Annotated in this window: 51 protein-coding genes (2 of these 51 running past the window's edge); 43 read left to right on the forward strand and 8 right to left on the reverse strand. The window is 28.9% G+C overall.

The genetic code is table 11. The annotated features are described in order from the left end of the window. The 3 genes from ACN6I1_RS00535 to ACN6I1_RS00545 form a co-directional block, all read right to left on the reverse strand. Positions 1-209: the start of an NAD(P)H-dependent oxidoreductase subunit E gene (locus tag ACN6I1_RS00535; RefSeq protein WP_419742376.1), read on the reverse strand. Its footprint begins 289 nt before the window's first position; the window shows 209 of its 498 coding nt (coding positions 1-209); the start codon lies at positions 207-209; the stop codon falls past the left edge of the window. Positions 210-399: 190 nt separating this feature from the next. Further along, on the reverse strand, positions 400-1,866 hold the full coding sequence (gene cls / locus ACN6I1_RS00540; protein WP_419743285.1) for a cardiolipin synthase: 1,467 nt from the start codon (positions 1,864-1,866) through the stop codon (positions 400-402). 119 nt (positions 1,867-1,985) lie between these two features. Then, positions 1,986-2,828: a formate/nitrite transporter family protein gene (locus ACN6I1_RS00545; protein WP_419742377.1), complete on the reverse strand. Its 843-nt coding sequence runs from the start codon at positions 2,826-2,828 to the stop codon at positions 1,986-1,988. A 320-nt stretch (positions 2,829-3,148) separates the two neighbouring features. Here ACN6I1_RS00545 and ACN6I1_RS00550 point away from each other — a divergent pair, with 320 nt between their 5' ends. From ACN6I1_RS00550 to rlmD, 11 genes are all read left to right on the forward strand, one after another. Beyond that, positions 3,149-3,913: a formate/nitrite transporter family protein gene (locus tag ACN6I1_RS00550; protein ID WP_419742378.1), complete on the forward strand. Its 765-nt coding sequence runs from the start codon at positions 3,149-3,151 to the stop codon at positions 3,911-3,913. 175 nt (positions 3,914-4,088) lie between these two features. Beyond that, positions 4,089-5,003 (forward strand): UDP-N-acetylmuramate dehydrogenase, encoded by a 915-nt coding sequence (gene murB / locus ACN6I1_RS00555; RefSeq protein WP_419742379.1) that lies wholly within the window; start codon positions 4,089-4,091, stop codon positions 5,001-5,003. 4 nt (positions 5,004-5,007) lie between these two features. Next, complete coding sequence (locus tag ACN6I1_RS00560; RefSeq protein ID WP_419742380.1) at positions 5,008-5,721, forward strand: PHP domain-containing protein; 714 nt, start codon at positions 5,008-5,010, stop codon at positions 5,719-5,721. A 14-nt stretch (positions 5,722-5,735) separates the two neighbouring features. Beyond that, positions 5,736-6,593 (forward strand): RNase adapter RapZ, encoded by an 858-nt coding sequence (rapZ, locus tag ACN6I1_RS00565; protein ID WP_021434159.1) that lies wholly within the window; start codon positions 5,736-5,738, stop codon positions 6,591-6,593. Between the two features lie 15 nt (positions 6,594-6,608). Then, positions 6,609-7,718 carry a gluconeogenesis factor YvcK family protein gene (locus ACN6I1_RS00570; RefSeq protein ID WP_419742381.1) on the forward strand — a complete coding sequence of 370 codons (1,110 nt, stop codon included), beginning with the start codon at positions 6,609-6,611 and terminating at the stop codon, positions 7,716-7,718. A 64-nt stretch (positions 7,719-7,782) separates the two neighbouring features. Next, the gene (locus ACN6I1_RS00575; RefSeq protein ID WP_021430207.1) at positions 7,783-8,208 is read left to right on the forward strand and encodes an NUDIX hydrolase; all 426 of its coding nucleotides are present in this window, start codon (positions 7,783-7,785) and stop codon (positions 8,206-8,208) included. Positions 8,209-8,224: 16 nt separating this feature from the next. Continuing rightward, a complete protein-coding gene (gene whiA, locus ACN6I1_RS00580; protein ID WP_220796062.1) occupies positions 8,225-9,175 on the forward strand; it encodes a DNA-binding protein WhiA in 951 nt (316 codons plus the stop codon). Between the two features lie 184 nt (positions 9,176-9,359). Further along, entirely contained in the window at positions 9,360-12,845 is a 3,486-nt protein-coding gene (locus ACN6I1_RS00585) for a DNA polymerase III subunit alpha (RefSeq protein WP_419742382.1), read from the forward strand. A 177-nt stretch (positions 12,846-13,022) separates the two neighbouring features. Beyond that, entirely contained in the window at positions 13,023-13,982 is a 960-nt protein-coding gene (pfkA, locus tag ACN6I1_RS00590; protein ID WP_021434155.1) for a 6-phosphofructokinase, read from the forward strand. A gap of 16 nt (positions 13,983-13,998) precedes the next feature. After that, on the forward strand, positions 13,999-15,759 hold the full coding sequence (pyk, locus tag ACN6I1_RS00595; protein ID WP_148551600.1) for a pyruvate kinase: 1,761 nt from the start codon (positions 13,999-14,001) through the stop codon (positions 15,757-15,759). Positions 15,760-15,872: 113 nt separating this feature from the next. Further along, positions 15,873-17,231: a 23S rRNA (uracil(1939)-C(5))-methyltransferase RlmD gene (gene rlmD, locus ACN6I1_RS00600; protein WP_419742383.1), complete on the forward strand. Its 1,359-nt coding sequence runs from the start codon at positions 15,873-15,875 to the stop codon at positions 17,229-17,231. A gap of 112 nt (positions 17,232-17,343) precedes the next feature. On the opposite strand, the gene ACN6I1_RS00605 is transcribed toward rlmD, so the two are convergent. Beyond that, positions 17,344-18,360: a D-2-hydroxyacid dehydrogenase gene (locus ACN6I1_RS00605; protein ID WP_419742384.1), complete on the reverse strand. Its 1,017-nt coding sequence runs from the start codon at positions 18,358-18,360 to the stop codon at positions 17,344-17,346. A 571-nt stretch (positions 18,361-18,931) separates the two neighbouring features. Between ACN6I1_RS00605 and ACN6I1_RS00610 the strand changes: the two genes are divergently transcribed. The 8 genes from ACN6I1_RS00610 (at position 18,932) to ACN6I1_RS00645 (ending at position 28,461) form a co-directional block, all read left to right on the forward strand. After that, the gene (locus tag ACN6I1_RS00610; RefSeq protein ID WP_419742385.1) at positions 18,932-20,164 is read left to right on the forward strand and encodes a CaiB/BaiF CoA transferase family protein; all 1,233 of its coding nucleotides are present in this window, start codon (positions 18,932-18,934) and stop codon (positions 20,162-20,164) included. Between the two features lie 21 nt (positions 20,165-20,185). Further along, entirely contained in the window at positions 20,186-20,962 is a 777-nt protein-coding gene (locus ACN6I1_RS00615) for an acyl-CoA dehydratase activase (RefSeq protein ID WP_021430301.1), read from the forward strand. 18 nt (positions 20,963-20,980) lie between these two features. Beyond that, positions 20,981-22,207, forward strand: coding sequence for a (R)-2-hydroxyisocaproyl-CoA dehydratase subunit HadB (hadB, locus tag ACN6I1_RS00620; protein WP_419742386.1), 1,227 nt, complete (start codon positions 20,981-20,983; stop codon positions 22,205-22,207). Then, positions 22,207-23,334, forward strand: coding sequence for a 2-hydroxyacyl-CoA dehydratase subunit D (locus tag ACN6I1_RS00625; RefSeq protein WP_021434149.1), 1,128 nt, complete (start codon positions 22,207-22,209; stop codon positions 23,332-23,334). Before hadB ends, ACN6I1_RS00625 begins: the two co-directional genes overlap by 1 nt. Positions 23,335-23,465: 131 nt before the next feature. Then, positions 23,466-24,599, forward strand: a complete 1,134-nt coding sequence (gene acdB / locus ACN6I1_RS00630) for a putative isocaproyl-CoA dehydrogenase AcdB (protein ID WP_021430248.1) — start codon at positions 23,466-23,468, stop codon at positions 24,597-24,599. A 48-nt stretch (positions 24,600-24,647) separates the two neighbouring features. Beyond that, complete coding sequence (etfB, locus tag ACN6I1_RS00635) at positions 24,648-25,433, forward strand: electron transfer flavoprotein subunit beta (protein WP_021430126.1); 786 nt, start codon at positions 24,648-24,650, stop codon at positions 25,431-25,433. 13 nt (positions 25,434-25,446) lie between these two features. Beyond that, positions 25,447-26,499 (forward strand): electron transfer flavoprotein subunit alpha/FixB family protein, encoded by a 1,053-nt coding sequence (locus ACN6I1_RS00640; RefSeq protein WP_142730847.1) that lies wholly within the window; start codon positions 25,447-25,449, stop codon positions 26,497-26,499. Between the two features lie 327 nt (positions 26,500-26,826). Beyond that, entirely contained in the window at positions 26,827-28,461 is a 1,635-nt protein-coding gene (locus ACN6I1_RS00645; protein WP_021430149.1) for a sigma-54 interaction domain-containing protein, read from the forward strand. A 181-nt stretch (positions 28,462-28,642) separates the two neighbouring features. Here ACN6I1_RS00645 and ACN6I1_RS00650 read toward each other — a convergent pair whose 3' ends face one another. Next, positions 28,643-29,104 (reverse strand): cyclic nucleotide-binding domain-containing protein, encoded by a 462-nt coding sequence (locus ACN6I1_RS00650; RefSeq protein ID WP_419742387.1) that lies wholly within the window; start codon positions 29,102-29,104, stop codon positions 28,643-28,645. A gap of 331 nt (positions 29,105-29,435) precedes the next feature. Here ACN6I1_RS00650 and ACN6I1_RS00655 point away from each other — a divergent pair, with 331 nt between their 5' ends. The 8 genes from ACN6I1_RS00655 to clpX all read left to right on the forward strand — a co-directional run bounded on the left by ACN6I1_RS00655 (position 29,436) and on the right by clpX (position 38,372). Beyond that, positions 29,436-30,371 (forward strand): phosphoglycerate dehydrogenase, encoded by a 936-nt coding sequence (locus ACN6I1_RS00655; protein WP_419742388.1) that lies wholly within the window; start codon positions 29,436-29,438, stop codon positions 30,369-30,371. 99 nt (positions 30,372-30,470) lie between these two features. After that, a complete protein-coding gene (gene ligA / locus ACN6I1_RS00660; RefSeq protein ID WP_150841568.1) occupies positions 30,471-32,492 on the forward strand; it encodes an NAD-dependent DNA ligase LigA in 2,022 nt (673 codons plus the stop codon). Positions 32,493-32,641: 149 nt separating this feature from the next. After that, a complete protein-coding gene (rph, locus tag ACN6I1_RS00665; RefSeq protein WP_142730851.1) occupies positions 32,642-33,991 on the forward strand; it encodes a ribonuclease PH in 1,350 nt (449 codons plus the stop codon). Further along, positions 33,991-34,461: a metallophosphoesterase gene (locus ACN6I1_RS00670; protein WP_419742389.1), complete on the forward strand. Its 471-nt coding sequence runs from the start codon at positions 33,991-33,993 to the stop codon at positions 34,459-34,461. The genes rph and ACN6I1_RS00670 overlap by 1 nt, the downstream gene beginning before the upstream one ends. Positions 34,462-34,483: 22 nt before the next feature. Next, positions 34,484-35,005: a DUF2179 domain-containing protein gene (locus ACN6I1_RS00675; RefSeq protein ID WP_021430240.1), complete on the forward strand. Its 522-nt coding sequence runs from the start codon at positions 34,484-34,486 to the stop codon at positions 35,003-35,005. 144 nt (positions 35,006-35,149) lie between these two features. After that, positions 35,150-36,436, forward strand: coding sequence for a trigger factor (gene tig, locus ACN6I1_RS00680; RefSeq protein WP_021430226.1), 1,287 nt, complete (start codon positions 35,150-35,152; stop codon positions 36,434-36,436). Between the two features lie 83 nt (positions 36,437-36,519). Next, entirely contained in the window at positions 36,520-37,104 is a 585-nt protein-coding gene (gene clpP, locus ACN6I1_RS00685; protein ID WP_021430325.1) for an ATP-dependent Clp endopeptidase proteolytic subunit ClpP, read from the forward strand. Positions 37,105-37,121: 17 nt separating this feature from the next. Next, entirely contained in the window at positions 37,122-38,372 is a 1,251-nt protein-coding gene (clpX, locus tag ACN6I1_RS00690) for an ATP-dependent Clp protease ATP-binding subunit ClpX (protein ID WP_220796073.1), read from the forward strand. 30 nt (positions 38,373-38,402) lie between these two features. Here clpX and ACN6I1_RS00695 read toward each other — a convergent pair whose 3' ends face one another. Further along, positions 38,403-38,930 (reverse strand): chromate transporter, encoded by a 528-nt coding sequence (locus ACN6I1_RS00695; protein ID WP_419742390.1) that lies wholly within the window; start codon positions 38,928-38,930, stop codon positions 38,403-38,405. After that, on the reverse strand, positions 38,915-39,430 hold the full coding sequence (locus ACN6I1_RS00700; RefSeq protein ID WP_021430250.1) for a chromate transporter: 516 nt from the start codon (positions 39,428-39,430) through the stop codon (positions 38,915-38,917). Before ACN6I1_RS00700 ends, ACN6I1_RS00695 begins: the two co-directional genes overlap by 16 nt. Positions 39,431-39,597: 167 nt before the next feature. Between ACN6I1_RS00700 and lon the strand changes: the two genes are divergently transcribed. From lon to htrA, 16 genes are all read left to right on the forward strand, one after another. Next, on the forward strand, positions 39,598-41,955 hold the full coding sequence (gene lon / locus ACN6I1_RS00705; RefSeq protein WP_021430256.1) for an endopeptidase La: 2,358 nt from the start codon (positions 39,598-39,600) through the stop codon (positions 41,953-41,955). Next, positions 41,945-42,556 carry a ribosome biogenesis GTP-binding protein YihA/YsxC gene (gene yihA / locus ACN6I1_RS00710; protein WP_025162320.1) on the forward strand — a complete coding sequence of 204 codons (612 nt, stop codon included), beginning with the start codon at positions 41,945-41,947 and terminating at the stop codon, positions 42,554-42,556. The genes lon and yihA overlap by 11 nt, the downstream gene beginning before the upstream one ends. Before the next feature lie 218 nt (positions 42,557-42,774). Beyond that, positions 42,775-43,851 (forward strand): ATP-binding protein, encoded by a 1,077-nt coding sequence (locus tag ACN6I1_RS00715; protein WP_150886688.1) that lies wholly within the window; start codon positions 42,775-42,777, stop codon positions 43,849-43,851. Between the two features lie 303 nt (positions 43,852-44,154). Further along, on the forward strand, positions 44,155-45,480 hold the full coding sequence (locus ACN6I1_RS00720; RefSeq protein WP_419742391.1) for a GspE/PulE family protein: 1,326 nt from the start codon (positions 44,155-44,157) through the stop codon (positions 45,478-45,480). Continuing rightward, complete coding sequence (locus ACN6I1_RS00725) at positions 45,467-46,651, forward strand: type II secretion system F family protein (protein WP_419742392.1); 1,185 nt, start codon at positions 45,467-45,469, stop codon at positions 46,649-46,651. The genes ACN6I1_RS00720 and ACN6I1_RS00725 overlap by 14 nt, the downstream gene beginning before the upstream one ends. Positions 46,652-46,674: 23 nt before the next feature. Then, positions 46,675-47,049 carry a type II secretion system protein gene (locus ACN6I1_RS00730; protein ID WP_046824210.1) on the forward strand — a complete coding sequence of 125 codons (375 nt, stop codon included), beginning with the start codon at positions 46,675-46,677 and terminating at the stop codon, positions 47,047-47,049. Positions 47,050-47,061: 12 nt separating this feature from the next. Further along, the gene (locus ACN6I1_RS00735) at positions 47,062-47,871 is read left to right on the forward strand and encodes a hypothetical protein (protein WP_419742393.1); all 810 of its coding nucleotides are present in this window, start codon (positions 47,062-47,064) and stop codon (positions 47,869-47,871) included. Between the two features lie 2 nt (positions 47,872-47,873). Beyond that, the gene (locus ACN6I1_RS00740) at positions 47,874-48,320 is read left to right on the forward strand and encodes a hypothetical protein (RefSeq protein ID WP_035117141.1); all 447 of its coding nucleotides are present in this window, start codon (positions 47,874-47,876) and stop codon (positions 48,318-48,320) included. Between the two features lie 9 nt (positions 48,321-48,329). Beyond that, the gene (locus tag ACN6I1_RS00745; RefSeq protein WP_419742394.1) at positions 48,330-48,752 is read left to right on the forward strand and encodes a hypothetical protein; all 423 of its coding nucleotides are present in this window, start codon (positions 48,330-48,332) and stop codon (positions 48,750-48,752) included. A gap of 73 nt (positions 48,753-48,825) precedes the next feature. Further along, a complete protein-coding gene (locus tag ACN6I1_RS00750; protein WP_419742395.1) occupies positions 48,826-49,500 on the forward strand; it encodes a hypothetical protein in 675 nt (224 codons plus the stop codon). A 75-nt stretch (positions 49,501-49,575) separates the two neighbouring features. Further along, positions 49,576-50,613, forward strand: coding sequence for an SEC-C domain-containing protein (locus ACN6I1_RS00755; protein ID WP_021430280.1), 1,038 nt, complete (start codon positions 49,576-49,578; stop codon positions 50,611-50,613). 39 nt (positions 50,614-50,652) lie between these two features. Continuing rightward, positions 50,653-51,030, forward strand: coding sequence for a hypothetical protein (locus tag ACN6I1_RS00760; RefSeq protein ID WP_021430347.1), 378 nt, complete (start codon positions 50,653-50,655; stop codon positions 51,028-51,030). A gap of 83 nt (positions 51,031-51,113) precedes the next feature. Next, positions 51,114-52,712: an NAD(P)/FAD-dependent oxidoreductase gene (locus ACN6I1_RS00765; RefSeq protein ID WP_419742396.1), complete on the forward strand. Its 1,599-nt coding sequence runs from the start codon at positions 51,114-51,116 to the stop codon at positions 52,710-52,712. Between the two features lie 143 nt (positions 52,713-52,855). Continuing rightward, positions 52,856-54,478 carry a Na/Pi cotransporter family protein gene (locus ACN6I1_RS00770; RefSeq protein WP_025162331.1) on the forward strand — a complete coding sequence of 541 codons (1,623 nt, stop codon included), beginning with the start codon at positions 52,856-52,858 and terminating at the stop codon, positions 54,476-54,478. A 181-nt stretch (positions 54,479-54,659) separates the two neighbouring features. Next, the gene (locus tag ACN6I1_RS00775; RefSeq protein WP_021430123.1) at positions 54,660-56,012 is read left to right on the forward strand and encodes a glucose-6-phosphate isomerase; all 1,353 of its coding nucleotides are present in this window, start codon (positions 54,660-54,662) and stop codon (positions 56,010-56,012) included. Positions 56,013-56,159: 147 nt separating this feature from the next. Beyond that, a complete protein-coding gene (htrA, locus tag ACN6I1_RS00780) occupies positions 56,160-57,242 on the forward strand; it encodes a serine protease HtrA (protein ID WP_419742397.1) in 1,083 nt (360 codons plus the stop codon). Between the two features lie 58 nt (positions 57,243-57,300). Here htrA and feoB read toward each other — a convergent pair whose 3' ends face one another. After that, positions 57,301-57,671, reverse strand: partial view of a ferrous iron transport protein B gene (feoB, locus tag ACN6I1_RS00785; protein ID WP_021430273.1) — the end only. The gene runs 1,558 nt beyond the window's last position; 371 of the gene's 1,929 nt are visible here — the last part of the coding sequence; the start codon falls outside the window, past its right edge; the stop codon is at positions 57,301-57,303.

A 57,671-nucleotide genomic window follows, 5' to 3' on the forward strand; every position in this document is an offset into this window, starting at 1 on the left:
GAGTAAAAACTTACAACACCATAAACTTTAGCTGGTGATACATCTAATTTTTTTGCAATATGAAGTTGCACTTCTTTTGGTAAATAACCAAATAGACCTTGTGCATGGTGTAAAACTTGAATTAGAGCCCCTTTTTTAGTAGGTAAAGAATCTATAAATTTATCTAATTCTTCAAATACATCATTGTTACATTGAGAACATCTACACATACAGAACCTCCTTGATATTAAACTAAAACTTTATTTTTATAATATATTAATATATTTGTCGTGATATACATATTATAGCGTATTTATTATAAAGTTTTTACCAAATTTCTAAATTTTCAAAAAATAAAAAAATAACAAAAAATAAAGTAAAAACACCCAAAATAATATATTTATTTTAGGTGTTTTTGTTTTATAAAACAGGAGATAGAAGTCTTGATATAGATTCTTTAAACTGAATAACTCTAGATCTGTTATCATACATTTCCTGAGTTACTTGTACACATTTTTCTATATCTGCTTCAAATATCTCTTTTTGTTTAATTGCAACATCAGAGCAATACATAAATGCATTGACTTCAAAATTAAGTTCAAAACTACGGATATCCATATTTGCAGTACCTATAGAACAAATTGAGTCATCTATAACTACTGTTTTTGAATGAAGAAAAGCATTCTTATCATAAGTATAAATCTTAGCTCCAAATTTTAAAAGTTCTCCAGCATAAGAATAGCTTGCCCAATATACAAATGGATGATCTGGTTTAGATGGAATCATTATTCTTACATCTACACCTGATAAACATGCTATTTTTAGAGCATCAAGTAAAGAACTATTTAATATAAGATATGGAGATTGGATATATAAATATTTTTTAGCTTTTTGAATCATTTTTAAGTATCCATATTTAATTTCGTCTATTTCTGATAAATCAGGACCACTATTAACTATTTGTATTCCTACATTGCCGTTATATGGATTAATATCATCATTTAAATACTTAGTAAAACTAATATCTTCATGAGTAGTATATCTCCAGTCCATCATAAATCTAAGATTTAAATCATTTACTGCAGATCCTACTATTTTAGTATGAGTATCTCTCCAGTAACCAAACTTAGGATCTTTTCCTAAGTACTCATCCCCAACATTAAATCCACCGACAAACCCTACTTCGCCGTCGATTACAACTATTTTACGGTGATTTCTAAAGTTTAAGTTGAAGTTTATTATTTTTAAGAATGAAGGGAAGAAAGCTCCTATCTTACCCCCAGCTTTTCTTAGCCTTTGAATTCCTTTTTCAGATAAAAGTCTACTCCCAACTGTATCATATAAAAGTCTAACCTCTATACCTTCAGAAAGTTTTTCAATAAGAATGTCTAAAATTTCATTTCCTATTCCATCGTCTTTAAAAATATAAAACTCAATATGAATATATTTCTTAGCTTTTTTTAATTGAGCTTTTAATTCATCAAAGAATTCGTAACCATCAGTATAGATTGAAACTTTATTGTTTGTAGTATATGGAGCACTATTTAAGGTAGCTAAAGAGTAAATCATATCTCTATGTTCTACTATACTAGGTTCAAATTTCTCTGAGTACTGTAAGAAATCTGCAGATTCAATCATTCTGCTTTTTAATTTTTTATCTTCCTCTTTTTTTAATTTGAACATATTAACTTTATTCATTTTTCTACCAAACACTATATATAAAACAAAACCTGCTGGAGGAACTATTGTTAAAATTAAAATCCAAGCAACTGAAGATTCTATACTTCTTCTTTCTCTAAATATCATATTAAGAATAACTAAAAAGTTAATCATATATAGAGCTATTACTAAAAATTCATATGAAAAAATTACGGATAAAATGATAATCCCCTCCTTAAATGCATTTTACGTAATTGGATAATTATATTAATTATAACAAAAAGACAAAAATTTAACCATATAAAAACCCTCTTATACATAATAAGAGGGTTTAACAATATATAATATTAATTTTCGTTTTTACTCATAAATAAGAAGTAGTAAGATCCTGCGATTATCATACCACCTATTATATTACCTATAGTAACTGGTAGGAAGTTATGTAATAAAACATTTCCCAAGTTAAAGTTTGCAACATCAGCTAAAGTTTTATGAGCTGCTTCTAAATATGTTGGGTTTAATTTAACAATTAAACCAGCTAATAAATATCCCATGTTAGCAACAACGTGTTCTACTCCGATACATACGAATACGAATATTCCTAACCAACCCATTATTACTTTTCCTGAAACAGACTTAGCTGCATATGAAGCCCAAACAGTAGCACAAACTAATAAGTTACAGACTACACCTGAAGCTATAGCTGCAAAAAATTCTATGTTTGATTTACCAACAGCAGTTTTTATAACAACTCCACCGTATAAACCATTACTCCAGTCAAATACACCAGATTTAGCAACTAAAGCGGCAGCAAAAGCAGCACCTATTAAGTTTCCGATCCAAACTAAAGACCAGTTTTTAAAAGTTTGGCCCCAAGTTACTTTTTTCTTTAACGCTGCTAGTGTTATAAGAATATTACTTGTAAATAAGTCTCCACCTGCTATTAATATAAGTACTAGACCAGCAGGGAACATAAGTCCAGCAACCATTTTTCCTAATCCGTAAGTGGCTGGATTAGCTAATAAGTTATATGATGCAGCAATAGAACCTAAAGCTCCTAAAGCTATATACATTCCAGCTAAAAATGCAGAAACTAAAACTTTTTTAGTTGGAGTAGTCGCTTTTTTTATTCCTGCATGTAAAGTATACTCAGCAACTTCAGCAGGTGTAAGCATTTTTTTATCACTCATTTAAAATTCCTCCTAATATAAAAAATATTATAATTAATTTAAAAATTTTATAAATACACAACTTCAACAATTATACAACAAATTAATTCTTTTGTATACAAAAAACGACATACAAGAAAATACAAAATTTAGGAAATAAAAAATTATTTTATTTAATTAAATTTAAAACATTGAGAAAGTTTGGTCAAAGTATTGGCTCGACTAGATTTTGATAAATTTAAAAATGGATTTTAAATTAATAGTAATGTTTCTAATTATTTGTGAAATTAATTACAACAAGCTTCATATAATTAAATATATAAATTTTAGGGGGAATTTTTATGGATAAAAGTTTTTTGACTCCAATAGAAATAGCGAATGCAACTGTAGAATCGGGGATAAAGAAATCAAAATTATCTACGAAAAAAAGTATATTATTAGGTATTTTAGCAGGTTTATTTATCGGGTTAGGGGCGTTAGGTAATATTTTAATTAGTCAGACTATAAAAGACCCAGGATTAGCAAAATTTGCAGGAGCAAGTATATTTCCAATAGGACTTATGTTAGTTGTAGTTTGTGGAGCTGAGTTATTTACAGGAAATAACCTTATGACAATGGCAGTTATGGATAAAAAAATAACAACGAAGGAAATGATTAGAAATTGGGTATTAGTATATATAGCAAATTTTATAGGAGCAATTATACTTGTGGCGTTTGTTTATTTTAGTGATACTTTAGTTAAAGATGCAGCTATAAAGTCTATAAATATAGCACAAAGCAAAGTAAACTTAGGATTTACAAGTGCTTTTTTAAAAGGAGTAATGTGTAATATTATTGTTGTTTTAGCTGTATGGTTTGCAACCGCAGGAAAAGATATAGTTTCTAAAATTTTTGCGTGTTGGTTTCCTATTATGTTATTTGTTTTATGTGGATTTGAACATAGTATAGCTAATATGTTTTTTATTCCTATGGGAATGGCGCTAGGAGCTGATGTATCGATTTTACAATTAATCTTTAATTTAATATCAGTTACATTTGGGAATATAGTTGGAGGGGCTATTATAGTTCCATATATATATTATAATTGTTATTTAAAAGAAGATTGATTAAACTTTAATAGCAAATAAAAAACGTTGATAGTTATATCAACGTTTTTTAGTCTCAATTCAAGGTTTTTTGTATATTGTTATTTTGTTTTTAATACATTATTATAGTATATGGATAATTTTAATGTAAAGAAGAAATTAAATGAATAAAGAACACCAATTAGGAGGAAATATAATGAATAAGGAATTTATATATAAACATTTATTAAATATATTAAATAAGGAAGACATACTTTTAGACGAACCAATGAAAAATCACATATCGTTTAAGGTAGGAGGTCCAGCGGATTTTTTAGTAAAACCAAGAAATGAAGAACAGATAAAAGATTTAGTATCTTTATTAAAAAAAGAAGAGATACCATACTTAATTGTCGGTAATGGATCAAACCTTTTAGTTAGAGATGGAGGAATAAGAGGTGTAGTTATAAAAATAGCTGATAATTTCAATGAGTTTAGAATAGAAGGAAATACTGTTTATGCACAATCAGGAGCATTACTTTCTTTTATGGGTAAAGCTATATTAAATGAAAGCCTTACAGGGTTTGAGTTTGCAGCAGGTATACCAGGAACTTTAGGTGGAGCTGTAGCTATGAATGCAGGTGCATATGGCGGAGAAATGAAAGATATAGTAAAAAGTGTTAAACTTATGGATTTTGAAGGAAATATATGCGAATTAAGTAATGAAGAAATGCAGTTTTCTTACAGAAAGAGTATAATAAGTAAAAAGGAATATATTGTATTGTCTGCAATTATAGAATTAAAAGAAGGTAACTTTGAAGAAATAAGAGAATCTATGAGAGAATTAACAAAAAGTAGAGTTACAAAACAACCTTTAAATCTACCAAGTGCAGGAAGTACATTTAAAAGACCAGAAGGGTATTTTGCAGCAAAACTAATAGAAGATAGTGGATTAAAAGGATTAACTTTAAGAGGAGCTCAAGTTTCAGAAAAACACTCTGGATTCGTAGTTAACTTAGGAAATGCGACAGCTAAAGATATACTAGATTTAATATATATAGTTAAAAATATAGTGAATTCTAAATTTGGTATTATGCTAGAAGAGGAAGTTAAAATACTAGGAGATGAATAATAATATGAAAATAATAGCTGATTATCATACTCACACTGTATACAGCCATGGAAAAGGAAGCATTGAAGATAATGTAAAAGTGGCTATTGAAAAAAATATCGAGAAGATAGGTATATCAGATCATGGGTATAAGCATATTGCATATGGAGTTAAATATGATAATATAGCGAAAATGAGAGAAGAAATAGACAGGCTTAATGAAAAGTATACTCAAATAGAAATACTTTTAGGAATGGAATGTAATATATTAGATGATAAAGGAAATATAGATGTAGATTATAAAATTTCTAAAATGTTAGATTACACTATGGCGGGTTATCATTTTGGATCAATGCCCACATCTATAAAAAGCGCTCTTAATCATACATTTAATTATTTGAAAATTAAAGGACATTGCAAAGATTACAACACAAGAGCTGTAATAAATGCCATTGAAAATAATGATTTATTTATAGTAACTCACCCTGGAGATAAAGGGGACGTATATATTGATGAAGTGGCAAAGGCGGCTGCTAAACACAATACTTTGCTAGAAATAAATTCACACCATGGCAACTTGAGTGTTGAACAAATAAACAAGGTTAAAAACACAGGTGTAGAGTTTGTTATAGGATCAGATGCACATACTCCAAATAACGTTGGTAATTTTGAAAAAGCCTTAGAAATTGCAAAAGAAGCGAACTTGGATTTTAGCCTTATAAAAAATATTAAACTTTAAGAGGGGGAGATAGTATGAGATTTATAATAGTAACAGGATTATCTGGATCAGGAAAAAGTGAAGCTATGAAATCTTTAGAAGATATTGGATTTTATTGCGTAGACAATTTACCTCCAACTCTTATAACTAAATTTGCGGAGTTATGTTATCAAGGAAATTCTAATATAGACAAAGTGGCTTTAGGGATAGATATAAGAGGAAGAGAGTTCTTTGAGACATTACATGAAAGCTTAAGTTACTTAGAAAAAGAAAATTATAAATATGAAGTTTTATTTTTAGATTGCGCAGATGATATTTTAGTAAAAAGGTATAAAATGACTAGGAGAAATCATCCATTAGCTAAATCTACTCAAATAACAGAAGGAATAAAAGAGGAAAGAGAAATTCTTCAAACTTTAAGGGATAAGGCTGATAGTATAATTGATACTAGTAATATGAAACCGAGGGATTTAAAAGATGAAATAAGCAAGCTATATATAGAAGGAGAAAAAACTCCTAAACTTACAATATCTGTAGTTTCATTTGGATTTAAACATGGAATACCTATAGATTCAGATTTAGTATTTGATGTTAGATTTTTACCAAATCCATATTATGTAGAAGAGTTAAGACCTCAAACAGGGGAAGATCAAGTTGTAAGAGATTACGTAATGGACTCTGATGTAAGTAGAGAATTTTTTGCTAAGTTGGAAGATATGGTGGATTTCTTAATACCTCATTATATTGAAGAAGGAAAGAATCATTTAGTTATAGCTATTGGGTGTACAGGTGGAAGACATAGATCTGTAACAATTTCTAATTTACTTTATGACGATTTGATCAAAAAGGGCTATAGAGTTGTAAAAAAACATAGAGATTACACTCTTAGATAAAATTTGGAGGGAATTATGACATCAGTAATAATTTTTATAGGATTAGTGGGGTGGATTTTTTCACTAAGTGTAGCTTTTTTATACCTTAAAGAAAAAAAAGAAAACTCTAATAAAACTATAAAAAATAATATAAAAGAAGAAAAACCTAGAATAGTTGTAATAGGAGGAGGAACAGGTCAATCAGTCTTTTTAAGAGGACTAAAACATTACACTCCTAATATAACGGCTGTAGTAACTGTTGCTGATGATGGTGGAGGATCAGGAGTATTAAGGGAAGATTTAGGTATGTTACCTCCTGGAGATATAAGAAACTGTTTACTTTCATTAGCTAATATGGAGCCTACTATGGATGCTGTCATGAAATATAGATTTACAGATGGTGCTTTAAAAGGTCAAAGTTTTGGGAATTTATTTTTAGCAGCTATGAATGGAGTTTACGGAAATTTTGAAACAGCTGTTTATAAAATGAGTGAAGTTTTTGCTATAACAGGTAGGGTTTTACCTGTAACGCTAGAAGATATAAATTTAATAGCAAATCTTGATAACGGAAATATAGTAAAAGGTGAATCCAACATACCAAATCAAGTGAGAGTTCAAAATACAAAAATTAAGAGTATAGAACTAGAACCTAAAAATGCTAAACCACTAGATGAAGTTATTAAATCTATAAAAAACACAGATATTATTGTTATAGGTCCAGGAAGTTTATATACAAGTATAATGCCTAATTTATTAGTAGATGGAGTTATTGATGCAATAAAAGAATCTGAAGCTCCTAAAGTGTATATATCAAATATAATGACTCAACCTGGAGAAACTGATAACTTTAATGTTGTAGACCATATAAATGCTATAAATAAACATTGTGGGGAAAATATAATTGATATAGTAATAACTAACAATGAAGTTTTACCAAAACCTGTATTTGAAATTTATAACAAAGATGGTGCAAGCCAAGTATTATTAGACAAAAAACAAAAACAAACACTGGAAGATATGGGAATAAAAGTGGTAGAATGTAATTTAGTAGAAATAAAAAGTAACTATATAAGACACGATGCAGATTACATATCTAATGTAGTTGTTAATTTGGCACTAAGTCATATTTATGATAATGAGAAGTAAAAAAGGATTTTAAAAATTTATGTAGAAATCCTTATTATTATGTTATTTTAAGGAGTGAACACCAATGAGAGAAGAGGTTAGTGCCGGGGGCGTAGTATTGTTTGGTAATGCAGTGCTCTTACTTAGAAAATTTAATGGAGACTGGGTATTGCCTAAAGGAAAAGTTGAAATTGGAGAGAATAAGGAAGATGCAGCACTTAGAGAAGTTCTAGAAGAAACAGGTGTAAAGGCTGATATACTAAAGTATTTAGGTGAAATACATTATACTTTCAAGGAAAATTGGGATGAAAATAAAGCAGTTCATAAAACTGTATATTGGTATTTAATGCAAGCAAGAAATATGGATACTATTCCTCAAAAAGAGGAAGGTTTCATCGATGCTAAGTTTGTTCACTTAGATAGAGTAGTAGATTTAGCTAGATATGACGATGAAAAAGAAATTATAAAAGTTGCTTTAGACGAGATTAAAAAAAGATTAAAAAAGAATTAACTATAGGTGATGAAAGATGTCTTTTTCAGCAGAAACAAAAAATGAGTTAGCTAGAATTTTTTCGGATAATGAATGCTGTAATATAAGTGAACTTTCTGCAATAGTCAGATTAGCAGGAAGTATACAAATCGCTGGGTATAAAAAATTAAATTTAAAAATAAGTACTGAGTTAAACTCGACTGCTAGAAAGATTTTTAAATTATTAAAATCTAATTTTGGAATTAACACAGAGATATCGGTAAACAAAAATCAAATGTTAAAACGAAATAGCAGTTATGTACTTATGGTTACTAGTGAAATGGGTGCGGAAAATTTATTAAGAGAGTTAGGTATTTTATCTAAAGAAGATTATTTCTTTACGATGAATAAAGTTCCTGAGGGTCTTATTAAAGACAATGACTGTATTAGAGCTTTTATAAGAGGTGCTTTTTTAGGTGGAGGCTCTATTAGCGATCCAGAAAAAAATTACCATTTAGAATTTGTAACAAATAATGAAGAATTTGCAGAGTCCTTAAAGGATCTTATAAATTCGTTAGGATTTAATTCAAAAACTGTGTCTAGAAAAAATAATTACGTAGTATATCTAAAAGAAAGTGAACAAATATCAGATTTATTAAATATAATAGGAGCTCACCAAGCTTTATTAAGCCTTGAAAGTACAAAGATAGTAAAAGAAATGCGAAACAACGTAAATAGAATTGTTAATTGTGAAACAGCTAATTTATCAAAAACTGTTAATGCAGCTGTTAGGCAAATAGAAAATATAAAGTATATACAACAAAAAGTAGGATTAGATCACATTCCACCAAATTTAAGAGAGATAGCAGTTTTAAGAATAGAGTATGAAGATTTAACATTAAAAGAACTTGGAGAAATGGCTAGTCCTCAATTAAGTAAATCAGCAGTTAACCATAGGTTAAGGAAAATAGAACAAATAGCAGATAATTTAAGATTGAAATTCGAATAAGAGGCATTATGCCTCTTTTTTTTGATTAAGAGGTATATATTGTGGTAAAATTACTTTTATAATACATAGGAAATTATACTCTTTTTATAATTATGAATTAATATAATTTTCGTATATGTATTTCAAAAAAGCAATTATTGAACAATTAAAATAGAAGGTTTTTTATAAGCAGGAGGTGAGGTCTTTGAGCAAAGATTTTGTACATTTACATGTTCATACAGAATATAGTTTGCTAGATGGTTTTTCAAGAATAAAAAATTTAGTAAACAGGGCTAAAGAATTAAATATGAGTGCAGTTGCAATAACTGACCATGGATGTATGTTTGGGGCCATAGACTTTTTTAAAGTAGCAAAAAAAGAAGGAATAAAGCCGATTATAGGATGCGAGGTTTATACAGCACCTAGAGGAATGAAAGATAAAGACCCTAATTTTGATAAATCTCAGGGACATTTAATACTTCTAGCTAAAGATACTACAGGATATCAAAATCTAATTAAGTTAGTATCAGCAGCATATGTACAAGGATTTTATTATAAACCAAGAGTTGATATAGATGAAATAAAAAAACATAGTGAAGGTATCATTGCACTTTCTGCTTGTCTAGCAGGAGATGTATCACAAGCATTGATGAATAGAAACTATGATAAAGCTAAAAATATAGCTTTGAAGTATAAAGAAGTTTTTGGCGAGGAAAATTATTATTTAGAAATTCAAGATCATAATTTACCTGAACAAAAAGAAGTTAACAGAGAGTTAATAAGACTTTCTAAAGAAATTGGAGTTGGGTTGGTAGCAACTAATGACGTCCATTATGTAAGAAAAGAAGATTCAAAGATACATGATATATTAATGTGCATACAAATGGGTAAAACTGTAAATGACCCAGCTAGAATGAGATTTGGGAGTGATGAATTCTATCTTAAATCTAGAGAAGAAATGGAAGAAATTTTTCCTGAAGTTCAAGAAGCTTTAGATAACACTTCTAAAATTGCACAAATGTGTAATGTTGAATTTGATTTCAATACTATACATTTACCTCAATACGATGTTCCTGATGGATATACACCTCAAGAGTATTTAAGGATGTTATGCTTTAAGGGACTTAAAGAGAGATATAAAAAGCCTTCACAAGAGATTTTAGATAGATTAGAGTATGAATTAGGTGTAATTGAGAAGATGGGTTATGTAGAGTACTTCTTGATAACTTGGGACTTTATAAATTTTGCAAGAGAAAATAGTATTATGGTAGGCCCAGGTAGAGGTAGTGCTGCTGGATCTATAGTTTCATACACTTTATACATTACTGATATAGACCCTATAAAATACTCTCTATTATTTGAGAGATTCTTAAATCCAGAACGTGTATCTATGCCCGATATAGATATAGATTTTTGTTATGAGCGTAGAGAAGAAGTTATAGATTATGTAAAAAGGAAATATGGTGAAGATCATGTTGCTCAGATCATAACATTTGGAACAATGGGAGCAAAAGCTGCCATAAGAGACGTTGGAAGGGTATTAGACGTTAGTTATAACAAAGTTGATAATATAGCAAAAGAAATTCCTTTTGCACTAGGAATGACAATAGATAAAGCATTAGATACAAATCCTAATCTTAAAAAATTATATGAAGAAGATTCAGAGACAAAAGAGATAATAGATGTTTCAAGAAAAATAGAAGGAATGTTAAGACATGCATCAACACATGCTGCAGGAGTTGTTATATCTAAAAAGCCAATAGATGAGTATGTCCCTTTATATAAGCATCAAGATGCTATAACTACTCAGTTTACAATGACAACTTTAGAGGAACTAGGCCTATTAAAAATGGACTTCTTAGGATTAAGAACCTTAACAGTAATAAGAGATGCACTTGATTTAATAGAAAAAAATCACAATTTAAAAATAAACTTCTCTAAAATGGAGTATGATGATCCTAAAGTTTATGAATTACTTTCATCTGGAAACACTCTAGGGGTATTCCAGTTAGAGAGTGCTGGTATGAGAAGCTTTATGAAGCAGCTTAAACCGGATAATTTTGAGGATATAGTAGCCGGAATATCTTTATACAGACCAGGACCTATGGATTCTATTCCAGTTTATATAAATAATAAAAATAATCCTGAAAATGTAGAATATCTTCATAAAAAACTAAAACCTATAATGGAAGTTACATATGGGTGTTTAGTTTATCAAGAGCAGGTAATGCAAGTTGTTAGAGACTTAGGTGGATATAGTTACGGACGTAGTGACTTGGTTAGAAGAGCTATGGGTAAAAAGAAAATGGATGTAATGGAAAAAGAAAGAGAATATTTTATCCATGGTAAGACAGATGAAAATGGAGAACTTGAAATAGCTGGATGTGTTAGAAATGGAGTACCTGAAGATATAGGTAACAAAATTTTCGATGATATGATTGACTTTGCAAAGTATGCATTCAATAAAAGTCATGCCGCTGCATATGGAGTTTTAGCATATGAAACAGCATATTTAAAAGCTCATTATCCTGTAGAATTTATGGCGGCCTTAATAACTAGTGTCATGGGTAATACAGATAAAGTTGTTGAATATATAAGAGAGTGTAATAGCCTAAAAATAGATGTTTTAAAACCAGATATAAATAAAAGTTTTACTAAATTTTCAGTTGAAGACAAAAGTATAAGATTTGGGCTTGCAGCAGTAAAAAATGTAGGTGTAAATGTATTAAACAATATAATAAAAGAAAGAGAAAGTGGCGGAGAATTTAAAGATTTTAATGAGTTTTGCAAAAGGTTAGATTCAAAAGATCTAAATAAACGTATAATTGAAAGTCTTATAAAATGTGGAGCTTTTGATGAAATGGGAGACAATAGAGCTAGCTTACTTCTTGGATATGAAAAACTTCTTGAAAGTATATCTATGGATAGAAAGAAAAATTTAGCAGGACAAGTTTCATTATTTGATGGATTTGAGATGGATGAATCTATAAATAATGATATACAAAGTATGTATACATTACCACATGTAAAAGAATTAGAAGAAAAAGAAAGACTTTATTTAGAAAAAGAAGTATTAGGAATGTATGTAAGTGGGCATCCATTATCTCAATATAAAGATGAAATAAAAAGAAATACTACAATAAATAATGCTGAACTAAATGAAATAAAAGACGACTATATTACTTATCTAAATTTAAATGAAAGAGAAGTAACGATGGGTGGTATAGTAATAAATAAAACTATAAGAACAACAAAACGAAATGATTTAATGGCCATAATTGAATTAGAAGATTTATTTGGAGTTATAGAAGTTATAGTTTTTCCTCAAGTTCTTCAAAAATATAATACAGTTATCCAAGAAGATAAAATTATTTATATAGATGGAAGATTGAGTATAAAAGAAGACGAAAATGCAAAACTTATAGCTAGAGAAATAAGAGATATGAATGATAGTGGGAATAAAGATAAGCCTACTTTATACTTGAAAATTAATTCTATAGAAAATAAAGAGTTAGTAAATGATTTAATATCGGTAGTAACTAAATACCCGGGAGAAAATGATATATATATATATGCAGAAAATATAAAACAGGTATATAAATGGAACCATATAAAGGTTAATATAAACGAAAATTTAATTAATGAATTGGAACATATATTGCCAAAAACAAATATAAAAGTAAAATTTTAAGGGTATTTAAAATTTTATTATATAAAAAAGTAGCGAAATTATGATATAATAGACAAAAAATAGATAGTTTCGCTACTATCTGAATTTTTTTAATTACACTGGGATGAAAATATAATATAGGGACTCAAAATGTCCCTTAAAAAATGAAATATATTAATCAACTAGGAGGTAATGTTAATGAAAACTATAGGTATATTAACTAGTGGAGGAGATGCGCCAGGTATGAATGCAGCTATAAGAGCTGTTGTTAGATCTGCTATATACTATGGGTGTAAGGTTTATGGAATAAATAGAGGGTACAAAGGATTAATAGAAGAAGACATACAAGAAATGAATTTATCTTCAGTTGGAGATATAATACATAGAGGTGGAACTATATTAAAATCATCTAGATGTGAAGAATTTAAAACAGAAGAAGGAAGAGCTGTAGCAGTAAAGATACTTAAAAAATATAAAGTAGATTGTCTTGTTGTTATAGGTGGAGATGGATCATTTAATGGAGCTCAAAAATTAAGTGATTTAGGATTCCCAGCAATAGGAATACCAGGAACTATAGATAACGATTTACCATATACAGATTATACTATAGGTTTTGATACAACAATGAATACTATAATAGATGCAATAGGAAAAATAAGAGATACATCTTCATCTCATGAAAGGGTTAACATTGTCGAGGTTATGGGAAGACACTGTGGAGATTTAGCTTTATATGCAGGTCTTGCTGGTGGAGCAGAAACAGTTATAGTTCCGGAAATAGATTTCAAAATTGATGATGTTTGTAAAAGATTAAAAACTACTCAAAAAAGAGGCAAGAGACATAGTATAATTGTTTTAGCTGAAGGGGTTGGAAATGCAAGTGAGCTAGGAAAAGAAATAGTTTCTAGAACAGGAGCTGATTTAAGAATAACAGTATTAGGACATGTTCAAAGAGGTGGAAGTCCGAGTGCATTCGATAGAATACTTGCAAGTAGAATGGGTGTACGTGCTGTAGAATTATTATTAGATGGTAAATCAGCTAGAGTAGTTGGTATAAAAGATAATAAGATTATAGATTTAGATATATATGAAGCTTTAGCTATGAAAAGAAAATTTGATGATGAAACTTATGAATTGGTAAAAATATTATCTATATAAATTAGGAGGATCTAACATGTTAAAAGGGATAAAAAAGACTAAAATAGTTTGTACATTAGGACCAGCATCACAAAGCGAGGAAACTTTAACTCAACTTGTAGAAAATGGATTAAACGTATGCAGATTCAACTTCTCTCATGGTTCTCATGAAGAGCACAAAGAAAGATTTGATATGGCTAAAAAGGTTAGAGAAAAATTAAATAAACCAGTAGCTATATTATTAGATACTAAAGGTCCAGAAATAAGAACAGGAAACTTCCAAGATCCAGAGGTTTTATTAGAAGAAGGACAAAAGTTCACAATAACAATGAAAGACGTTGTTGGTACTAAGGAAATGTGTACAGTAAGTTATAAAGGTCTTGCAGAAGATGTTACTACTGGGGACACTATACTTATAGATGACGGACTAGTTGGTCTTAGAGTAGAGGAAGTAAAAGGGGAAGAAATACACTGTGTAGTTGAAAACTCAGGAATAGTTAAAAATCATAAAGGTGTTAACGTACCAAGAGTAAAAATAAATTTACCTGCTATAACAGACAAAGATATAAGTGATATAGAATTTGGTATACAACAAGGTATAGATTACATAGCTGCATCTTTCGTAAGAAAGGCATCAGATGTTTTAGCTATAAGAGAAGTATTAGAAAATAATAATGCTACAGAGATACAAATAATATCTAAAATAGAAAACCAAGAAGGTGTAGATAATATAGAGGAAATATTAAAAGTTTCTGATGGTATAATGGTTGCTAGAGGAGACTTAGGTGTTGAAATACCTACAGAAGAAATACCTATAGCTCAAAAAATGATGATAAGAAAATGTAATGAATTAGGTAAACCAGTAATAACTGCAACACAAATGTTAGATTCTATGATAAGAAATCCTAGACCTACAAGAGCAGAAGTAACAGACGTTGCGAACGCTATATATGATGGAACAGATGCAATAATGTTATCAGGAGAAACTGCAGCTGGTAAATACCCTGTAGAAGCTGTAAAAACAATGGCTACTATAGCTAAGAGAACAGAAGAAACTTTAAATTACAATGAATTATTAAAAAATAAGAAACTTAACGGAGTAAATGTTACAGATGCTATAAGTCATGCAACATGTACAACTTCAGTAGATTTAAATGCTTCAGCTATAATAACTTCAACGTCTTCAGGACACACAGCTAGAATGGTATCTAAGTTCAGACCGGAATGTCCTATAATAGCTGCTACAAATGATGAAAAAGTTATGAGAAGATTAGCTTTAACTTGGGGTGTATATCCTATAATGGCAAGCGAAGCTACAAATACAGATGAAGTTATAGAAAACTCTATAAATGCAGCTAAAGAAGCTTCTTACTTACAAAATGGAGAATTAGTTGTTATAACTGCAGGAGTTCCAGTTGGAGTTAGCGGAACTACTAACTTAATAAAAGTTCATGTAGTAAGTGAAGAAATAACTAATGGTATAGGTGTAGGAACTAAAACTGTAGAAGGTAGAGTAAGAATATTTGATAATAAAAATGAAGTTTTAGACTTCGAAGAAGGCGATATAATAGTAACTCATATGACAGATGCGCATATGAATCCATATATAGAAAAATGTGGAGCTATAATAACTGAAGATGGTGGAATGACATCTCATGCTGCTATAGTAGGTATAAACTTAGATAAAGCAGTAGTAGTTTCAGCTAAAAATATAATGGATTTAGTAAATGATGGTGAAGTAATCACAGTTGACACAGCTAGAGGCGTTATATACAGAGGAGCAAGTAGAGTATTATAAAACTATAAATTTAAAAAAATTGTGCTATATTTAATATAGGGGCTTTATAAGCTCCTATTTTTTTGGTAAAATAAGTTTTTGTAGTTTAATTATTATGTTCGGAGGAAAAGTCTATGCTATTAAAAGACAGAGAGTATGAAGTTGACGTTGTTGATATAGGTCAAGGTGGGGTTGGAATTGGTAAGCATGACGGGTTTACAGTTTTTGTAGATGGTGGTTTGATAAGCGATAAGCTAAAAGTAAAAATAACTAAATCTAAAAAAAACTATGCAGTTGGAGAAATAGTAGAAATAGTAGAAAAATCTCCATTTAGAGTTGAAAGAGTATGCTCAGATAAACTATCTGATTGTGGAGGTTGTCAAATACAAGAGTTAGACTATCAAAAGCAATTAGACATAAAGACTAATGAAGTAAAGCAAACTATTAGTAGAATCGGTAAATTAAATGATACACTAGTTCACCCAACATTAGGAATGGAGAATCCATTTAGATATAGAAACAAAGCTCAATTTCCAATACAAAAAATAGATGGAAAAACAGTTATAGGTTTTTATAAAAAGAAGAGTCATGATGTGATTCCTACAGATAAGTGTATAATTCAACATGATGTAAATGATAAAATAATTAAAATAATAAAAACTTATATAAAAGCTTATAATGTTAGTATATACGATGAAAAGACTCATACAGGAGTATTAAGACATTTAGTAACTAAAGTTGGATTTGAAACTAAAGAGGTAATGGTTGTTTTAGTAGCGAACGGAAAGAAACTTCCATATTTAAATGAATTAGCCTCAGTACTAAAGGAAAATGTGCCAGGGTTTAAGACTCTTGTTTTAAATACAAATAGAGAAAAAACTAATGTGATTTTAGGAAAAGAAAACAAAGTTATATATGGTGATGGGAAGATAAATGACTATATAGGAGATTTAGTTTTTGAAATATCTCCATTATCGTTTTTCCAAGTTAATCCATCACAGACGGAAGTTTTATATAATAAAGCATTAGAATATGCTGATTTAAAAGAAAATGACACAGTATTTGATATTTACTGCGGAATAGGAACAATATCTCTATTTTTAGCTCAAAAAGCAAAAAAGGTTTATGGTGTTGAAATTGTTGGAGATGCTATAAAAGATGCTAAAATAAATGCAAAATTAAATAAGCTAGAAAACACAGAATTCTTTGTAGGTAAAGCAGAGGAAGTAGTTCCTAAGTTATACAAAGAAGGCAAAACAGCTAATGTAGTAGTTGTAGACCCACCTAGAAAGGGATGTGAAGAATCAGTATTAGATACTATAGTATCTATGGAACCTGATAAAGTTGTATATGTATCGTGTAATCCATCAACTTTAGCTAGGGATTTAGCTTATTTAGATGAAAGAGGATATAAATGTAAAGAAATTCAACCAGTAGACATGTTCCCACATACTATGCACGTTGAATCTGTAGCATTATTATGCCGTGATTAGTAAATTAAATTAATATATATATAAATATAATAAAAGGCTATCTTAAGTCACTTTATGTGATTTAAGATAGCCTTTTAAGTTTATAAATTTATTTAAATATAGCTAAAAGCGATTAAGCATTTACAAGTTTTAACACATTATTAACGCTATCACCAGTAGCTAACACTTCTTTTACACAATTTAATGCAGTACTTACTAAATTATCAACTGCAGTAGTAGTAAAATAACCTATATGATGAGTAAATAGGACATTTTCCATAGTTAATAATTTCTTTACTTGAGGATCAGTAAGGTCATGATGAGGTATTACTTTGTTTAAAAAAGTACCTTCAGTTTCAAATGTGTCTAAAGCAGCAGCACATAGATCTTTATTTTCTAAAGCTTCAATTAAATCGTCTGTACAAACAACTCCACCTCTGCCTGTATTAACTAAAAAAGCATCTTTTTTCATTAATTTCAGGTTATCTTTATTTATCATGTGTTTTGTACTTTCAGTAAGAGGTGTGTGTAAAGACACAACGTCAGCTTCTTTCATAAGATCATCTAAAGAATCTTTGTAAGTTAAAATTTCTTTTAGATCTTCGTTAGGATAAGCATCATAGGCTATAACATTTGCACCTAGTCCTTTGAATAACTGTGCAGCAGTTGAACCTATCTTACCTGTACCTACTATACCTACTGTAGTAGATCTAATTTCTCTTGCAATTAAATTAGCTGACCATCTAAAGTCCCCAGTATTAACATTTCTATTAATAAGGTGCATGTTTCTCAGGAGATTCATTGTCTGAGTTACCGCAAGTTCTGCTACTGAGTTTGGTGAATAAGCAGGTACATTAGTTATAACTAAATCATTTTTAGTAGCTTGGTCTAAATCAATCATATCAAAACCAGCTGCTCTAGAAGCTATTTGTTTTATTCCAAATTCTTTTAATTTCTCATAAATTATAGCGTCATCAATTGGATTAGTTTGTTGAATAGAAATTCCGTCGTACCCTTTAGCTTTGTCAACAGTCACTGATGATAAGCCTTCTTCAATTGTATCGACTTGAACATTGTTCCCATTCTCCTCAATCCATTTTGCTATTGCAGGTAATTCATGTTCACGTGTACTAAACATTAATATTTTCATATTAAAGCCCCCTTATTTTTTAATAGACAAGCTATTATACAATTAAAAAAGTAATATAAATAAAACACTATAACAATATATTTATATGAGTAGCTCATCTATTATAATAATTATTTATATAATGACAAATTATAGTCAAAATATAAAAAAGCACATAACTATAAATAGCATATAGAAATTAAATAATTAACTAACAATATGCTATTATGATTAAATCATAACATACACTTAGTTAATTTTACAACAATCTAAATGGATAAATTTTCAATCAAATTTAAATGAAATATATATTTGAAAAATAACAAAAACGAAAAGTCTTGCATTTTGCAACAGGATAGATGTATTTTGCAATGAAAATTAAATTAATTAATGGAATTACAAAAATATAAAACATAAGAGAATGTGTAAAAATTAACTATTTCATTAAAAAAATAACTTTTGGCACGATAAATGCTTAACAATATAAGTATCAAAATAAAATGTATCTCAAAAGTTTTTAAAACTTATTATTAGAATTATTAATTATTAAATTAAATATTATATGATGTTTATAATTATAGGAGGTTGAGTTATGGATAATAAAGCATTACTAAAAGGTGTTAGGGTTGTTGAATTATCAAGTTTCGTAGCAGCTCCTTGCTGCGCCAAATTACTTGGAGATTGGGGCGCAGAAGTAATTAAGATAGAGCCACTTGGTGGAGATGGAATAAGAGTTATGGGTGGAACTTTCAAATCTCCATGTACAGATGAAGAAAATCCAATGTTTGAATTAGAGAATGGAAATAAAAAAGGTATAAGTGTAAATGTAAAAACAAAAGAAGGAGTAGAAATAATTCATAAGCTTTTAGCTAAAGCTGATATATTTATAACTAATGTTAGAGAACAAGCTCTTTCAAAAATAGGTCTTACTTATGATCAATTAAAAGATGAATTCCCTGCTCTTATACATGCTCATATACTTGGATATGGAGAAAATGGACCATTAAAAGATAAACCAGGATTTGACTATACAGCATATTTTGCAAGAGGTGGAGTTAGTCAATCTCTTATGGAAAAAGGAACTTCTCCTTGTAATACAGCAGCAGCATTTGGAGATCACTATGCAGGAGTTTCATTAACAGCAGGTATCTTAGCAGCTCTTTACAAAAAACAAATGACAGGTGAAGGGGATAGAGTAACAGTAAGTTTATACCATACAGCACTTTATGGAATGGGAATGATGATTACTACAGCTCAATATGGAAATAAAATGCCTATATCAAGAGCTAATCCAAATAGTCCACTTATGACTACTTATAAATGTAAAGATGGTAAATGGATACAACTTGCATTAATTCAATATAATAAATGGCTTCCAAAATTCTGTAACGTTATAAATAGACCAGAAATAATGGAAGATGAAAGATTCAATGATATAAAAGTAATGCCATTACACGTTGATGAAATGGTTGAAATAGTTGGATCAGCAATGCTTGAGAAAACATTAGATGAATGGTCAACATTATTAGAAGAAGCAGACCTTCCATTTGAAAAAGTTCAAAGTTGTGAAGATATACTTGAAGATGAGCAAGCTTGGGCAAACGATTTTCTGTTCAAAACTAAATATGCAAATGGAAATGAAGGTGTGCTAGTAAACGGACCAGTTAAGTTTAAAACTATGGGAATAAAAGAATATACACCAGCTCCAAGAGTAGGAGAACATACAGAAGAAGTTCTTAAAGAGTTAGGTTATACAGAAGAAGAAATATTAAATATGGTTAACTCTCAAGCTGTTAAGTTAGATGATTCAAAAGAGCTAGTTTAGAGATAAAAAGGGGCGCTCAAAATGTACACAATGGGATTAGATATAGGGTCAACTGCATCTAAAGGACTTATTTTAAAAGATGGAAAAGAAATAGTAGCTTACTCTACAATATCTTCAGGAACTGGAACTAGCGGGCCTGCTAGAGTTCTTGAAGATTTGTATAAAAAGCTTAATATAAAAGGTTCTGATATTCAAAATACTGTAGTAACTGGTTATGGGCGTATGAAATACGCTGAAACTCATAAACAAATAAGTGAATTAAGTTGTCATACTAAGGGTGTAAAATTTTTAGTACCTACAGCTAGAACAGTAATAGATATCGGCGGGCAAGATGCTAAAGCACTTAAGTTAGATAATAACGGAGTTATGTTAAACTTCCTAATGAACGATAAATGTGCAGCAGGTACTGGTAGATTTTTAGATGTTATGGCAAAAATCGTTGAAGTGGATGTATCTGATCTTGGAGATATATCAATGAGATCTCAAAATGAAGTATCCATAAGTAATACATGCACAGTTTTTGCAGAATCAGAAGTTATATCACATTTATCAAATGATATAGCTATAGAGGATATAGTTGCAGGAATACATACTTCAGTTGCTAAAAGGGTTGCCAGTTTGGTAAAGCGACTTGGAGTTAAAGAGGATGTAGTTATGGTTGGAGGAGTTGCTAAAAATTCAGGCGTCGTTAAAGCTATGGAAAGAGAGTTAGGGACTAATATAATAGTTCCTGAGATACCTCAACTTACAGGTGCCTTAGGAGCAGCTATATATGCCTACAATGAAACAAAAAAATAATAGTAAAGAGGGATGAAAATGTCTGAAAAAAAAGATGCTAAAACAGTAATAAATGAGCTCTTAGCTCAACAGTATGCAAATGCTTTTAAAGCTAAAGAAGAAGGTAGACCTGTTGGTTGGTCAACTTCAGTATTTCCTCAAGAATTAGCAGAGGTATTTGATTTAAATTTATGTTATCCAGAAAATCAAGCAGCAGGAGTAGCTGCAAAAAAAGAATCATTAGATTTATGCGAAAGATCAGAAGCTCAAGGGTATTCTATAGATTTATGTGCTTATGCTAGAACAAATTTTGGGTTTTTAGAAAAAGGAAAAAGTGATACTTTAGATATGCCAAAGCCAGACTTTTTACTATGTTGCAACAATATATGTAACCAAGTAATAAAATGGTATGAAAATATATCAAAAGAGTTAAATATACCTATGATAATGATAGATTTACCTTTCAATGATGAAGATCATGTTACAGATGAAAGGGTTGAATATATAAAAGCTCAATTCCAAGAAGCTATAAAACAACTTGAAAAAATATCAGGCAAAAAATTTGATCCTAAAAAGTTTGAAGATGTAATGAAGACATCTGCTGAGAACGGTAGACTTTGGAAATACTCAATGAGTTTACCTGAAGGTTCAAATCCATCTCCAATGAATGGATTTGATTTATTCACTTACATGGCAGTAATAGTTTGTGCAAGAGGTAAAAAGGAAACTACAGAAGCATTTAAACTTTTAATAGATGAATTAGAAGAAAATAAAAGAAATAAAGTCTCTACATTTAGAGGAGAAGAAAAATATAGAATAATGATGGAAGGAATTCCTTGTTGGCCTTATATAGGATATAAAATGAAAACACTAGCTAAATATGGAGTTAATATGACAGGTAGTGTTTACCCACATGCATGGGCTCTTCAATATGAAGTTAATGATTTAGGTGGAATGGCAAGAGCTTACAGTGGAATGTTCAATAATGTTAACTTAGATCAAATGACAGAGTTTAGAGTTAACTCATTAAGAGATGGTAAATGTGATGGAGCTTTCTATCATATGAATAGAAGCTGTAAGCTTATGAGTTTAATTCAGTATGAAATGCAAAGAAAAACTGAAGAAATTACAGGAATACCATCAGCTGGTTTTGATGGAGACCAAGCAGATCCTAGAGGATTTACTAAGGCTCAATTTGAAACTAGAATACAAGGTCTAGTTGAAGTTATGGATGAGAGAAAAAATCTTAACAGAGGTGAAATATAATGGAAGCTATGTTAGCAAGAATGCAAGAGGTAATTGATAATCCAAATGAGGTTATCAAAAAATTTAAAAAAGATACTGGAAATAAAGCTATAGGATGTTTCCCAGTTTACTGTCCAGAAGAAATAATCCATGCAGCAGGAATGTTTCCTGTAGGTATATGGGGTGGACATACTGAATTAGATCTAGCAAAACAGTATTTTCCAGCATTTGCATGTTCAATAATGCAATCATCTCTAGAATATGGACTTAAAGGAGCTTACAATGAACTTTCAGCTGTTATAATACCTGGAATGTGTGATACATTAATATGTTTAGGTCAAAACTGGAAGGTAGCAGTTCCACAAGTACCTTATATAGCTTTAGTTTATCCACAAAATAGAAAACTAGACTCAGGGGTAACATACTTAGTTAATGAATTTAAACATGTAAAAAAAGAATTAGAAAAAATATGTGGTCATGAAATAACAGAAGAAAAATTACATGAAAGTATAGAAGTTTACAATGAACATAGAAGAGTAATGCAAGAGTTTGTAGCGTTAGCTCCTAAGTATTCAAAAACAATAAAACCTTCAGTTAGAAACTTAGTTATAAAAAGTGGATTCTTTATGAGAAAAGAGGAACATACTGATTTAGTTAAAAACCTTATATCTAAACTAAATAAAATGCAAGTTGAAGAATGTACAGGAAGCAAAGTTGTACTTACTGGTATATCACTGGACTCAAAAGATATCTTAGAGATATTAGAAGAAAATAATATAACAGTTGTTGCAGATGATTTAGCTCAAGAATCTAGACAATTTAGAACTTTAGTTCCAGATGGAAAAGATGCTTTAGAAAGATTAGCAAGACAATGGTCAAATGTAGAAGGATGTTCATTAGCTTATGATCCAGATAAAAAACGTGGTTCTATGATAGCTGATGAAGTAAAAGCTAAAGGAGCAGATGGGGTAGTATTCTGTATGATGAAATTCTGTGATCCAGAGGAATATGATTATCCAGTAGTTAAAAAGGATATAGAATCAAGCGATATTCCTACTTTATATATAGAAGTAGATCAACAAACATCAAACAATGAGCAAGTAAGAACTCGTGTGCAAGCCTTCTCTGAGATGCTTAGCTTCGCCTAAAATTTATATTTGTAACAAGCGAAATCTTTATATTTAATAAACTAAATATTGATTCTAGAAATTATTTATAAGGATTTCGTTTTTAATAATATCTCATATCAAAAATTTTAGAATATAAAATGGAGGAGAATATGTTATTTAATAAAGAGAAAGAACTTTTAAGAAAAGCAGTAAGAGACTTCGTAAGTAGAGAATTGGCAACTTTACCAGAAGAAATTGATAAAACTGGGGAAATGCCAAGAGAATTGTTAGACAAAATGGCTAAAACAAAATATACAAGCGTTACTGTACCTGAAGAATATGGGGGAGCAGGTTCAGATTACGTATCATATGCAATAATAATGGAAGAACTTAGTAGAAGATGTGCATCAACTGGAACTTATGCAACTGCAGCATCATCTCTAGTATCATTACCGATACTTAACTATGGAACTGAAGAACAAAAACAAAAATATTTAAGAGGTATCGCATCAGGTGAAATGATAGGAGCGTTTGGTCTTACAGAACCAGGAGCAGGATCTGATGCTTCAGCACAACAAACAACAGCAGAACTTGATGGAGATTATTATATATTAAATGGAAGAAAAACATTTATAACTAATGCTCCTATATGTGATGTTGCTATAGTAATTGCAGTTACAGATAGATCAAAAGGTCTAAAAGGAACATCTGCATTTATAGTAGAAAGTAAATGGGAAGGATTCTCTCACGGAGCTCATGAAGATAAAATGGGTATAAGAGGAACTCAAACTTCAGACCTAATATTTGAAAATGTAAAAGTGCCAAAAGAAAACTTATTAGGAAAAGAAGGTATAGGATTTAAAATAGCTATGAATACTCTTGATGCTGGTAGAATAGGTGTTGCAGCTCAAGCATTAGGTATTGCACAAGGTGCACTTGATGAAGCTATAAAATATACAAAAGAAAGAGTACAGTTTGGGAAAACACTTTCTAAATTCCAAAATACTCAATTTACTTTAGCTGATATGGAAACAAAAGTAAATGCAGCTAGATGGTTAGTTTACGATGCAGCTGAAAAGAAAGATGCAGGAGTAAATATGACTAAAGAATCTGCTATGGCTAAATATTATGCAGCTGAAATAGCAAATGAAGTTGCTTATAAAGCATTACAATTACATGGTGGATATGGATTTATAAAAGACTATCCAATCGAAAGAATATATAGAGATGCTAGAATAATGTCTATATATGAAGGTACATCAGAAGTTCAAAAAATGGTAATATCTTCAAGCATTTTAAAATAAATTAAACCTTTAAAAATATTTTATACTAGTTAAATGGAGGTAAAGACTTTGAAAATATTAGTTTGCGTTAAACAAGTTCCAGATACTAATGAAGTTAGAATAAATAAAGAGACAGGAACTCTTATAAGAGATGGTGTTCCAAGTATATTAAATCCTGATGATGCAAATGCATTAGAGCAGGCATTAAGATTAAAAGATGAACATGAAGGATCAAAAGTAACAGTAATAACTATGGGACCTCCTCAAGCAGACTTTATGCTTAGAGAGTGTTTAGCTATGGGTGCTGATGAAGCAATCCTTCTTAGTGATAGAGCGTTTGGAGGAGCTGATACTTGGGCAACTTCAAATACAATAGCAGCAGGAATCAAAAAGGTAGGCGATTATGATATAGTATTTGCTGGAAGACAGGCTATAGATGGGGATACAGCTCAAGTTGGACCACAAATTGCTGAAAAACTTGATATACCACAAGTTACATATGTGCAAGATTTCTCTATAGATGGAGATACAGTAACTGTACAAAGACAATTAGAGGATGGATACGAAGTAATTAAAGTAAAAAAACCTGTTCTTTTAACAGCTGTTAAAGAACTTAATGAACCAAGACATATGTCTGTTGATAAAATAGTAAAAGCATTTAAAACAGAAGTAAAAGTTTGGACTATAGACGATTTAGATGTAAATAGAGAAGAAGTAGGACTTAAAGCATCACCAACAAAAGTATTTAAATCATTTACACCAGATCCAAGAGGTAAAGGGGAAATACTTAAAGGTAATCCAGAAGATATTGTGAATACGGTACTAGTAGGACTAAAACAAAAGCACATTATATAAGTTGGAGGTTAAGATGAATACAAATATAAATGAAAATATAAAAGATTTTAGCTCATATAAAAATGTTTGGGTGTTTGCAGAGCAAAGAGATGGTGAAATAACACCAGTTGTAATAGAATTACTTGGAGAAGGTAGAAAATTAGCTGATGAAATAGGTGTTAACCTTTGTGCAATATTATTAGGTAAAAATGTAGATTCTATGGCTAAAGAATTAGTTGCTTATGGAGCAGATACAGTTTATACTGCAGATGATGAATTGTTAGAAAAATTCACAACTGATGCTTACACAAAAGTTATAACTGATGCAATAAATGAATTTAAACCAGAAATAGTACTTTATGGAGCTACACATATAGGAAGAGACTTAGCTCCAAGAATAGCTTCAAGAGTAAGTACTGGTCTTACTGCAGATTGTACAAAACTTGAAATAGATCCAGATGATAAAAAGTTAAAACAAACTCGTCCAGCGTTTGGTGGTAATATAATGGCTACAATTATATGCCCTAACACTAGACCTCAAATGTCTACAGTTAGACCTGGAGTTATGGAAAAAGCAGAGAAAAATGATTCTAGAGATGGAAAAATAGTTCCTATATCATTTAACTTAAGCAAAGATGATATAAGAGTAGAAGTTATAAAAACTGTTAAGACTAAAAAAGATTTAGTATCTTTAACAGATGCAAATATAATAGTATCTGGAGGACTTGGAATGGGAAGTCCTGAAGGATTTGAAATGTTAAAACAATTAGCTGATAAATTAGGTGGAGTAGTAGGAGCATCACGTGCAGCTGTTGACGCTGGATGGATAGACCACTCTCATCAAGTTGGTCAAACAGGAACTACTGTTAAACCTAACCTTTATATAGCTTGTGGGATATCTGGAGCTATACAACATTTAGCAGGTATGCAAAACTCTGATTTTATTATAGCTATAAATAAAAATGAAACAGCTCCAATACTTGATATAGCAGATTATGGTATAGTAGGAGATGTTAAAGAGATAGTTCCATTACTTACAGAAAAACTTGATAGTGTAGATGATTTAATCGAACTAGTTAATGCGTAGATTTTATAAAATTAATCTAGTCGTAAAAACTTATATATTATAGTAAACCTAACCAAAATAATCCTTGTGTATAATGTGATTTAATATTATATACAAGGATTATTTAATTTAGCGTCTAAGTATATAATTAGGGCTAAATTTAATTAGTACCAATTACATAAAAATATAAAAAAACATATTAAATTAGACAAAATGACAAATTTAATAAAAAAATAACAATAATTTTATAATTAATGGATTGTAGATGATATAATGTTCTTAGGTAGGAAAATGGTTTTTTATATTTAATAGGGGTGTAATTTACTAAATAAGGAAGGGCTGAATAGAGTGTATAATGATTTTAGGGGCTTTATTAATCACTTAGAAAATCCAGCAATTTTATGCAGTGAAACTGGGGAAATACTAGATTTTAATGCACAAATGAAAAAGATTTTTAATTTTGTTGATGTGGACAAGCCATCAAATATATCTGTTTTGGATAGTACATTTAATGAAAATGACTATTTTTCAAACAATAGAAAAAAAATACAGCTTAGAGATTTAAATATGTTCGTAGATGTTTATTCGATTAGAGATTATAAAAATGAATTACAGTATATTTATTTATTTGAAAAGTCTATGATAACAGATAAGGTTGTAGAAGACATAATTGAACATATAGATGAAGTTGTAGTTATATTTAATAAAGATGGTGTTATTGAAAAGATGAACAGCTTATGTGATGAAATATTACCATTTAAAAGAAAAGAAGTTCTTGGGAGAAAAATTGACAAACTAGTTTATATGGGATTGGTAGAAGAACCGATAATACTAAATATGCTAGGAGTTAAGAAAAAAACTTATAAAAATATAGTTTATCCTGGAGGTAAAGTTATAGCATACACAGCAGTTCCTATATGGGATAACAAGGGAGAAGTAAAAGGGGGAGTGTTAACTGGTAGAGATATTTCTAGAGTTATAAACTTAGATTCTCCTCACGCCAAAGATTGTACAACAGCCACTAACTCGGAATATATAAGTAAAAGTGAAGTTATGGATAATATAAAAAACGTAGTAAAGAGAGCAGCAGCATCTGATTCTTCCATTTTTATAACTGGAGAGTCTGGTGTAGGAAAAGAAATTATAGCTAGAAAAATATGTAAGTATAGTCATAGAAGGGATAAACCATTTATAGCAATTAACTGTGGTGCAATTCCTAATGAGCTCCTAGAATCAGAGTTTTTCGGATATGAAGAAGGTTCTTTTACTGGAGCTAAAAAGTCTGGGAAAAAAGGTCTTTTTGAGCAAGCAAATGGAGGTACTATATTTTTAGATGAAATAGGCGAATTGCCACTTCAAATGCAAAAAAAATTACTTAGAGTTATACAAGAAAATACGATTACTAGAGTTGGAGGAACTAAACCGATAAAAATTGATGTAAGGTATGTAAGTGCTACTAATATTTCAAATGAGGATTTACATGATAATTTGAAGTTTAGACAGGATTTATATTATAGACTTAGTGTTATCCCTATAAAAATACCTCCATTAAGGGAAAGAAAAGAAGACATAATGCCTTTAGTTGAATATTTCTTAGATTTATATAACACTAAATATAATAGAGAAATAAGCATTTCTCCTAAGGTTATGGAATTGTTAAATAATCATTCATGGCCTGGAAACATAAGGGAACTGAAAAATATTATCGAAAGATTTGTTGTTTTATCAGTTAAAAATACGATAGGAGAAGATGAGTTTAACATGCTAATAAATTTAGATGATTTGTCTAAGGAAAATGACTTGAAATCTCCAATAGTTGTAAATGGTATTGTAAATTTAAATGAAGCATATAAAATAGTAGATCAAATAATTATACCTAGAGCAATAGATAAGTATGGTTCTATTACACAAGCATCAAAACAAATAGGGATAGATTCTTCTACTATACATAGAAAAATAAAAAGTGGATATTTAAAATTATAAAAAATAATTATAGTAGTTGCGAAGCCTAAATGATTCTGCTATCATTATGGTATAAGTACATATGACTCAAAGAGGCCATGAAGGTTTTAAAACTTTCATGGTTTTTTTTGTTTTATTAGTACAAAAAAACTCTATATAAAATAGATAGACTTTAACACTATCTATTCCCTTTTATAAGATGCTATATAGCATCTTTTTCTTTTTTTAAAAAACTTGTTTCTAAATCATTATTGTAAATAGAGTTTGCAAAACTCTTACAAAAATATGATAGGAAAGTAGGGTCTTTAAATGCTACATCTTTTATAATTGACACAGGTATTCCTATGAAAATACATTCATCTAAAGCTCTTAAACTATATTCAAATTTATTTTGTGTAAACATTTCTAATGAGCCAATAATATTTAAATTATTTATAGAAGATTTAAGTATATTATTAGTATCAAAAGAATTTTCTAGTTTAATAGCAGTTCCCTCTACAAGAAAATATAAGTAATTTGGAGTTGTATTTTTAAGAACTATAAGTTCGTTTGTATTAAAACAATGAAGTTCCATATGAGAGTTCAAATTTACATCAAACATATTATTTATTTTATAATTTTCAATATAATATCTTAAACTATCGTCATGATGAAGTTTAAGCATAAAACCACCCCTTAAAAAATATTATCATATTAAAAGTATTAACTTATATTTGAAAATATAAACTATAATATATAAATAAAAAATAGGTCCATTATTCAAATTTATAATTTGGAAATTATATACATTAAAAGCTTGTAATTTCTTAAGAATTAAAAATTAAAAACTGGACAATATATTATTAAATAAATACACAAAACACCTCAGTGATGGCATTCTAATATATAGTGTATTTATATAAAATAGATTAAGTCCTTTAATTATTTAATAATTAAAGGACTTTTATTTTTAAGATAAAATATAATTAACTATTAGATATGGGAGGAGATGTTTTATGAAATTATTAGTTACAAATAAATATGAGGATAATGAAATAAGTAAATTAGTAAATTTAGGATATGAAGTGATATATATGAAGGAATCTAAGGCTGAAGTAAATAATGAAAATAAAGATATTGAAGTGCTAGTAGGTTACAATCCATTTAACACACTTGATATATCGAAACTAGAAAATTTGAAACTAATTCAATTAAGTAGTGTTGGAATAGATCAAATACCAAAAGATGAAATTATAAAAAATAATATTACGGTATGTAATAACAAAGGAAATTATAGTATTCCTATGGCTGAATATATAGTTATGTATATTTTAAATGTATATAAAAATACAAAACAAATGTATGAAAATCAAGCACAAAAGAAGTGGAAATTAGATATAAACTTAGAAGAACTAACTGATAAAAAAGTAATGTTTATAGGAACTGGTACAATTGCAAAAAATGCTGCTGATAGGCTGAGAGCATTTGGAGTATATGTTTATGGAGTTAATACAGATGGTAGAGACGTTGTAGGATTTGATGAATGTATATCTATAGGAAATATAAACGAAGGGTTAAAAAAATGTGATGTAGTAGTTATTACATTGCCATCAACAAAAGAAACTATAGGAATGATTAATGATGAAAAATTAAAAACTATGAAAAATGGATCAGTGATTATAAATGTTGGTAGAGGAAACATAATAAATGAAAATGATTTAATCAATAATATAAGTAAGTTTAACGGTGTTTGTTTAGATGTATTTGAAAGTGAACCATTAAATAAAGAAAATAAACTTTGGGAATTTGAAAATGTAACTATAACCCCTCATAATTCATGGATATCTGATAAAAATAGAAGTAGAACATTTAATACTATATATGAAAATTTAAAGAATTACATAAACAATAAAGAGCTTAAAAATGTTGTAAATATTCAAAAAGGATATTAATAGTTTAGTTGTAATTTTAAGAAGAAAATTATGGTATACTAAGATAGTATTGCATTGAAATTAGTACGATTTACATAGATTTTAAAAGAGGTGATTTATATGGACATAAAAACTAGAATGGATGAATTGATAGATCAAATAAACTATCATAGCAATAAATATTATAATGATGATGCTCCTGAGATATCAGATTATGAATATGATAATTTAATGAAAGAACTTATAAAAATTGAAGAAGAAAATCCTCAAATAAAAAGAGCTGATTCGCCAAGTAGTAGGGTAGGAGGTAAGCCTTTAGATAAATTTACGCAAATAACACATAAAATACCTATGCTTAGTTTATCAAATGCTTACTCAGATAAGGATTTAAAAGATTTTGATAAAAGAGTAAGAGAATTAGCTGATGATAGTGTTGAATACGTAGTTGAATTCAAAATAGATGGATTATCAGTTGGGTTAACATATAAAAATGGAGTTTTTGAAAAGGGAGCAACAAGAGGTAATGGAGTAGTTGGAGAAGATATAACAGAAAACTTAAGAACAGTAAAGACTATACCTTTAAAAATTAATGACACAGAAGAAGTTGTAGTAAGAGGAGAAGTATATATATCTAAGCAAAATTTCGAAAAAATAAATGAATTACAAGAAGAACAAGGTCTTCAATTATTTGCTAATCCTAGAAACTTAGCGGCAGGAACTTTAAGACAGTTAGATTCTAAGTTAACAGCTAAAAGACCTTTAGATATATTTATATTTAACCTAGAGTATATTGAAAATACAAATTTAAAAAGTCATAGTGAATCATTGGAATATCTTAAAAACTTAGGATTCAAGGTTAGTACAGATTACAAAGTTTGTTCAAATATAGAGGGAGTTATAGAACATATTGAATATTGGACAGAAAATAGATCAAAACTACCATTTGAAATAGATGGAATGGTAATTAAAGTTAATGATTTACAACAAAGAGAGGTTATGGGTTATACAGCTAAAAGTCCAAGATGGGCAATTGCATATAAATTCCCTGCAGAGCAAAAGAAAACGAAGCTTATAGATATTATAGTTGAAGTTGGTAGAACAGGAACTATAACGCCTACAGCTATACTTGAACCAGTTAGATTAGCTGGAACAACAGTTTCTCGTGCAACTTTACATAATGAAGATTATATAAATGAAAAAGACATAAAAATTGGAGATACAGTTTTAGTTCAAAAAGCTGGAGATATAATACCACAAGTGGTTCAAGTTGTTAAAGATGATAGAGATGGAAATGAAATAGAATTTAAATTCCCTGATAAATGCCCTGTATGTTCAGAACCTACTGTTAGATTAGAGGGAGAAGCTGCAGTTAAGTGCATAAATATTAGTTGTCCAGCTCAAATTAGAAGAGGAATAATACACTTTGCTTCAAGAGATGCAATGAATATAGAAGGACTAGGAGAATCTATAGTTGGATTATTACTTGATAACAATATAATTAAAGATATAGCTGATCTTTATTACATAAAAAAAGAAGATGTAATAAACTTAGAAAGAATGGGCGAAAAATCAGCTGAAAATTTAATTAAAGCAATAGAAAAATCTAAACAAAATGAGTTATATAGATTAATAAATGGATTAGGTATTAAATATATAGGAGTTAAAGGTGCAAAAGTTTTAGCTAAGAATTTTGATAGTTTAGATGAAATAATAAATGCAGACGCAGTTCAGTTAACTAATCTTGAAGAATTTGGAGATATAATGGCAAACAGTGTTGTTGAGTTCTTTAAAGAAGAAAAAAATATGACGGTTATAAATAAATTAAAAGAGGCTGGAGTTAATACAGAATCTATAAAAAACAAAGATGAATCCATAGTTAATATTTTTGAAGGAATGAAAATTGTATTAACAGGTACTTTACCTACTTTAAAAAGAAATGATGCAAAAGAAATGATTGAGGCAAGAGGAGGAAAAGCAACTTCTAGTGTAAGTAAATCTACAACATTTGTTTTAGCTGGAGAAGAGGCAGGATCAAAGCTTACAAAGGCTAATGAATTAGGAGTCAAAGTTATTGATGAAGCTAAGTTTTTAGATATATTAAACTTAAGCTCAAAAGAAGAAGTTCAAGAAGTTATTAAGTAAAAATATTGGGGAAATTATATTAATAAATAACTACTATTTAGGGTTAAATAATGCTAATATATTATAGTATATACAATATTTGAGTTACAGTTCGGGTAAGTTAATTAGTCTGAATTTGCTTTAAAAAATGTTTGAAAGAGGTAATATAAATGACGAGAATTGATGGTAGAAAAAATGATGAAATAAGACCAGTTAAAATAACTAGAAACTTTACTAGATATGCAGAGGGATCTGTATTAATTGAAATGGGAGAAACTAAAGTTATCTGTACAGCTTCTATAGAAGATAAAGTACCTCCTTTCTTAAGAAATTCAGGAACTGGATGGATAAATGCAGAGTATTCTATGTTACCAAGATCTACACACCAAAGAAAAATAAGAGAGTCATCAAGAGGTAAAGTTGATGGAAGAACTCAAGAAATACAAAGATTAATAGGAAGAGCTATAAGATCAGTTATTGATTTATCTAAAATAGGAGAGAGAACTATATGGGTAGATTGTGATGTAATTCAAGCTGATGGAGGAACTAGAACAGCATCTATAACAGGAGCTTTTGTAGCAGTAGCAGAAGCTTTATATTCTTTATATGAAAATAAACAAATAAAAACTTTACCTATAAGAAACTTTGTATCAGCTATAAGTGTAGGTATAGTTAATGGAGAACATGTTTTAGATTTATGCTATGAAGAAGATTCAAATGCACATGTTGATATGAATGTTATAATGACAGACAAAGGTGAATTTGTAGAGGTTCAAGGAACAGGAGAAGAATCTCCATTTACTAGAAAAGATTTAAATGCATTGCTTGAATTAGGAGAAAAAGGAAATAAAGAGCTTATTAAAGTTCAAAGAAAAGCATTAGGAAAAATAGCAAGTGAAGTTCTTGGAGAAGAAATTCCAGATGAGGTTGTTATAGCTACAAATAATGCTCATAAATTAGAAGAAATTTCAGCGATACTAAATGATTTTGATTGTAAAATATATTCTCTTAAAGATGTGGATTTAGCAGGAATAGAAATAGTAGAAGATGGTCATACATTTGAGCACAATGCTCTTATAAAAGCTAGAACTATAGCTAAAGCTACAAATATGGTAGCAGTTGCAGATGATTCTGGTCTTGAAGTAGATGCTTTAGGTAAAAAGCCAGGGGTTTACTCAGCTAGATATGCAGGAGAAAATGCAACTGATGAGCAAAATAGAGAAAAACTTGTAAAAGCTATGAAAAATGTACCTATGAGCCAAAGAACAGGAAGATTTGTATCAGCTATAGCTGTAGTATTCCCAAGTGGAAAAGAGTTTGTAGTAAGAGGAACTTGTGAAGGAACTATAGCATTTGAAGAAAAAGGTGAAAATGGATTTGGATATGATCCATTATTTATAGTGAATCAATATAATAAGACATTTGGAGAATTACCTAGTTCAATAAAAAATTCAATAAGTCATAGAGCAAATTCTTTAAAACTTATGAAAGATGAATTTAATAAAAGGGTAGTGAAGTAATGAAAATTGGGGTAATAAGTGACACTCATAGAATGAATAGGTTTATAGATAAAGCTATTCCATATTTAAAAGAATGTGACTTAATTATACATGCAGGAGATAATTTTATAGATTCAAAATATATTCATAAGATGACTGGAGTTTCAATGATGGCAGTTAGAGGGAACTGCGATTTTGAGAATACAGAAGATGAATTAGAGTTTGAGATAGAAAATAAAAATATATTTGTTTGTCATGGGGATAAGTATGGCGTTAAATATGGACTTGAACAATTACATGAAAAAGCTAAAAATATATGTGCAGATATTGTTATATTTGGGCATACGCATACACCAGTAATAAAAGAAAAAAATAACATACTATATATAAATCCAGGTAGCATATCATTACCAAGAGGAGTAAATTATAGAAGTTTTGTTATATTAGAAATATCTAGTGATAATGTGAGTATTGATGAGATAAGGGTATAAAATAATTTAGGGGGATTAGTAAATGGAATTTGTTTTGGGGTATTTACTCATATTTTTGGCTAAATGTTCAGATGTAACATTAGCAACAATTAGGACTATATTTGTAGTAAAAGGTAAAAAGAAACTTGCGTTTTGCATTGGATTTCTTGAAATTTTAATATACCTATTTGCTATGGATAAAGTGCTAGGTGACATGGGGGACATAGTAAAAGTAATGTCATATGCGCTTGGATTTGCAACAGGTAACGTAGTTGGAATCACACTTGAGGAAAAACTTGCAATAGGATTAATAACAGCTCAAGTTTTCACTGGTGAAGATGTAGATCAATTTGCAGAGTACTTAAGACAGCATGGTTTTGGAGTTACTGTCATAGAAGGTAGAGGAAGAGAAGGCGTAAAGTATATACTACAAGTTGTTTTAGATAGAAAGCACCTTCATAATTTCCAAAATACTATAAATAGTTATGATTCTAGGGCATTTGTAGCAGTATCTGAAATCAAGAACGTCAGAGGTGGATATTTTGGTCGAAATGCGATGAAATAAGGCGATTTTCAAAGCCAGTTCATATCAATGCGGTACTTGTAAATAAAAAAAAGAATGTGTTATAATAAAATAGTAAAATTATAGTAACGAAATCTATTATACTATATATAAAAGAATACATAATCAATAGGAGGATTAATAATAATGAAAGCAGAATTACTTAAGAAAGAAGGTAACAAAGTTACTTTTAAACTAACAGTTGATAATGATAAATTTGAAGGTGCAGTAACAAAAGCTTACAACAAAAACAAAGGTAAATTTAATATACCAGGATTTAGAAAAGGTAAAGCGCCTAAGCAAATAATAGAATCTCAATATGGAAAAGGAGTATTCTACAACGATGCTATAGATATGTTATTCCCAGAAATATATCCATCAGCTTTAGATGAGTTAAACATAGATCCAATAGATAGACCTGACTTAGACATAGAAGAAATAAGCAAAGACAACGGATTAGTAATGGTTGTTAATGTAGAAGTTAAGCCAGAGTTCGAACTTGGGTCATACAAAGGTATAGAAATAGCAAAACCTGACTATACTGTAAATGAAGATGAAGTAACTTTAAGATTAGATGAAATGAGAAACAAAGCTTCAAGATTAGTAGATGTTGAAGGTAGAGCTATAGAAAATGGAGACAATACTGTTATAGACTTCGAAGGATTTGTAGATGGTGTTGCTTTTGAAGGTGGAAAAGGAGAAGACTATAGCTTAGTTATAGGATCAAACACATTCATACCAGGATTCGAAGAGCAATTAATAGGTAAAAATAAAGGTGAAGAAGTTGAAGTAAATGTTGAGTTCCCAGCTGAATACCATGCTGAAAACTTAGCAGGAAAGCCAGCTACTTTCAAAGTTGTTATAAAGAATGTACAAAGTAAAGAATTACCAGAATTAAATGATGAATTTGCAGCTGATACAACAGAATTCAATACATTAGAAGAATTAAAGAGTGATTTAAAAGCTAAAGTAGAAGAAGAAGCTAAAAATAGAGCAGATGCTGAAATGAGAAATTCTTTAGTTGAAAAGATATCTGAAGGTACAGAAGTAGAAGTTCCAAATGCAATGGTTGAAACTCAAATAGATAACATGTTAATGGAACTTAACTACCAATTACAATACCAAGGATTACAATTAGAGCAATTATTACAAATGACTGGAAGATCAATAGAAGACTTAAGAAATGAAAAGAGAGAAGAAGCTACAAAGTTAGTTAAATCATCTTTAGTATTAGAAGCTATAGCTAAAGCTGAAAATGTAGAAGTTTCTGAAGCTGATGTTGAAGCTGAAGTTGAAAAAATGGCTAAAATGTACAATATGGAAGTTGAAAAAATAAAATCAGTAATGAGACCAACTGACTTAGAAGATATAAAAGGTCAATTAAAAATAAGAAAAACAATAGATTCATTAGTTGATAGTGCTAAATTAGTTTAATCATTATAGGTATATTTCATACAGTAGCTGTTACAGCTACTGTATATTGTATATATAGATAATTATGATAGGGGGTATAATCCATGGCATTAGTACCTGTAGTAGTAGAACAAACAGGAAGAGGAGAAAGATCTTACGATATATATTCAAAACTTCTAAAAGATAGAATAATATTTTTGGGTGATGAAGTAAATGATGCTACAGCAGGACTTGTAGTAGCTCAGTTATTATTCCTAGAGGCAGAAGACCCAGATAAAGATATACACTTATATATAAACTCTCCAGGAGGAAGTATAACTGCTGGTATGGCAATATATGATACTATGCAATATATAAAACCAGATGTATCAACTATATGTATAGGAATGGCTGCATCTATGGGAGCATTCTTATTAGCAGCAGGAGAAAAAGGAAAAAGATATGCACTTCCAAATAGTGAAATAATGATACATCAACCACTAGGAGGAACAAGAGGGCAAGCTACAGATATAGAAATACATGCAAATAGAATAGTAAAAATGAAACAAACGTTAAATTCTATATTAGCTGAAAGAACAGGTCAGTCTATAGAAAAATTAAAAATGGATACTGAACGTGATAACTTCATGAGTGCTGAAGAAGCTAAACAATACGGCTTAATAGATGAAGTAATTACTAAAAGACCGTAGATAAGAGAGGTGTTAATATGTCAAAATATGAAGATAAGAGACAATTAAAATGTTCATTCTGCGGTAAAAACCAAGAACAAGTTAGAAGACTTATTGCAGGTCCAAATGTGTATATATGCGATGAATGTGTTGAATTATGTGATGAGATAATTCAAGAAGAAGTTGAAGAAACAACAGAAGAGGAAACTGTAAACTTACCGAAACCAAAAGAAATGATGAACACTCTTAATGATTATGTAATAGGACAAGAAAAAGCTAAAAAAGCTTTATCAGTAGCTGTTTACAATCATTATAAAAGAATCTATGGAAAAAACAAAGGAACTAACAAAGATGTTGAGATACAAAAAAGTAACATACTTTTATTAGGACCTACTGGATCAGGAAAAACGCTTCTTGCTCAAACACTAGCTAAAACTTTAAATGTTCCATTTGCAATGGCAGATGCAACATCACTAACTGAAGCTGGATATGTTGGAGAAGATGTTGAAAATATATTATTAAAGCTTATACAAGCAGCAGACTTTGATATAGAGAAAGCTGAAAGAGGTATAATATATATAGATGAGATAGATAAGATAGCTAGAAAATCAGAAAATCCATCTATAACTAGAGATGTTAGTGGAGAAGGTGTTCAACAGGCTCTACTAAAAATCTTAGAAGGAACTGTAGCTAATGTTCCACCACAAGGTGGAAGAAAGCATCCACACCAAGAGTTCTTAAAGCTAGATACTACTAATATACTATTTATATTAGGAGGAGCCTTTGATGGAATAGAAAGAATAATTCAAAAAAGAGGCGGCGAAAAAACACTAGGATTTGGAGCTAAGATAGAAAGTAAAAAAGATATGGACCTTGGAAAAATTTATGCACAAGTTCAAACAGAAGACTTACTTAAATTTGGTATAATACCAGAATTTATAGGTAGAATTCCTGTAGTTGCAACTTTAGAATTATTAGATGAAGATGCACTAGTAAGTATACTAAAAGAGCCTAAGAACTCTTTAGTAAAACAATTCCAAAAACTATTTGAATTAGATGGAGTTGAACTTGAATTTGAAGATGCTGCACTTAAAGCAATAGCTAAAAAAGCTATTGAAAGAAATACGGGTGCAAGAGGTCTAAGAAGTATTGTTGAAAATATAATGATGGATATAATGTATGAAATACCATCTAGAGATGATATAAAGAAAATAATACTGACAGAAGAGTCTGTTAAACAAGATTCTGATCCAGTTATTGTTTTAAAAGATGAAGAAGAAAGTGCATAAAAAAAGGAGCTAATTAAGCTCCTTTTTATTTTAAAAAAAAGATAGCAAAACACCTATGCATCCATATATAAACACGATGGCTATTGAGCCAACTTTTTTTGTGTATAATAAGTAAAATGCTGATATAAAAGCTATAATATCATAAAGTCCCCAGGTTATTCCTGTAGCAGACGAAAATACTGCCGATAATATAAAACCTAAGGTTATTGGACGTAAAACAGAAAGAATTTTTTCAACTTTTTCATTATCTTTAAATTTATCAAATAGGCTTGCAATTATTGTAAGACCTATTACTGAAAATAATACAACACCAATACTTGAAGCTAAAGATCCCCAAAAACCGCCTGCTTTAAATCCTATAAAGGTAGCACTATTTATAGCGATAGGACCTGGAGTAGATTGGGATAATGCCAATAAATCTAAAAATTCTTTGTTTGTAATAAAGTGGTATTTATCTATAAATTCTTGTTGAATAAATGGAAGCATAGCATAGCCTCCACCAAAACTAAAACTACCTATTTTAAAGAATATTAGGAATAACATTAAGACTTTTGACATAGAGCGTAAACACCTCCTAATATTATTAAATATATTGGACTGATATTAAATACACCTACACAAAAGAATGATATAATTAAAAATGATATATTTTTCTTAGATTTGGGTAATTTATTAAACATATTTACAAATGAGTAAAGTATTAAAGCTATAACGACTGGATTTACTCCAGAAAAGAACCCATTTAAAATATCTGAGCTTTGGTTGTTGAAATAAAAATATGATAATACTAATACTATACAAAATGATGGAAGTATTGAACCTAATGTACAAACTAAAACACCTGGAATTTTATAAAGCCTATAACCCAATAAAATAGAGATGTTTGCACCTAGTACACCTGGATAGCTTTGGGCGATAGATAGATAGTCAATAAACTCTTGTTGAGTTAATAGATTTTGCTTTGTGACAAGCTCATCTTCTATCAAAGGAACCATAGCATAACCACCACCAAAGGTAAATGCACCTATTTTTAAAAATGTTAAGAAAAGTTTAAACATAAAATCCTCCACATTAAAATTTGGTATATAAGTAATATTATTATAACATAATAGTAATAAATGGATGGAAATGATTAAGAAATAGCTAATGTTGTTGAAAATTCAATTATGTAAATATATAATAAATAAAGTGACGCAATCTAGCATTTGGAAGGAGTGATGTTAGCATGGATAAAAATTATACTATAATAGAACGTGAATTACCGTTAATCCCGCTAAGAGGATTGGCTATATTCCCATATATGATACTAAGCTTTGATGTAGGTAGAGAAATTTCTCTAAAGGCATTAGATGAAGCTATGGCTGATGATGAAATGATATTCTTAACAGCTCAAAAAGATTCATCAATAGATATACCTACAGAAGATGACTATTATCATACGGGGACTATATGTAAAGTAAAACAACTGGTAAAATTACCAGGAGAAGGGGTTAGAGTACTAGTTGAAGGTATATCTAGAGGAACTATAACAGAGTTTGTGCAAGACGAACCATATATAAAAGTTGCTATAGAAGAAGCTGTTTATGATGTTGAAAGCATAAATGAAGATAAAGAGGTACAAGCAACTGTTAGAAATGTATTTGATGCTTTTGAAGAGTATATAAATATAAGTAATAGAGTTTCACCAGAAATTCTTATAAATCTAGCTGAAATGGATAATGAAAATAGATTTGTAGATACAATAGCTGCAAATATGTTCTTAAAGCCAGATCAAAAACAAGCAATATTAGATGAATTTGATATTCAGGCTAGACTAGAATTAATTCTAAGAACATTATTAGAAGAAATTGAGTTATTAAAAATAGAGAAGAAAATAGCTTTAAAAGTAAAGAAAAGTATGAACAAAGTTCAAAAAGAATATTATCTTAGAGAACAGTTAAAAGCTATACAAAAAGAATTAGGAGAAGATGAAGATATAGATTCTGAAACAGATGAATATAGAAAAAAACTTCATAAGATGAAAGCTTCTAAAGAAACTAAAGAAAAGATATCAAAAGAAATAGACAAGTTCTCTAAAATTTCTCCTATGGCTCCTGATTTAGCTGTAAGTAGAACTTACTTAGATACTATATTCTCATTACCTTGGAATAAAGAAACTAAAGATAAGTTAGATATAAAAAGAGCTGAAGAAATATTAAATGAAGAACATTATGGATTAGATAAAGTAAAAGAAAGAATAATAGAATATTTAGCAATTAGACAATTATCAAAGAGTCTAAAAGGGCCTATATTATGTTTAGTTGGACCTCCAGGTGTTGGGAAAACATCTATAGCTAAATCTATAGCAAATTCACTAGATAGAAAATTCGTTAGAATTTCTTTAGGTGGAGTTAGGGATGAAGCTGAAATAAGAGGACATAGAAGAACTTATGTAGGAGCTCTTCCAGGAAGAATAGTTAATGGATTAAAAGAAGCAAAAACTAAAAATCCTGTATTCTTATTAGATGAAATAGATAAGATGTCATCAGACTTTAAAGGAGATCCAGCAGCAGCTATGCTAGAGGTTTTAGATCCAGAGCAAAACAAAGACTTTGTGGATCACTACTTAGAAGTTCCTTTTGATTTATCTAAAATACTATTTGTTACAACTGCAAATACATTAAGTACTATACCAAGACCATTACTTGATAGAATGGAAATAATAGAAATATCAGGTTATATTGAAGAAGAAAAATTAAATATAGCTAAAAAATATTTATTACCAAAACAAATAAAAGAACATGCTTTAAAAGAAGAGTTTATAAAAATAGATGATGAAACTATGCTTGAAATAATAAGTAGCTATACAAGAGAAGCAGGAGTTAGAGGTTTAGAGAGAACTCTTGGAACAATATGTAGAAAAGCTGCTAGAAAATATGTAGAAGATGAATCTATAGAAGAGATAGTAGTAAACAAAGACAATTTAGAAGACTACTTAGGAAAACAAAAAGTAAGACATCAAGTTGCAGGTAAAGAGCCAGAGGTTGGAGTTGTTACAGGACTAGCATGGACAGCTGTTGGAGGAGAAACTTTAACAACAGAAGTAAATGTGTTAAAAGGAAAAGGTCAAATAGTTTTAACAGGAAAACTAGGAGATGTAATGAAGGAATCTGCTCAAACAGGTATATCTTATATAAGATCTATAGCAGACAGATTTGATATAAATCCAAACTTCTATAAAGAAAATGATATACACATACATTTACCAGAAGGAGCAGTACCTAAGGATGGACCGTCTGCAGGTATAACTATGGCTCTAGGCGTTATATCAGCATTAACTAACATACCAGTTAGAAACAATGTTGCTATGACAGGAGAGATAACTTTAAGAGGTAGAGTCCTAGCTGTTGGAGGAGTTAAAGAAAAACTTCTTGCAGCACATAGAGCAGGTATAACTAAAGTTTTATTACCGCAAGAGTGTGAAGCAGACTTAGATGAAATACCTCAAAAGGTAAAAGATGAAATGGAATTTGTTTTAGTAAGCCATATGGACGAAGTATTAGAACATGCATTATTAAGGAACGGTGAAAAAAATGAAAATTAGAAGTGCTGAAATTACAATGAGCGCAGTTAACAAAAGTCAATACCCAGCAGAAGGTATACCAGAAATTGCATTAGTTGGAAGATCTAATGTTGGGAAATCATCAACAGTAAATACTTTATTAAATAGAAGAAATTTTGCAAGAACAAGTCAAACACCAGGAAAGACTAGAACTATAAATTTCTACCTAATAAATGAAGAGTTTTACTTTGTAGACTTACCAGGATACGGATATGCAAAGCTATCTAAATCTGAAAAAGAAAAATGGGGAGTTATAATGGAAAGATATTTACAAGAAAGAGAAGAGCTATGTGCTATTTGCCTACTTGTAGATATAAGACATGAACCTTCAAATGAAGATAAGATGATGTATGATTGGATAAAACACTTTGGATATGATTGTGTAATAGTTGCAACTAAAGCAGATAAAATATCTAGAGGACAATATCAAAAACATTTTAATATAATTAGAAAAAAATTAGAGTTATCAAAAGAAGATAAAATCTTCCCTATATCTGCACTTAAGAAAACAGGTGTTGAAGAATTATGGGCAGAGGTTATAAAACAATATACACACAAAGGCTATGAAATAAGAGTTGATTAATTTAAAGCAACTAAACTCATTGAGTTTAGTTGCTTTTTTATATTTAAAAAACTTTTTTAAGTATTTTACTAAGTTCTGGCTAAGCATGATGCCTGCTACATACAGACATTTAAATGGAATGTATTTTTATGTTAATAAATTTTTGGACAAACACAAATAATATAGAAGTTTAATAATTTAATAAAGGCAATAAATTTTTATTTGGAGGGAAGTTTACAATGGATGGTAAAGTAAGAAAAATGTTTCCAGGTGGAAATACATCAAAAGGATTTAAATCATTTTTTGATTATGCAATTCCCAAAGATGTAAACAGAATCTTTTGTATGAAGGGAGGACCTGGAGTAGGGAAATCATCATTAATGAAAAAAGTTGCACAAGATATGATTTCTAAAGGATACGATGTAGACTTATACCCATGTTCTTCTGATCCAGATTCATTAGATGTTATAGTTATAAAAAAATTAGGTGTTGTTATGCTAGATGCAACAGCTCCTCATATTGTAGATCCTAAAAATCCAGGAGCTATAGATGAAATTTTAGATTTAGGAAGATATTGGGATAGAAAAGCTATTGAATTGAATAAAAAAGACTCGATTGAGTGTAATAAAGAGGTAAGTAGATTCTTCCAAGTTGGATTTAAATATTTTGAAGCAGCGGCTCCGATAGCTTATGAAATACAATCTAAAAATGTAGATTGTATGGACTTTGGAAAAGTAAACTTGTTAACTGCAAATTTACTTCAATCAATATTTGAAAATGTAATTCCTAATGGTGAATATAAAGAACAAATACACTTATTTGGAAGTGCATTATCTCCTTTAGGTCATGTAGAATATACAGATACGATTCTGAAAGATGTAAATAAAATTTACTACCTAGAAGGAGATTTAGGTACGGGGAAATCAACTTTACTAAATAAAGTTGCAAATAAAGCTACAGAAAATGGTTTAGAGGTAGAAATATTCCATGCTCCACTATTACCAGAAAAAATAGAAACTATTTTAATTAAAGATTTAGACTTAGCTATAACAACTAGTAAATTATTTAAAGATAAAAACTTAGAAACTTTTGATTTAAATAGTTATATGGATACTAAAAAACATGATAAGTATGAAGATGAGTTAAGTTATAGTAATAAAGTTTTAAATGATTTAGTTGAATATGGATTGTTAAATATTAAAAGAGCAAAACAACAACATGACTTATTAGAAGAGTACTATGTTCCTAATATGAATTTCTCAGAAGTAAATAAATTAAAAGATATAATAATAGATAGAATTTTAGAATATAAATAAAACGAAAAGAGAGCCTTATTAGGCTCTTTTTTTATGCTTAAGTTAATTATTTATATAATTTTATTTATATAAATAGAAGTATTTGAATGTATGAATAAATCCTATATGTTAATAATTGTAGGTAAAGTTAGTATATAGATGATTGGAATGCTTAATAGTCTATATACTAACTTTAAAATAATATAAATAAGTGAAAGGAGAATGAGATAAATTTTAGTATTAGATAAAAAAGCTCCATCTACAATAAGAAAAAATTTAGCTATAAAGTATAATGCAATACCGATTGAAATAAGAGAAAATGATTTGGTAGTAGCTATAAACAAAGAAAACATTTATGCATTACAAGATTTTAGATTGGCAACTAGAAAAAATATAGTTTTTAAATTAGAAGATGAATTGAAAATAAAAGAAGCTATAAAAGTATATTATTCAGATTGTGATATAAATAATGATGACTATTACCAAAATATATTAAATGAGATGCTATGCAAAGCATTAAATTTTAATTCAAGTGATATACATATAGAACCATTTGAGGATAATCTAAAAATTAGGATGAGAATAGATGGAAACTTAAAAGAGATTTATAACTACTCAAAAGATATGCATATGCAATTAGTTACAGTTATAAAATTAATTGCAGGATTAGATATAGCTGAAAAAAGATTGCCTCAAGATGGGCGTATAGATAAAAAAATTAATGAAAATATATTAGATCTTAGATTATCTACTATACCTACTGTGCATGGAGAAAAAGTAGTTATTCGAATATTAAATAGAAATAAATTTCTAAAGAATAAATCAGAAATTGGATTTTCAAATATTGCTGTAAATAAAATTAGAAATATAGTTAATAGGATGAGCGGTATATTACTTATAACAGGGCCTACTGGAAGTGGTAAAACAACAACTTTATATTCAATATTAAATGATTTTAAATTTATGGATAAAAATATAGTAACAATAGAAGATCCAGTTGAGTACAAGATAGAAGGTATAAATCAGACTCAGGTAAATACAAAAATAGGATTAACTTTTTCAAAAGGATTAAGGTCAATATTAAGACAAGATCCAGATGTAATAATGGTAGGAGAGATAAGAGATAAAGAAACTGCTCAAATAGCTATTAGAGCTGCTTCTACAGGCCACTTAGTAATAAGTACCATGCATACTAATAATGCGATTGAGTCAATAAATAGATTGCTTGATATGGGTATACCGAGGTATTTAATTGCATCAACATTAAACGGTATAATATCTCAAAAATTAATAAGGCGTGTATGTAAAAATTGCAGTTATGAAGAAAATATAGAAACAAGTATATCTAAATATCTAAAATTACATAAGGATATAAAAGTTAAAAAGGCTAAGGGGTGTAGAGATTGCAATGATACTGGATATAAAGGAAGAGTAGCATTGTATGAAATAGTAGAAGTGGATAAAGATATTAGAAGAGCGATAATGAGTCAAGAGAACATAGAAGATATTTATAATACTGCTAGATTAAATAATATGATTACATTTTTAGATAGTTGCTCATATTTAATTAATGAAAACATAACAACAATAGAAGAAATTATAAGTGCTAGAGCTATATTAAATAGAGGTGAAGTAAATGTCTCTATATGAGTGTATAGTATATGATGAGCATGGAAACAGATCAAGGAAAAAATTAAGTTTTGATTCAGAAAAAGAATTAAAAGTATATGCAATAGAAAAAAATTTAAAAATAGCAAATATAAGATTGTTAAAAGATAGAAATAACAAAAGTTTAAGAGACAAAGACCTATCTATTTTATGTAATCAATTAGGAATGTTGATTTCATCAGGATGCGAAATTACACACTCGCTAAATACAATCCAATTAAACTGTAGTAAAAAATTAAAACCAATTCTAAAAAATATAAATTATAATCTTCAAAAAGGAAACTCTATTTCGTTATCATTTAAAAACTCAGCTAAGTTTTCAAAGTTTTTCATAAATATGGTTAAAGCAGGAGAAGTAAGTGGTAAATTAGATGAAATCTTAATGAATCTATCTGATTATTATAAAAAAGAATATGAATTTAAAAGAAAACTAATCTTGGCTATGGTATATCCTATAGCATTAATTCTTACATGTATATGTGTAATTTTATTTACATTAATATATACTGTCCCGAAATTTCAACAATCATTTATTGGAAGTGAAAGTAACTTGCCTCTAACTACTAAGATTTTAATAAATTTTTCTATGAACTTAAGAAATCATTATAAAATAATTTTTTTAATAGTAGGTGCTATTACAGGACTTCTAATTTACATGTTTAAAAAAGAATACAAAGTTAGGATGTATTTTGATAAAAAATTGTTTGAATTTAAATTAACTAGAAATATTATTCAAACTATAGAAGTAAATAAATTCATAAGGTGTATATACATATTGATAAGTAGTGGAGTACAAATTACAAAGGCTCTAGATATATCTTGTGATGTAATAAGTAACAAATATATGTCGCAGAAATTAAATATATCAAAAAGCTTAATTCAAAAAGGAAACAGCATAGCATTCTCATTAGATAAGTCACAAGTCTTTCCTAAAATAGTGATATCTATGATAGAAGTAGGTGAAGAAACAGGTAAAATGGAACATTGCTTACGAAATATAAATACAAATTATGAAAATAATTTAGATAATTTAACTAGTAAAATAATTAAGCTAATAGAGCCTATCATTGTTTTAGTTTTAGGATTAGTTATAGGAACTTTACTAGTTTTTATAATGACGCCTGTATTTGATGCAGTAACTTCATTTGAATAAAAATAAATAAAAGGAGAAATAAAATGAAAATAGATAAGAAAATAATTATGAAAAAAAGAAGAGGGTTCACATTAATAGAACTTGTAATTGTAGTTGCAATACTTGGAGTATTATCAAGCATTGCATTAGTCAAGTTTGGTGATGTTGAAAAAAATAGCAAGATAAATGCAGATTACGTTACGGCTAACAATATAGCTACAGCTGCAAAGATAGCGATTAATAGTGATGTATCTGAAGATGAAATTAGTATAGATTATTTAGTTAAAAATAATTATTTAGAAGGTAAGCCTAAAGTTCAAAGTCAAAAAGATAAAAACTTTGAAGTATATACAGAAAATGAAGATATAAAGGTGAAAGTAGATGGACAAACTTTTTATCCTAAAAATGAACAAGAATAAATTATAGAGGTGATGAAAATAAAAACATTAACTTTAGAGGTAAAAGAAAATACAATTAAAATGCTTGTTATAGAAAAGTATTTTGGCTATGTTAAATTTATAAATATGAAAACTTTTGAGTTTAACCAAATAGACCAAAATGGATTGATTTTAGATGTTAACAAGTTAAGTAAAATAATAAAAAATGAATTAAATAATTTCAAAATACCATGTAGAAGAATATCTTTTGCAGTTCAAAATGAAAGTATAATAAATAGGAATGTTAAAGTAATAAACACTGGATACAAGGGCGATATAAAGGGGCTTATAGCATATGAGTTAAGTGAATATCTGCCTATAAATATTAAAGATTATATATTAAAGTACAACATATTAAAGCAAGAAGAAGATTACCTAGATGTACAAGCTATACTTATGCCAATATCCATTATAAAAAGTTATAGAGAATTAGCTAAATCATTAAAATTTAAACCTATAAGCTTAAGTGTTAATTTTGATATATTAAATAAACTTATATATAACGAAGATATTGAAATAGAAGGGGAAAATAATTTAATTTTAGATATAGGAAGACAATACACCAATGTAAATTTAATAAAAAATAAACTTATTATAAACTCATACACATTAAATAATATGAATGTATATGAGTTTTTGAATAATGAAATTGAAAATAATTATGGGAAAATATATTACTACGGTTTTCAAAACTGTGAACTTATAAAAAATTTAAATACAAAATTTAAGCTAAATAAACTTTTTTTAAAAGATGCAAAACAAGATGAATTAAATAATTTTATTAATAATATAGGATTGATATAGTTATGAAAAATGAAAAAATATTAAACTTTTTTTACGAAGATGAGAAATTTTATAATAAGGAAATAGATAAAGGCAAATTAATACTAATTAGCATTATAGTATTTACAATTGTAATTAATTTAAATAAATTTTATAAAACTCAAAAGTTAGAAGAAAACGTGACAGAAAGAAAATCTGTTTTAAATTGTATTGAACAAAATAAAGAAACTTCAAATATAAAACAAACTACATCAAAATTATCTAGTATACTGAATTTAATGGATGCTAGCGAATTAAAAAGTGTAGAAATGAAAAATAAAAAATTAAAACTTAAAGGTGAAACCAATGACTTTGAAAAAATAAAAAATTACTTAGATATAGTTAAGGAAATAGAAAATACAAAAGAAGCTAATATCGATTTTATAAATAACAATGAAAATATATATGAATTTGAAATAAGTAGTTTTTAGGAGTTAATAATGAAAATAAATAAAAATAAAATAAATATAAGTATTTTTTTAGTATTATTCTTAGTCTTAAACTTTAATTTTGTATATTTAAAATTAGATAAAAAAGAGAAATTATTATCTAATCAAATTAAGGTTATAAAAAAATTAGAAAATGAAAAAGAAGAAAAATTAAAAAATAGATATAGGGAAGATGTAGTCATAAGTATGCAGAAACAATTTAAAGATATAGCTACAATAAAATATATCAAAACAGATTTAAATAGTAATAATGAAATAGAGCTAGAAGGTGAAATAAATGGAGATAGAAATTTAATATATAAAAGTATTGAAAGCATAAATAAATCAAAGAAAAAAATAAGTGTAGATAGTATAAATATAACAAAAATAGATGAAAATATTATAGATTGCAAATTTAAAGTAAAAGTGATATAAAAGGTTTTCCTATGTTTTATGTAGAATAACTTAATATATAAGAATATTCTACAAATTCTTAAGGGGGACTCCAATGGATAATAATATACTTTTTTTAAACAATTATATAAATGATATCGAATATGATTTTCTTAAAAATGGAAACACAAAGTATACTTACATATGTAAAAAGTTTTATGGTGTAGATATAGAAAAGATAAGCATATATATTTGGACATTAAATATAATGGATGAATTTAGTCAAATAATTAATGAAAAGTGTAAAGACATAGATAACATAGAGAAAATATCTAAAGATGTTTATGATTTAATAAAGACGGATAGGAAAAAAGTTATATTGTATTCATATTTAAAAGGGCATTTGTTGGGATACAACAATTACATGTTAATAAAAGAATTTAAAAATATAAATAAGGATATTAATGAAGCAGATTTTGCTGAACTCTTATCAAAATCTGAAGATGATGAATCCCTTGAAATAAAAAAATTTCAACACGATATAAAGTTAAAAGATATATATATTAATGATGAAAATAAATTAGTTGAAAATATAAAAAAATTTTACCTAACTAGTATGGAGGAAAGAATAAGGGAGTTAAATTTAAAAGAAAATGTAGAAAAGATAATTAACTTAGTAAATGAAATTATGATAGATGATGCGAAAAACAAATATAATGAGGCAATTTTAGATGGAATCATACAGAAAATCAATAAAAAATCGCCTAAAATCAATAAAATACCTTTATAGTGTAGAATCATTGAGGGAAAGATGATATAATTATAAATTGTATTTAAATTTAGAAATGAAGGAGTGAAAGTAACAGTGTTAGGGAGAAACGAGTTATGCCCATGCGGAAGCGGGAAAAAATATAAAAAATGCTGTTTAAATAAAGATGTTGTGTCGGAGAGAGCTAGTAGAAAAATTGTACTTTCACAAAAACAATATTCACAACTGTACTCAAAACTATATGAATATTCAAGACAGCCAAAGTTTAAAGAAGAGTATAAAAAAGCACAAGAAATGTTTTATATATTAGATGATGAAAATGTAAATGGTAAGTTTGAAAGCTTCTTTAATACATACTTTATACAAGACCATATAATGGAAAATAAAAAAGTTATAACTGTAGACTTTTTTGAAGAAAATAAAAATAGTTTAACTAAGCCAGAAGTAGATATACTAAAAAGCTTATTTGAATCTTATGTAAGTGTGTATGTTATAAAAGAAAAGTTAGAAGATAGAATCTTATTAAAAGATGCTATAACAGGAGACGAAATATACACTGAAGATATAAATCTATTAAACGGATTTAATCAAGGTGACTGTATAATAGCTAGAATAGTTGAAGTAGGAGAATCTCATCTATTATTAGACGTTACAGTAAGTATATCAGATGCTGTTAAGGACGTAATAGTAAATGATATAAATCATTTCTTTAGCCAATATGAAGATTTATATAAAGATATAAAAACTTTCTTAATATATCATACTCATATACTTTACAAGTACATTCAACAATTACTAGATCCTAACATAGCTGAATATCTTAAAGATCAAAAAGACGTTAAAGCTAAAAAACAAGAAGAAGTTAAAGAAATGATTGATGAAAATGAATGTTCAGTTTCAGCTTTACTTAAAGCTCAAGTTGAAAGTGATATACTAGAAAACTGTTTAGAGTTTTGGAACGAATATAAAGCTAAAAATAGCGAAATAAAAGGTTCTGAAAATGGATGGGCAGCAGCAGTAGAATACCACATTAAGAAAGAAAATGGACAAACAGTAACTCAATCACAAATCTCTAAAAAATATGACATAAGTCCAAGTACTTTAGGTAAGAGACATAAAGACTTAAAAATGTAGTAAAAACTTAATTTAAAATATACAGAAAGAGGTATATAGATGAGTCTTAATTTAGGAAAAGCAATTGCTGTATCAACAAGTTATATAAAATCTAATCCAGCGGTACCAGTATATAAAGGAGATGAAACTCCTGAGAATTTATATGCAGTAATATACCATATAGAAATAGGGTACAACGAAAAAAGTTTAGAAAAGGCGATGCAATACATAATTATAGATTATAAAGAATTTGAATTATGTGATAGCGATAAAAATGAATTAGTAAGTATAGCAAAACAATACTGTGAACAAAACGGTATAAACGATGATGAGCAAACTCAAATAGCATTACTAGATAATGAAGAGGCAGAGAATTTCTTAGAAAAAGTATTTAACAACATGAAAGTTATAAGAGGGTTAATAACTCAAAGAGATTAAGTAACAATATAATTAGAATTACCATAAAAGCTAGGCCCTACGAAGCCTAGCTTTTATTTTTACTAAAGAAAGGTAGGTATGACATGTTAAGAGTTTCTAATATTAAATTAGATATAAATGAAAGCTTAGATAATATAAAACCTATGTTATTAAAAAAATTAAAAATTAGTGAAAAAGAATTACTTAATTATAAGATATATAAAGAATCTATAGACGCTAGAAGAAAAGGCAAAATAGATTTTGTTTACACTGTTGATGTAGAACTTAAGCATGAAAATAACATATTAAAAAAATCAAAAATTAAAGATGTTGTAGAAGTTAAAGAAAAATCATATACAGATGTGCAAAGTGGTACTGAAAAGTTAAAAAACAGACCTGTGGTAATAGGAAGTGGGCCGGCTGGATTATTTGCAGCATTAGTTTTAGCTCAAAGAGGATATAATCCAATACTACTTGAAAGAGGACTAGATGTAGATACAAGAACAGAAGATATTAAAAAATTCTGGGAAGATGGAAAGTTTAATTCAAAATCTAATGTTCAATTTGGAGAAGGGGGAGCAGGAACATTTTCAGATGGAAAATTAACTACTAGAATAAAAGATATAAGATGCAGAAAGGTTTTAGAAGAACTTGTTAACTTTGGAGCTCCAGAAGAGATATTATATTCATATAAGCCGCATGTTGGAACAGACATATTAAAAGAAGTAGTTAAAAATATAAGAGAAGAAATTATAAGACTAGGCGGAGAAGTTAAATTTGATGCTAAAGTTACAAAGATAGATATAGAAAATAATGAAATAAAATCTGTAATTGTAAATGATAAAGAAACTTTTGAAACAGAGGCTGTAATACTTGCAATAGGACATAGTGCTAGAGATACGTATAAGATGTTATATGAGCAAGGTGTAAAAATAACTCAAAAACCTTTTGCTATAGGAGCAAGAATAGAGCATCCTCAAACATTAATAAATAAATCTCAATACAAAGAGTTCCATGATCATCCTAGATTAGGGGCAGCAGACTATAGATTAGTTGAACATGCATCAAATGGAAGAAGTATATATACTTTCTGTATGTGCCCAGGAGGGACTGTAATAGCCTCAGCATCTGAAGAAGGACAAGTTGTTACTAATGGGATGAGTGAACATGCTAGAGACCAAGAGAACGCAAATAGTGCAGTTTTAGTAAATGTTACTACAGAGGACTTTGAAAGTGACCATCCGTTAGCGGGAGTTTACTTCCAAGAAAAATATGAAAGGTTAGCATTTGAACTAGGTGGTAAAAACTATAAAGCTCCAATTCAATTAGTAGGAGACTTTTTAAATGATAGAGTAAGTACTGAATTAGGATCTGTAAGACCTTCATATAAACCAGGATACGAATTTGTAGATTTGAGAGGTTGTTTACCAAAATTTGTATGTGACACAATGAAGGAAGGATTACTTTTATTAGATAAAAAATTAAATGGATTTGCTATGAATGATGCAGTTCTAACAGGGGTAGAGACTAGATCTTCTGCACCTATAAGAATAGTTAGAGATGAGAAAACATTAGAATCTGTTAATGTCAAAGATTTATATCCTAGTGGTGAAGGCGCTGGATATGCAGGCGGAATAGTGACTGCAGCTGTAGATGGAATAAAGTGTGCTGAAAAAATTATTTCTAAATATTGCGAAAATTAAAAGTTAACCACAATTTAATAAATATTTAATATATTTTTAATATTTAACATAGATTTAACAAAACTAGACAAGCTGTTTGATAAAATGGATAAGGCGCTATATTTGTAGACTAATAGTATAAATATTTCAAGGAGGACATGAAATTGGATATAGTAATTAGCCTTATGGGAGGATTGGGTTTATTCTTATATGGAATGAACTTAATGGCAGAGGGTCTTGAAAAATCAGCAGGATCAAAACTTAAAAGAATAGTTGAACTTCTTACTAGTAATGTATTCATGGGAGTTATTGTAGGTGCATTTGTTACTGCAATCATACAAAGTAGTAGTGCTACAACAGTTATGGTAGTTGGATTTGTAAATGCAGGTATAATGAACTTAACACAAGCAATAGGCGTTATAATGGGAGCTAACATAGGAACTACTGTAACTGCTCAGCTTGTATCATTTGACTTAAATGGAATGGCACCTATAGCATTAGGGATCGGTATTATTTTATATTTATTTGCATCTAAGCCAAAAGTTAAAAACATAGCAGAAATATTAATTGGATTTGGTATATTATTTACTGGTATGGACTTTATGAAAAATGCAGTTGAACCATTGGCTGAATATAAAGGATTTACAGACTTATTAGTAGGTTTTGGAGATCATCCTTTATTAGGATTATTATTAGGATTTGGTATAACAGCTATAGTTCAAAGTTCAAGTGCTTCTATGGGAATGCTTATAGCCTTAGCATCACAAGGATTAATACCTTTAAATGCAGCATTACCTATATTATACGGACAAAATATAGGGACATGCGTTACATCATTAATATCAAGTGTTGGAGCGTCTAGAAATGCTAAAAGAGCAGCAGTTATGCACTTAATATTCAATGTTTTAGGTACGGCAGTGTTCTTAATAGTATTAAACAAACCAGTAGTAAGCTTTGTAACTAATATGAATCCTGGTGATGTAGCTAGACAAATAGCTAACACTCATACATTATTCAATATAATATCAGTTATTATACTACTTCCATTTACGAAGTTTATCATAAATCTTGCTATAAAACTTGTTCCAGATAAAGCTGGAGAAGAAGATGAAAGCAAAGCTATAAAGTATCTAGATGATAGAATAGTTGAGACACCATCAATAGCTGTAGCAAGTGTAGTTAAAGAAACTTTAAGAATGGGTAAAAAAGCTAAAGAAAGTGTAAATTATGCAATAGATGGATTTTTAGAACAATCTCAAGAGAATATAGATAAATCATTTAAACATGAAAAAGTAGTGAATGAATTACAAAAGGGAATTCTAAACTATTTACTTAAATTATCAAAAGCTCATTTAGATGAAGATGCTAGAGATATAGTAGATTCTTTATTTAATACAGTAAATGATATAGAAAGAATAGGGGACCATGCTGAAAATATAGCTGAGTTAGCTCAAGATATAATTGATTCAGATTTAAAATTATCTAAGCAAGGAACTGAAGAAGTAAGAGAATTATACAATAAAGTTATAGCAACTTATGATTATGCATTACAAGCTATGAAAACTTATGATGTAGACTTAGCTTGTAAAGTTATAAAGATGGAAGAACAAGTTGATATAATGGAAAAATCATGTAGAGCAAATCATATACATAGATTAAATAATAGTTTATGTAGTATAGACAGCGGAATTATATTCTTAGATTTAATATCTAACCTTGAAAGAATATCAGACCATGCGGTTAATATAGCTCAACAAGTTATAGCAAACAAATTAGAAAAACAATAATATAATTATCGACAAACTCCTGTATAAAAAATATACAGGAGTTTTGTATATATAAATGAATAATTGAAAATATTATAATTAAATTATAAATAAATATTATAATTAATTTGGAAAAATACATATTGTTTGATATAATTTTCTATATAATAAATTTTTAACGAGATAAGGAAGGTAATGGGCTATGAAAAAGTTAAGTTTTGATTATAGTAATTCAATAGGTTTTTTTAACCAAAAAGAAATCGATTGTATGAGCGAGTATGTAAAAGTTGCTCATGAAATGATACATAATAAAACTGGTGAGGGGAACGATTTCTTAGGTTGGGTAAACTTACCTAGTGATTATGATAAAGAAGAGTTTGATAGAATAAAAAAAGCTGCACAAAAAATAAAGGAAGATTCAGATGTACTTTTAGTTATAGGAATAGGTGGATCTTACTTAGGAGCAAGAGCTGCAATAGAAACATTAGGACACTCATTTAGAAACAACTTAACTAAAGAAGAAAGAAAATCTCCAGAAGTTTATTTTGTAGGTCAAAATATAAGTTCTACATACATGTTAGATTTACTAGATATAATCAAAGATAAAGATGTATCTATAAATGTTATATCTAAATCAGGAACTACAACAGAGCCAGCTATCGCGTTTAGAGTATTCAAAGATTTCTTAGAGAAAAAGTATGGAAAAGAAGAAGCTAGTAAAAGAATATATGCTACAACTGATTCTAAGAAAGGTGCATTAAAATCTTTAGCAAATGAAGAAGGATATGAGTGCTTTGTAATACCTGATGATGTTGGAGGAAGATTCTCAGTATTAACTCCTGTTGGATTATTACCAATAGCAGTTTGTGATATAAATATAGATGCTATGATGCAAGGTGCAAAAGATGCAATGGATGATTTTTCTAATCCTGACTTAAAGTCAAACTACAGTTATCAATATGCTGTAGCTAGAAATGTTCTTCACAGAAAAGGTAAAGATGTAGAGTTAATGGTAAATTATGAGCCAAGCTTACATTATGTTGGAGAGTGGTGGAAACAACTTTACGGAGAAAGTGAAGGAAAAGATAACAAAGGTATATATCCAGCTTCAGTAGATTTTTCAACAGATTTACATTCTATGGGACAATATATACAAGAAGGTAAAAGAATAATATTTGAAACAGTTTTAAATGTTGAAAAAACTAGAAGAGAAATAACTATAAATGAAGAAAAAATAGATTTAGATGGTTTAAATTACTTAGCTGACAAGACTGTTGACTTTGTAAATAAGAAAGCTTTCCAAGGAACTTTATTAGCACATACAGATGGAAATGTTCCAAACTTAATAGTAAATATACCTCAATTAGATGAGTATAACTTTGGATACTTAGTTTACTTCTTTGAAAAAGCATGTGCATTAAGTGGATACTTATTAGGGGTAAATCCTTTCAATCAACCTGGAGTAGAAGCATACAAGAAAAATATGTTTGCTTTATTAGGAAAGCCTGGTTTTGAAAAAGAAAGAGCTGAATTAGAAAAAAGATTAAACAATTAAGGTTTAATTAAGGATACAGTTATATAATAAACACTATACAGAAATTAACTGTATAGTGTTTTTATATTTAAGAATATAAAAGCATTAAAAAAATAATAATAATACAAAAGTAAAATAATATAAAAATTAAATAGGAGGGATAAATATATGAGTAGTGGAAAGAAGACTAGTATAACTCTTATTATAATAGTTAGTATAATAAGTGCGATGGTTGGAAGTTTTATAACAGCTTTTATACTTGGGGATAAGCTATCATCTAAAACGGATGGGAATAAACAAGATATAGTTGTAAATGAAGGGACTAAAAGTGAAAATATATATCATGCAGTAACTGACAAGGCAATGCCTTCTGTAGTAGGTATAACAACTACTACAATAGATACTAATAATATATTTGCAATACCACAACAATCACAAGGTGTAGGAACAGGGTTTATAGTAGATTCTAAAGGATACATATTAACAAATTCACATGTTGTATCTGATGGAAAAGCATCTGATGTAAATGTTCTATTTAATGATGGATCAACTTCAAAGGGAAAAGTTTTATGGAATGATCCAACTATAGATTTAGCTATTGTAAAAGTTGATAAGACAGGACTTCCTGTAGCAGACTTAGGAAATAGTGATTCTGTAAGAACTGGAGATTTAGCAGTAGCAATAGGAAATCCACTAGGATTAGAATTCCAAAAAAGTGTTACTCAAGGAATAATAAGTGGATTAGATAGAAGTATACAAACAGAGCAATCTAATATGACAGGGCTTATACAAACTGATGCAAGTATAAATCCAGGTAACAGTGGAGGACCTTTATTAAATGATAAAGGAGAAGTTATAGGTATAAACACAGCTAAAGCATCTGGAGCAGAAGGATTAGGATTTGCAATACCTATAAATACAGCAAAACCTATAGTAGAGCAAATTATCAAAGATGGTAAATTTGAAAAAGTAACATTAGGTATAAAAGGTATAGATGTAAAAACATTTGAAACAACAACAGGAACTGACTTAGCTGCTGATGAAGGTGTTTATATAGCAGAAGTAGTAGCTAATACTCCAGCTCAAAAATCAGGAATACAAGCAGGAGATGTAATAACAAAGGTTGGAGATACAAAAATAACATCAATGAGTGATTTAAATAAAGCATTATATAAATTCTCAGTAGGAGATAAAGCTAAGGTAGAAGTAAACAGAGGTGGAAAGAATATAACTATAGATGTTAAATTCTAATATATAAATAAAAAAAGATGGGATCTAATCCCATCTTTTTTTATTTATATTAAATAGATTAACTTGTCATTTTGTTTTTGCTGCTAGGACAAGAACCGCTGCTAGAACAACCAGAACAACCAGAGCATCCATTACCTTTTGCTTTTACGTTCTTATAAAGAATAAATGCTGCTGCAAGTACGATTATTCCTCCAACTAATAATTCTACTAATGAAGAAGCTGAAGCACCTTCAAATGCTAATGAACCTAGAGTTTTAACTATGAATGCTACAATCCAAGCTAAAACAAATTGGTAAACTGCTGATATCATCATCATTTTGCTTCCGTATTCTTTTCTCATTGTAGATAAAGCTGCTATACATGGAGTATATAAAGCAGAGAATACTAAAAATGCATAAGCTGAAACACTTGTAAACACTGTTGGTAAAA

This window comes from Paraclostridium dentum (assembly GCF_048568265.1).
Taxonomy (GTDB): Bacteria; Bacillota; Clostridia; order Peptostreptococcales; family Peptostreptococcaceae; genus Paraclostridium; species Paraclostridium dentum.

Bases quoted from the DNA above. Each gene is read 5' to 3' on its own strand.
- ACN6I1_RS00750 (WP_419742395.1), top strand. From the start codon at position 48,826: ATGGATAATAATATACTTTTTTTAAACAATTATATAAATGATATCGAA.
- ACN6I1_RS00655 (WP_419742388.1), top strand. From the start codon at position 29,436: ATGAAATTATTAGTTACAAATAAATATGAGGATAATGAAATAAGTAAA.
- ligA (WP_150841568.1), top strand. From the start codon at position 30,471: ATGGACATAAAAACTAGAATGGATGAATTGATAGATCAAATAAACTAT.
- ACN6I1_RS00550 (WP_419742378.1), top strand. From the start codon at position 3,149: ATGGATAAAAGTTTTTTGACTCCAATAGAAATAGCGAATGCAACTGTA.
- ACN6I1_RS00715 (WP_150886688.1), top strand. From the start codon at position 42,775: ATGGATGGTAAAGTAAGAAAAATGTTTCCAGGTGGAAATACATCAAAA.
- ACN6I1_RS00625 (WP_021434149.1), top strand. From the start codon at position 22,207: ATGGAAGCTATGTTAGCAAGAATGCAAGAGGTAATTGATAATCCAAAT.
- murB (WP_419742379.1), top strand. From the start codon at position 4,089: ATGAATAAGGAATTTATATATAAACATTTATTAAATATATTAAATAAG.
- ACN6I1_RS00650 (WP_419742387.1), bottom strand. From the start codon at position 29,104: ATGCTTAAACTTCATCATGACGATAGTTTAAGATATTATATTGAAAAT.
- ACN6I1_RS00570 (WP_419742381.1), top strand. From the start codon at position 6,609: ATGACATCAGTAATAATTTTTATAGGATTAGTGGGGTGGATTTTTTCA.
- ACN6I1_RS00775 (WP_021430123.1), top strand. From the start codon at position 54,660: ATGAAAAAGTTAAGTTTTGATTATAGTAATTCAATAGGTTTTTTTAAC.
- clpX (WP_220796073.1), top strand. From the start codon at position 37,122: ATGTCAAAATATGAAGATAAGAGACAATTAAAATGTTCATTCTGCGGT.
- ACN6I1_RS00675 (WP_021430240.1), top strand. From the start codon at position 34,484: ATGGAATTTGTTTTGGGGTATTTACTCATATTTTTGGCTAAATGTTCA.
- yihA (WP_025162320.1), top strand. From the start codon at position 41,945: ATGAAAATTAGAAGTGCTGAAATTACAATGAGCGCAGTTAACAAAAGT.
- ACN6I1_RS00615 (WP_021430301.1), top strand. From the start codon at position 20,186: ATGTACACAATGGGATTAGATATAGGGTCAACTGCATCTAAAGGACTT.
- ACN6I1_RS00760 (WP_021430347.1), top strand. From the start codon at position 50,653: ATGAGTCTTAATTTAGGAAAAGCAATTGCTGTATCAACAAGTTATATA.
- ACN6I1_RS00640 (WP_142730847.1), top strand. From the start codon at position 25,447: ATGAATACAAATATAAATGAAAATATAAAAGATTTTAGCTCATATAAA.
- ACN6I1_RS00725 (WP_419742392.1), top strand. From the start codon at position 45,467: ATGTCTCTATATGAGTGTATAGTATATGATGAGCATGGAAACAGATCA.
- rlmD (WP_419742383.1), top strand. From the start codon at position 15,873: ATGCTATTAAAAGACAGAGAGTATGAAGTTGACGTTGTTGATATAGGT.
- whiA (WP_220796062.1), top strand. From the start codon at position 8,225: ATGTCTTTTTCAGCAGAAACAAAAAATGAGTTAGCTAGAATTTTTTCG.
- ACN6I1_RS00560 (WP_419742380.1), top strand. From the start codon at position 5,008: ATGAAAATAATAGCTGATTATCATACTCACACTGTATACAGCCATGGA.
- htrA (WP_419742397.1), top strand. From the start codon at position 56,160: ATGAGTAGTGGAAAGAAGACTAGTATAACTCTTATTATAATAGTTAGT.
- ACN6I1_RS00610 (WP_419742385.1), top strand. From the start codon at position 18,932: ATGGATAATAAAGCATTACTAAAAGGTGTTAGGGTTGTTGAATTATCA.
- ACN6I1_RS00670 (WP_419742389.1), top strand. From the start codon at position 33,991: ATGAAAATTGGGGTAATAAGTGACACTCATAGAATGAATAGGTTTATA.
- clpP (WP_021430325.1), top strand. From the start codon at position 36,520: ATGGCATTAGTACCTGTAGTAGTAGAACAAACAGGAAGAGGAGAAAGA.
- ACN6I1_RS00700 (WP_021430250.1), bottom strand. From the start codon at position 39,430: ATGTTTAAACTTTTCTTAACATTTTTAAAAATAGGTGCATTTACCTTT.
- lon (WP_021430256.1), top strand. From the start codon at position 39,598: ATGGATAAAAATTATACTATAATAGAACGTGAATTACCGTTAATCCCG.
- ACN6I1_RS00740 (WP_035117141.1), top strand. From the start codon at position 47,874: ATGAAAAATGAAAAAATATTAAACTTTTTTTACGAAGATGAGAAATTT.
- ACN6I1_RS00575 (WP_021430207.1), top strand. From the start codon at position 7,783: ATGAGAGAAGAGGTTAGTGCCGGGGGCGTAGTATTGTTTGGTAATGCA.
- ACN6I1_RS00745 (WP_419742394.1), top strand. From the start codon at position 48,330: ATGAAAATAAATAAAAATAAAATAAATATAAGTATTTTTTTAGTATTA.
- rapZ (WP_021434159.1), top strand. From the start codon at position 5,736: ATGAGATTTATAATAGTAACAGGATTATCTGGATCAGGAAAAAGTGAA.
- ACN6I1_RS00735 (WP_419742393.1), top strand. From the start codon at position 47,062: ATGAAAATAAAAACATTAACTTTAGAGGTAAAAGAAAATACAATTAAA.
- pfkA (WP_021434155.1), top strand. From the start codon at position 13,023: ATGAAAACTATAGGTATATTAACTAGTGGAGGAGATGCGCCAGGTATG.
- pyk (WP_148551600.1), top strand. From the start codon at position 13,999: ATGTTAAAAGGGATAAAAAAGACTAAAATAGTTTGTACATTAGGACCA.
- ACN6I1_RS00730 (WP_046824210.1), top strand. From the start codon at position 46,675: ATGAAAATAGATAAGAAAATAATTATGAAAAAAAGAAGAGGGTTCACA.
- ACN6I1_RS00605 (WP_419742384.1), bottom strand. From the start codon at position 18,360: ATGAAAATATTAATGTTTAGTACACGTGAACATGAATTACCTGCAATA.
- rph (WP_142730851.1), top strand. From the start codon at position 32,642: ATGACGAGAATTGATGGTAGAAAAAATGATGAAATAAGACCAGTTAAA.
- tig (WP_021430226.1), top strand. From the start codon at position 35,150: ATGAAAGCAGAATTACTTAAGAAAGAAGGTAACAAAGTTACTTTTAAA.
- ACN6I1_RS00765 (WP_419742396.1), top strand. From the start codon at position 51,114: ATGTTAAGAGTTTCTAATATTAAATTAGATATAAATGAAAGCTTAGAT.
- hadB (WP_419742386.1), top strand. From the start codon at position 20,981: ATGTCTGAAAAAAAAGATGCTAAAACAGTAATAAATGAGCTCTTAGCT.
- acdB (WP_021430248.1), top strand. From the start codon at position 23,466: ATGTTATTTAATAAAGAGAAAGAACTTTTAAGAAAAGCAGTAAGAGAC.
- ACN6I1_RS00545 (WP_419742377.1), bottom strand. From the start codon at position 2,828: ATGAGTGATAAAAAAATGCTTACACCTGCTGAAGTTGCTGAGTATACT.
- ACN6I1_RS00695 (WP_419742390.1), bottom strand. From the start codon at position 38,930: ATGTCAAAAGTCTTAATGTTATTCCTAATATTCTTTAAAATAGGTAGT.